Below are 55,576 nucleotides of genomic sequence, written 5' to 3'. Positions count from 1 at the left end.
CCGACGTGCTGGCGCAATACCAGCGCTGGCTGCCCTACATCCTCGTGGACGAATACCAGGACACCAACTCGGCCCAGTATCTGTGGCTGCGGCTTCTGGCGCAGGCCCACAAGAACATCTGCTGCGTGGGGGACGACGACCAGTCGATCTATGGCTGGCGCGGGGCCGAGGTGGGCAACATCCTGCGATTCGAGAAGGACTTTCCCGGTGCCAAGGTCATCCGGCTGGAGCAGAACTACCGCTCCACCGAGCACATCCTTGCGGCCGCCTCGGGCGTGATCGCGACCAATGCCGGGCGTCTGGGCAAGACACTGTGGACGGCCGCCAAGGGCGGCGAGAAGGTGCGCCTGATCGGCCACTGGGATGGCGAGGAGGAAGCCCGCTGGATCGGCGAGGAGATCGAGGCGATGCAGCGCGGCACGCGGCGCATGGACCCGGTCGGCCTTGATTCGATGGCGATCCTTGTGCGCGCCTCCCACCAGATGCGCGCTTTCGAGGACCGGTTCCTGACCATCGGTCTGCCCTACCGCGTGATCGGCGGCCCGCGTTTCTATGAACGGTTGGAGATTCGCGACGCCATGGCCTATTTCCGGCTGGCGGTGTCGCCGGACGACGATCTGGCCTTTGAACGCGTGGTCAACACCCCGAAGCGGGGTCTGGGCGACAAGGCGCAGCAATCCATCCAGCGCGCGGCGCGCGAGGCCGACATGCCCCTTCTGGAAGGCGCACGCGCGCTTCTGGCGCAGGGCGGGATCGGCGGCAAGGGCGCGGGCCAGCTACGCCAGTTCGTCGAAGGCATCGACCGCTGGCATGCGGCCACCCTGCGCGAGCACAACCATATCGAGCTGGCCGAGACGATCCTCGACGAATCCGGCTACACGGCCATGTGGCAGAACGACAAGACGCCCGAGGCGCCGGGCCGGCTGGAAAACCTCAAGGAACTCGTGAAGGCGCTGGAGCAGTTCGAGAACCTTCAGGGCTTCCTTGAGCACGTGGCCCTGATCATGGACAACGAGCAGGGGGAGGTGGGCGAGAAGGTGTCCATCATGACCCTGCACGCGGCCAAGGGGCTGGAATTTCCCGCCGTCTTCCTGCCGGGGTGGGAGGATGGGCTGTTCCCGTCGCAGCGCGCCATGGACGAATCCGGTCTGAAGGGCCTGGAGGAGGAACGGCGGCTGGCCTATGTCGGCATCACGCGGGCGGAGCGGATCTGCACCGTGTCCTTTGCCGCCAACCGCCGCGTCTACGGGCAATGGCAATCGGCGCTTCCCTCGCGCTTCATCGACGAACTGCCCGCCGCGCATGTGGAAGTGCTGACGCCGCCCGGCCTTTACGGGGGCGGTTTCGGGGCGGCGGCGACGCCCATGGACCAGCGGGTGGCCAGCGCGGACGTCTACAACTCCCCCGGCTGGAAGCGGATGCAGGATCGCGCGACATCGCGGCCCATGTCGCAGCCGCGCGAATCGAAGAACGTGGTGATCGACCTTCAGGCCGTGGCCAAGTTCACCACGGGCGATCGCGTGTTCAGCACGAAGTTCGGCTACGGCACCGTGCAGGGCGTGGAAGGTGACAAGCTGGACGTGGCGTTTGACAAGGCGGGGTCGAAGAAGATCGTGGCCAGCTTCGTCGTGGCCGCCGATCGGGCGGACGACGTTCCCTTCTGACACCACCGGATACCGGACAAAAGAAAACGGCGGCACCCAGGGAGGAGGAGGGGCACCGCCGTTTCTGTCACGTCCGGCCCAGGGAGGAGGAGGGGCCGTCGATCTGAAAGAACATCGCCCAGGGAGGAGGAGGGGCGCCGTTCCAGCCTTGCAGCCACCGGGGAGGAGGTGGTGACCGAAGAGGGTGGCAGCGCCCAGGGAGGAGGAGGGGCGCCGCCGTATCGTCAGTGGCCAGGGAGGAGGAGGGCCACCGAGGAATTTTTTGCGGCGACCCCAGGGAGGAGGAGGGGGCCGCCGCGTAACGGACGGCCCAGGGAGGAGGAGGGGCCGAACGCATCTGATGTGAAGCACGAGGCTTCGAAAAGGTGCGGCAACATCGGGGAGGAGGGAGATGCTACCGCTGTTCGTCCGGCCCGGGGAGGAGGGAGGGTCGGACGAGGAAACTCACTTGCCGTATGCAGCCTCGCGGGCGGCATTGCGGATGGACCAACGTGCCAGTCCCAGATCGTCCAGTTCGCGGGCCGACAGAACGTTCAGTTCCGCTAGGGTCCGGCGATACAGGGCGCGGCGCTGGAGGCCCGACTTGATCACGTCGAGCAGGCCACCAAAGCGGGCGCCATTCGAAGCGATCTGAGCGGAGGCTGCCTGAGCCATGGTCTTTCACCTTGTGTCTGTGTTTGCGCTATCGAAGGCAGTTGCCATGTCCTGCGCTGTTGAAGCCAATGTGCGGGTTTTGCTGCATCTGCACAATCCCGCTTCGCGTCAACGCTGCCATGCAGCATCCGCATGGCTAGACCGGCATGGCGCGCATCTCTTGCGCCGCGCCGCCCGAAAAGCGGGCGGTTCGCGAACAGCGCCTTGCGCTTGACGCCGTTCTGCCCGAGTTGTCGCTGAACCGTCACAGGAGCCGACCATGACCCCGAACCGCGATGCCATCCTTGCCGCACTGGACCGGATCGAGGTTCCGGGCGGAACGCTCGTGTCCCGCGACATGGTGCGCGCGCTGGTCGTGGAGGGGGACACCGTCCGCTTCGTGATTGAGGCGGCCTCGGCCGAGCAGGCGCGCTTGATGGAGCCTGTGCGGGCGCGCGCGCAGGCGGCGCTTGAGACGGTGCCGGGCGTGCGCTCCGCCTCGGTCGTGCTGACGGCCGAGGCACCGGCCCCGAAGCTGAAGCTGGGCCGCCATCCCACGCCCGATCAGGGGCCGCAGGCCGTGCCGGGCGTCCGGCGGATCATCGCCATCGGTTCGGGAAAGGGCGGGGTGGGCAAGTCCACCGTATCGTCGAACCTTGCGGTGGCGCTGGCGCGGCAGGGGCGGCGGGTCGGGCTGCTGGACGCCGACATCTACGGCCCGTCCCAGCCGCGCATGATGGGCGTGTCGAAGCGCCCCGCATCACCCGACGGCAAGACGATCATCCCGCTGAAGGCGCATGGCGTCACGATGATGTCCATGGGCCTGATGGTGAAGGAGGAAGAGGCCATCGTCTGGCGCGGCCCCATGCTGATGGGCGCGCTGCAGCAGATGCTGGGCCAGGTGGCGTGGGGAGAACTGGACGTCCTTCTGGTCGACCTTCCGCCGGGCACGGGGGACGTGGCGATGACCCTGTGCCAGCGCACCGTGCTGGCAGGCGCCATCGTGGTGTCCACGCCGCAGGACGTGGCGCTTCTGGACGCGCGCAAGGCGCTGGACATGTTCCGCCGCCTTGACACCCCCGTTCTGGGCCTGATCGAGAACATGAGCCTGTTCGTCTGCCCGAACTGCGGCCACGAATCCCACATCTTCGGTCATGGCGGCGTGGCCGCCGAAGCGGCCCGGCTGGCGGTGCCCTTCCTGGGGGAACTGCCGCTGGATCTGTCGGTGCGACTGGCAGGCGACGCCGGCACGCCAGTTGCGGCCGGTGAAGGACCTGTGGCGGAGGCCTATGTCCGGCTGGCACAGCGGCTGATTGCGGATGACGTCGCCTGACCGGGATGTGATCCGGGACAAGCTGGGACGAACGGGATTTTCCGGGACGCTGGCTTTGAAATGAGAATCACGAACGCGCGAGACCGCAGGGCAGCCCGGGAAACCTGTGGCGGCCTTGCTTCACCGCCTAGGCATAAGCGAGTTTCGGCACATCGGTTGGGATGGGCTGGGCAAAGCCAAGACGCACAACATGTGGACCTAAAGTAAGCACGAATAGCTAAATGTTGAAGCATCTCGCGCCTAAGCCGGGATTCTCAGCCGGCATGGACCCTTGCAGTCACAAAATGTTCCGAAATCCCGCCCACTTTTTTCCTTTACGTCCCACCTCATCCCATGTCATCCCTGTTCTCACGACGACGAGGGCGGCAGTTGAACAGGGGCGGACAAAGACCCCGAAACGGCAAGAACCTTTCAGGTTTCATACAGGCAACCGCTTTCGTCACCAAAAACAGATCCGGCGCGCGGCCGAGCAGTCATCCCCCGAGGTGGGCGCGCGCAGCTGGACACCCAGCGATGGGACAGACCGGCGGATCGGGCAGTGGCAGCCGCTCGATCCGCCGTTTTCCGTTCAGGGATCCCCCCTGAACATGAAGGCAGGATGCGGGTGTGTCGGAAGCGTTCAGAGGCGAGTTCAACCAGAAGGTTGACGCAAAGGCGCGGGTCCTGATCCCCGTCGCCTTTCGCCGCGTGCTTCAGGACGGTGACCCGCTGGCCAAGGAAACCAACCGCCCGCGCATCGTGATGGTTTATGGCGACGCGCGCCGTCGGTTCGTCGAATGCTACACCATGGCCGAGATGGCGCTGCTGGAGCAGAAGATCCTCGTACTGCCCGCAGGCTCGCCCCAGCGCCGCATCCTGGAGCGCAACTACATCACCCTGTCCGCCACGATCGAGGTGGACGAGGATGGCCGCATCGTCCTGCCGCCCAAGGTCCGCGACAAGCTGGGCCTGTCCGCCGACGCCATCAAGGCTACGGTGGAGGCGGTGTTCGCTGGCACGCTCAACACCTTCCAGATCTGGACCCGCGACGCCTTCGACGAAGAGCTGGCCGCCCGCGAGGAAGAGGAGCTGGCCCTTCTGGAGGGCGGTGTCGACATGCTGACCCTGTTGCAAGGCTGATTATGGACGCCCCCCACGTTCCCGTTCTTCTGACCCCGCTGCTGGCGGCGGTGGCCCCGGTGTCCGGCCTGTGGCTGGACGGCACCTTTGGCGCTGGCGGCTACACCCGCGGCCTGATCGGGGCGGGGGCCGATCATGTCATCGGCATCGACCGCGACCCGCTGGCGCTGGAGATGGCGGCGCAGGCCGACTGGGGCGGCAAGGTCACGCTGGTCGCGGGCACCTTCTCGGAACTGGACGCGCATGGCCCGCTGGACGGGGTGGTGCTGGATCTGGGCGTGTCCTCCATGCAGCTGGATCTGGCCGAGCGGGGCTTTTCCTTCATGAAGGACGGCCCCCTGGACATGCGGATGAGCCAGGACGGCGAATCCGCGGCCGATCTGGTGAACACCGCCACCGACACGGTTCTGGCCGACATCCTGTATCATTTCGGCGAGGAGCGGGCCTCGCGCCGCATTGCGGGCGCCATCGTCCGCGCCCGGGCGGAGCGGCCGATCACCACGACCCTGCAACTGGCCGAGATCGTGGCGAAGTGCCTGCCGCGCCCGAAACCGGGGCAGAGCCATCCCGCCACCCGGAGCTTCCAGGCGCTACGGATCGCGGTGAACACCGAATTCGACCAGCTGGTGCTGGGGCTGGAGGCGGCGGAACGTGCGTTGAAGCCCGGCGGCAAGCTGGCCGTCGTGACCTTCCATTCGCTGGAAGACCGCATTGTCAAACGCTTCTTCCAGCACCGGTCGGGGCAGGAATCGCAGGCCAACCGCTACGCCCCCGCCGTGCAGACCGAAGCGCCGCGCTTCGTGCCGCTGACCAAGCGCGCCATCGGCCCGGACGAGGATGAGCTGGCGGTGAACCCGCGCTCCCGTTCCGCCAAGCTGCGGGTGGGGCAGCGGACGGACGCGCCCGCCGGGCGCACCGACCCGTCCGTGCTGGGCGTTCCAACGCTGCCGAAGAAGGGGGGGCGCTGATGCGTCCGCTTCTTTACATCACCAGCTTTCTGGGCGTGATGTTTCTGGCGTTCTGGGCGTATCGCGAAAACTACACCACGCAGAACATGCTCAAGGACGTGACGTCGCTGAACCGCCAGATCGCGGATCTGCGCGGGCGGCTGGCGATGCAGAATGCCGAATGGGCCTTCCTGAACCGCCCCGACCGGTTGCAGGATCTGGTCAACGCCAATTTCGACCGCCTTCAGCTTCTGCCGATGACTGCCGCCCAGTTCGGCGGGCCCGAGCAGGTGACCTATCCGCCCGAACCCCTGTTCGGACTGACCATCGACCCCAACGCCGCGCAGGATGAGCTGATCCCATGATCCGAGTGCCGCTTCGCCCGCTTGCCCGCATCCTTTCCGCCCGTCAGGTGGGGGGCGATCCCGACTCGATCGAGCGGGAGAACCTGCGCCTGCGCCACGAAAGCATGCGCGACCGCGCCCGCACGCGGGCCGAAGGGCGGCTCCTGTTCATGGGCCTTGCCTTCTTTATGATCTTCATGGTGATCGGCGTGCGGATGGGCCTTCTGGCGTCTGACGAACCCACCGAACCGCGCCTGGCCCTTCCGGGGCACGAGATTTCGGCCAACCGCGCCGACATCGTGGACCGCCGCGGCCGGATCCTCGCCACCAACATGCAGACCTACGCGCTGTACGCCCACCCGCAGGACATGGTCGATCCGCATCACGTGGCCGTGGAACTGGGTAAGGTGTTCCCCGAAATGGACGCCGCCGCGCTGGAGCGCCGCTTCACCGACGGGCGGAAGTTCATGTGGATACGCAAGAAGCTGTCGCCCGAACAGATGCAGGCTGTGCACGACATCGGCGATCCGGGCCTGCTATTCGGCCCGCGCCAGATGCGCCTTTATCCCAACGGAACGCTCGCCTCGCACGTGCTGGGCGGGGCGACGTTCGGGGCCGAAGGCGTCGCCTCGGCCGAGGTGATCGGCATGGCGGGGATCGAGCGGTTCGAGGACGCGCGCCTGCGCGATCCGGCCCATCCCGAACCCATGGCCCTGTCGCTGGACATGACGCTGCAGCAGGCGGTCACCGACGTGCTGGACGCCGGCATGAAGATGATGAACGCCAAGGGCGCCGCCGCCGTCCTGATGGATGTGAAGACGGGCGAGGTGCTGAGTCTGGTGTCCTTGCCGGACTTCGACCCGAACGACCGGCCCGCCCCGCTTCTGACCGGCGATCCCGGCGACAGCCCGCTGTTCAACCGCGCGGTGCAGGGGGTGTACGAGCTGGGGTCCACCTTCAAGATCTTCACGGCCGCGAATGCGATCCAGCTGGGGCTGGTCACACCCGACACCATCATCGACGGCAACGCGCCGCTGATCTGGGGCAAATACCGCATCAACGAATTCGAAGGCCACAACTACGGCATGCAGACGGTGGCGGAGGTGATCCAGCATTCCTCGAACGTCGGCACCGCCCGCATCGCGCTGGAGATCGGGGCCGAGCGGCAGAAGATCTTCATGCGTTCGCTCGGCTTGTTCGATCCTTCGCCGATCGAGTTGGTGGAGGCGCCGGGCGCCAAGCCCATCGTGCCCCCCCGCTGGCCCGAGATCGTGACCATCACCACCTCCTACGGCCACGGCATTGCGGCCAGCCCGATGAACCTGGCCGCCGCCTACGCCACCATCGCCAATGGCGGGGCCAAGGTGACGCCGACCCTTTTGAAGCGCGAAGGGGAGGTGCATGGCGAACAGGTCCTGTCGCCCGAAGTGGCGGCGCAATCCGTGCACATGCTGCGGCTGGTGGTGACAAAGGGCACGGCCAGCTTCGCGCGCATCCCCGGCTATCCCGTGGGCGGCAAGACCGGCACGGCCGACAAGCCCAACCCAAATGGCGGGTATTACCACGACCGGGTGGTGAACACCTTCGCCTCGGTCTTTCCCACCAACGATCCCAAATACGTTCTGGTGGTGACTTTGGACGAACCGTCCGACAACACCCTGGCCAAGCCGCGCCGGTCGGCGGGCTGGACGGCCGTTCCGGTCGCGGCCGAGGTGATCCGCCGCGTCGTCCCCCTTCTGGGCCTGCGCCCGACCGAGGAGACGGACGAGCCTGCGCCGGAACTGACCGCCAACGTGGAATGACGGAGGCCGCATGGCACGACCGACCAAATCCCTGGCCGATCTTGGCCTGACCGCCCGTGGCGGCCGTGAGGCGCGGATCGCGGGCCTTGCCGTCGACAGCCGGCAGGTGCGCGACGGCTTTCTGTTCGCGGCCCTTCCCGGCAGCCACGCGCATGGCGCCGATCACGTGCCCATGGCGCTGGAACAGGGCGCGGCCGCCATCCTGACCGACGCCGCCGGGGCCGCCGGCATCGGTGCGGCCGACATCGCCGTGATCGTGGCCGAGGATCCGCGCCAGTCGCTGGCGGGGGCGGCGGCCCTGTGGTTCGGCGCGCAGCCCGCGACGATGGTCGCGGTGACGGGCACCAACGGAAAGACCTCGGTCGCCAGCTTTGCGCGCCAGATCTGGACGCGGCTGGGCCGCGCCGCCATCAACATCGGCACCACCGGGGTGGAAGGAGCCTGGACTGCCCCGTCGCCCCACACCACGCCCGAACCCATCACCCTGCACCGCCTGCTGGCCGAGGCCGCCCATGCCGGCGTGACGCATGCCGCGATGGAGGCATCCTCGCACGGGCTGGACCAGCGACGGCTGGACGGGGTCCATCTGAAGGCCGCGGGGTTCACGAACTTCACGCAGGACCATCTGGATTATCACCACACGTTCGACGCGTATTTCGACGCCAAGGCCGGTCTCTTCACCCGCCTGCTGCCGCCCGACGGGGTGGCCGTGGTTAATCTGGACGATCCGCGCGGGATGGATGTGGCGCGGCTGGCGGCCGAACGTGGCATCGCCACCATGGGCGTGGGCACGTCCGACAAGGCCGACCTGCGCATCCTGGCCCAGCGCTTCGACGCCACGGGACAGGATCTGCGGCTGCACTGGAAGGGCGTGGCCCACCAGGTGCGCCTGAACCTGATCGGCGGCTTCCAGGCCCAGAACGTGACGCTGGCCGCCGGCCTTGTCATCGGGGCCGGGGCACCCGCGCGCGACGTGTTCGACGTGCTGCCCGACCTAACGGGGGTGCGCGGCCGGATGCAGCTGGCCGCCACGCGCCGCAACGGTGCGGCCGTCTACGTGGATTACGCCCACACCCCCGACGCCATCGCCACCGCGCTGAAGGCCCTGCGCCCCCACGTGATGGGCCGCATCGTCGTCGTGTTCGGCGCGGGCGGCGATCGCGACCGCACGAAGCGCCCGCTGATGGGCGCGGCGGCGGCCGAACATGCCGACATCTGCATCGTCACCGATGACAACCCCCGGTCCGAGGATCCGGCTGCCATCCGCGCCGCCATTCTGGACGCCTGTCCCGAAGCGACCGAGGTGGGCGACCGGGCCGAGGCGATCCTGCGCGGCGTGGACGCGCTGGGCCCGGGCGACGCGCTTCTGATCGCGGGCAAGGGGCACGAAACCGGACAGATCATCCGGGGCGACGTCTTCCCCTTCGACGATGTCGAACAGGCCTCCGTCGCCGTGGCGGCGCTGGATGGGGTCATATGACCCCGCACGTGACCTCAACCCAAGGAAAGGCGCGGAACCCCCTGGTTCCGATGCAAGGCTGATGACCGATACACCGCTCTGGACCTCCTCCGAGGCTGCGACCGCCACGGGCGGACGCACTGGCGCATGGGACGCGACCGGCGTGTCCATCGACACGCGCACGCTGGCGCCGGGCGATCTGTTCGTGGCCCTGACCGATGTGCGGGACGGCCACGACTTCGTGGCGGCGGCGCTGGCCAAGGGTGCTGCGGCGGCCTTGGTATCGCGCGTGCCGGAAGGGGTGTCCGAAGGCTCGCTTCTTCTGGTGCCGGACGTGCTGCAGGCGCTGCGCGATCTGGGCGCCGCGGCGCGTGCTCGGACGAAAGCGAAGGTGATCGGGGTCACCGGCTCGGTCGGCAAGACCTCCACCAAGGAGATGTTGCGGGCGGCCTTGTCGGGGCAAGGCCGTGTCCATGCGGCCGAGGCCAGCTACAACAATCACTGGGGCGTGCCGCTGACGCTGGCGCGCATGCCCGTCGACACCGATTTTGCCGTGATCGAGATCGGGATGAACCATCCCGGAGAAATCGCCCCGCTGGCGCGGCTGGCCGATCTGGACGTCGCGATGATTACCACCGTCGCGCCCGCGCATCTGGCGGCCTTTGCCGACGTGAAGGAGATCGCCCGCGAAAAGGCCGCGATCTTCGACGGGTTGCGCCCGGAGGGCGTTGCGGTGCTGCCGGCGGACCTGGACGTGACGCCGGTGCTGTTGGCGGCGGCGCAGGGGCATGACGTGCGCACCTTCGGCACCGAGGGCGATTACCGTGCCTGCGACATCCAGGCGGCGGAACACGCCACCGTGGTGCGCTTCGCCCATCGGGGGGAGGAGCGTCTCTTCAAGGTCGCCACCCCGGGTCGGCATTTCGCCATGAACGGGCTGGGCGTGCTGGCGGTGGCGGACGCGCTGGGGCTGGACCCCGCGCTGACCGCGGCCGATCTGGGCCGCTGGCGCCCGCCGGCCGGGCGCGGCACGCGCGAACGGATCGTGCTGGACGCGGTGGACGACCTGTTCTTCGATCTGGTGGACGACGCCTTCAACGCCAACCCCGCCTCGGTCGCGGCCAGCCTGGATCTGGTGGCCGTGATGCGCCCGCAGGACGGGATGGGCCGCGTGGGCAAGGGCCGCCGCGTCGCCGTTCTTGGCGACATGCTGGAGTTGGGAGAGACGGAGGCCGCCCTTCACGCCGCCATCGCCGCCCATCCGGCCATCGCCGCCTTCGATTGCATCCACTGCGTCGGCCCCCGGATGCAGGTTCTGCACGAGGCGCTTCCCCGCCGACAGCGGGGGGAGTGGGTCGCCGATGCGCAGGATCTTGCTGCGCAGGCCCGCACGCTGGTCGATGCCGGCGACATCGTGCTCGTCAAGGGATCGAAGGGCATCAAGGTCAGCCTCGTGGTTGACGCGCTGCGCAAACTGGGGCAGGGCACGCACTCTTTGGAACAAGGGTTGGACTGATGCTCTCTCTGCTCACGCAACTGTCGGACGGCGGGGACGTCTTCAACCTGTTCCGCTACATCACCTTCCGAGCGGGGGGCGCGTTCTTCACCGCCCTGATCTTCGGCTTCCTGTTCGGGCGTCCGCTGATCAACTTCCTGCGGATCAAGCAGAAGAAGGGCCAGCCGATCCGTTCGGACGGGCCGACGACGCACTTTTCCAAGGCGGGAACGCCGACGATGGGAGGGTTGCTGATCCTGACCTCGCTGGTGGTGTCGACGCTTTTGTGGGCGCAGCTGTCCAACCCTTACGTCTGGATCGTGCTGCTGGTCACGCTGGCCTTCGGGCTGATCGGCTTTGCCGACGATTACGCCAAGGTCACGAAGCAGACGACCGCGGGCGTGTCAGGCCGGGTGCGCATGGCGCTGGGCCTGCTGACGGCGCTTCTGGCAACGCTGGCGGCCGCGTATTTCCACCCCGAAGGCCTGACGGGCGAACTGGCGCTGCCCTTTGTCAGCACGATGATCGACCTTGGCGTCTTCTTCATCCCGTTCGGGATGCTGGTGATCGTGGGATCGGCCAACGCCGTGAACCTGACCGACGGTCTGGACGGACTGGCGATCATGCCGGTTATGATCGCGTCCGGCACGCTGGGGGCGATCGCCTACGCCGTGGGCCGGGTCGACTTCACCACCTATCTTGGCATCCACTACGTGCCGGGCACGGGGGAACTCCTGATCTTCGTGGCGGCCCTCATCGGCGGCGGCCTCGGGTTCCTGTGGTACAACGCGCCGCCCGCCGCCGTCTTCATGGGTGACACCGGGTCGCTGGCCCTGGGCGGGGCGCTGGGCGCCATCGCCGTCTGTGTCAAGCACGAGATCGTGTGGGCCATCGTCGGCGGCCTCTTCGTGGTGGAGGCGCTGTCCGTCATCATCCAGGTCCTCTACTTCAAGAAGACCGGCAAGCGCGTGTTCCTGATGGCCCCGATCCACCATCACTTCGAAAAGAAGGGCTGGGCCGAGCCGCAGATCGTCATCCGCTTCTGGATCATCTCGCTCATCCTCGCGCTGATCGGGCTGGCCACGCTGAAGGTGCGTTGATCTCCCCCCTCCCGCGCCGCATGGTGCGGGCAAACGGCGAAGGGGTGATCAGATGATTCCGGTTCAGGGTTACGCAGGGCGGAAGGTCGCGGTTCTGGGGCTGGGCCGGTCCGGCCTTGCCACGGCGCATGCGCTGGTCGCGGGCGGGGCGGAACCGCTGGTCTGGGACGACAGCCCCGAAGCCCGCGCCCGCGCGGAAGGGGAGGGGTTCATCCCCTTCGACCTGACCCACAATTCCGCCTTTGACGATGTGGCGGTGCTGATCGTCAGCCCCGGCATCCCGCACCTGTATCCCGTGCCGAACAAGGTCATCGCCCGCGCGCTGGAACGGGGCGTGCCAGTGGACAACGACATCGGCCTGTTCTTCCAGTCCTTTGCGACGAGGGACTGGGACGCGTTCGACCAGATGCCGAAGGTGATCTGCGTCACGGGATCCAACGGCAAATCCACCACCACCGCCCTGATCCACCACATCGTGGAGGAGGCCGGCCGCCCCGTGCAGATGGCCGGCAACATCGGCCGCGGCGTGCTGGATCTGGACCCCGCGCAGGATGGCGAGGTGATCGTGCTGGAACTCTCCAGCTATCAGACCGAACTCGCGCGGGCGCTGACGCCTGACGTGGCGGTGTTCACCAACCTGTCGCCGGACCATCTGGACCGCCATGGCGGGATGGGGGGCTATTTCGCGGCCAAGCGGCGGCTGTTCACCCAAGGGGGCCCTGACCGCTGCGTGATCGGCGTGGACGAGGTGGAGGGCCGGTTCCTTGCCAACCAGCTGTCCGTCGCGCCCGAGGATGACCGCGTGATCCGCATCTCGGTCGAAGGGAAGCTGGAAGGCTTCGGCTGGTCCGTCTTCGCCCGCAAGGGGTTCCTGAGCGAGTGGCGCAAGGGGAGGCAGGTCGCCTCGCTGGACCTGCGGGCCATGACGGGACTGCCGGGGGCGCACAACCACCAGAACGCCTGCGCCGCCTATGCCGCCGCCCGGACCCTTGGCCTGAACCCGCGCCAGATCGAAGCGGCGCTGGCCTCGTTCGCAGGTCTGCCGCATCGCAGCCAGCTGGTGGGGGAACGGGGCGGCGTGCGCTTCGTCAACGATTCGAAAGCGACCAACGTGGACAGCGCGGCCAAGGCCCTTCAGGCCTTCGGGCGCATCCGCTGGATCGCCGGCGGCATGGGCAAGGACGGCGGCATCGCCGCCCTTCAGCCGCATCTGGGATCGGTGGTGAAGGCCTATCTGATCGGCCATTCCGCGCGCGATTTCGCCCTGCAACTGGGCGACGCCCCGCACGAGATCTGCGAGACGATGGAGCGGGCCGTAGAACGCGCCGCGGTCGAGGCGGAACCGGGCGACGTGGTCCTTCTGGCCCCCGCCGCCGCCAGCTTCGACCAGTACCCCAATTTCGAGAAGCGGGGTGAGCATTTCACCGCCCTCGTGGCCGGTCTGGGCTGAGGTTTCCGCTGGTCAGACGCGCGGGCTTGCGCTACGCTTTGTCACAGACCCGGAAAACCGGGCATGGCAGTGACAGGCAGTTTCCATGACAGAAATGGTTCATGGCGCGATTCCCGCCCGGGCGTCGGAGCCGGTTCTTCCCCGTTGGTGGCGGACCATCGACAAGTGGTCCCTGACCTCCATCTTCGTGCTGTTCGGCCTGGGGCTGCTTCTGGCACTGGCGGCGTCGGTTCCGCTGGCGACGCGCAACGGGCTGCCGCAGTTCTATTACGTCGAACGCCAGATGTTCTTTGGGGGAATGGCAATGGTCGCGATGGTGACCATTTCCATGATGTCGCCCGACATGGTGCGCCGCCTGGGCGTCCTCGGGTTCGCCCTGTCCTTCGTCGCGCTGGTCTTCCTGCCCTTCGCAGGCACGGATTTCGGCAAAGGGGCGATCCGGTGGTACAGCCTCGGCTTCGCCTCGTTCCAGCCGTCGGAATTCCTGAAGCCCGGCTTCATCATCGTCGCCGCCTGGCTGATGGCCGCGGGGCAGGAGATCAACGGCCCGCCCGGCAAGCGCATCAGCTTCGTTCTGCTGATCGTGATCGCGGGCTTCCTGTCGATGCAGCCCGACTTCGGCCAGACCGCCCTGATCCTGTTCGGGTGGAGCGTGATCTACTTCGTCGCGGGCGCGCCGATGGTGCTGATCCTCAGCTTCATGGGGGCGATCGCCTTTGCGGGCACGCTGTTCTACGAAAGCTCCGAACACTTCGCGCGGCGGATCGACGGCTTCCTGAACCCCGAGCTCGACCCCCGCACCCAGCTGGGCTATGCCGCCAACGCCATCATCGAGGGCGGGTTCTTCGGCGTCGGCGTGGGCGAGGGGCAGGTGAAATGGTCGTTGCCCGACGCGCATACCGACTTCATCATCGCCGTCGCGGCCGAGGAATACGGCCTGATCCTCGTCCTCTGCATCATCGCGCTCTATGCCACCGTCGTCGTGCGCAGCCTGTTCCGCCTGATGCGCGAACGTGATCCCTTCATCCGCCTGGCGGGCACGGGGCTGGCCTGCATCTTCGGCGTGCAGGCGATCATCAACATGGGGGTGGCGGTGCGCCTGCTGCCCGCCAAGGGGATGACGCTGCCCTTCGTCAGCTATGGCGGATCGTCCGTCATCGCGGCCGGGATCACCGTGGGCATGCTGCTGGCCCTGACCCGCACCCGCCCCCAAGGCGAAATCGGCGACATCCTGTTCAAGCGGAGCCGTTGATGGACGCGACACCGGAAAGCCCCCTCCTGCTGATCGCGGCAGGGGGGACCGGCGGGCATATGTTCCCTGCACAGGCGCTGGCCGAGGCGATGATCGCCAGGGGCTGGCGCGTCAAACTTTCCACCGACGAACGTGGCGCCCGCTATGCCGGCGGGTTCCCCGCGGCGGTGCCGGTGGAACGGGTGGCCTCGGCCACCTTTGCCCGTGGTGGGGCGTTGGCGAAGGCGGGCGTGCCGTTCCGCATCGCGCAGGGGGTCTGGGCGGCGTATCGCAAGATGCGCCGCGACCGTCCCGCGATCGTGGTGGGGTTCGGCGGCTATCCTTCGATCCCCGCGCTGACGGCGGCGGGAATGTTGCGGCTGCCGCGCGTGATCCACGAACAGAACGGCGTGCCGGGGCGGGTGAACCGCATCTTCGCGCCGAAGGTGAACAAGGTCGCCTGCGGCATCTGGCCGACGGACCTGCCCAAGGGCGTGAAGGCCATCCACACCGGCAATCCCGTGCGCCAAAGCGTGCTGGATCTGGCCGCCGCCCCTTACGCAGCGCCCGAAGGGCTGCTGCAGGTCCTCGTGATCGGCGGAAGCCAGGGCGCGCGCGTTCTGTCGAAGATCGTCCCCGACGCCTTCGGCCGCCTGCCGCGCGCGCTGCGCGAACGCCTGCGCATCAGCCATCAGGCCCGGGCCGAGGACGCCGACGCTGTCATCCGCTCCTACCGCGACAGCGCGATTATGGCCGAGGTGCGTCCTTTCTTCGACGACGTGCCCCAGCGGATCGCCGCGGCGCAACTGATCATCTCGCGCGCGGGGGCCAGTTCCATCGCCGACATCACGGTGATCGGCCGTCCGTCGATCCTGATCCCCTTCGCCGCCGCGGCGGGCGACCACCAGACGGCGAACGCGCGTCCGCTGGTGCAGGGGCAGGCGGCGTCGATCCTGCCCGAGGCGCAGCTTGACGCCATCACGCTTTCCGAACACATCACCGCCATCCTGAACCAGCCCGAGGCCGCGCGCCGCATGGCCGCCAAGGCGCTCGCCCTTGGCCGGCCCGATGCCACCGAGCGGCTGGTCGAGGTGGTGGAAGCCCTGAGGACCAAATGAACGCTGCAACCAAGCTGCCGGGAGAACTCGGCCCCATCCATTTCGTCGGCATCGGCGGCATCGGCATGTCCGGCATTGCCGAGGTTCTGATGACCCTTGGTTATTCGGTGCAGGGCAGCGATTCCAAGGCGTCGAAGATCACGGACCGGCTGGTGGAACTGGGCGCGACCTTCTTCGAGGGCCAGCGGGCCGAGAACATCGGCGAGGCGGGGGTGGTCGTCATCTCCTCCGCCATCAAGAAGGGCAACCCCGAGCTGGAGGAGGCGCGCCGTCGCCAGCTTCCCGTGGTCCGTCGGGCCGAGATGCTGGCCGAGCTGATGCGCCTGCGGTCGAACATCGCCGTCGCCGGAACGCATGGCAAGACGACGACCACGACGATGGTGGCCACGCTGCTGGACAAGGGCGGCTTCGATCCGACCGTGATCAACGGCGGCGTGATCCACGCCTATGGCTCCAACGCGCGGGCCGGGGCGGGGGAGTGGATGGTGGTGGAGGCGGACGAGAGCGACGGCTCGTTCAACCGTCTGCCCGCGACCATCGCCATCGTGACCAACATCGACCCCGAGCATATGGAGCATTGGGGCAGCTTCGACGCGCTGAGGAAGGGCTTCCACGACTTCGTGTCGAACATCCCGTTCTATGGTCTGGCCGTCTGCTGCACCGATCACGCCGAGGTTCAGGCGCTGGTCGGCCGCGTGACGGACCGCCGCATCGTGACCTTCGGCTTCAACGCGCAGGCCGATGTGCGCGCGATCAACCTGCGCTATGAAAATGGCATCGCCCATTTCGACGTGGCCCTTCAACAGGAGGGCGCGGTGATCGAGGGCTGCACCCTGCCGATGCCGGGCGACCACAACGTGTCGAACGCGCTGGCGGCCGTGGCCGTCGCCCGACACCTTGGCATGAAACGGGCCGAGATCCGGGAGGCGCTGGCTGCCTTCGGCGGCGTCAACCGCCGCTTCACCAAGGTGGGGGAGCCGGGCGGCGTCACCATCATCGACGATTACGGCCACCACCCGGTGGAGATCGCGGCCGTGCTGCGCGCCGCGCGTCAGGCCACGAAGGGCCGTGTCATTGCCGTCCACCAGCCGCACCGCTATTCCCGCCTGCATTCGCTGTTCGACGATTTCTGCACCTGCTTCAACGAGGCCGACGTGGTCGCCATCGCCGACATCTATGCGGCGGGGGAGGATCCGATCGAGGGGGCCGGGCGCGACGATCTCGTCGCCGGTCTGATCGCCCACGGCCACCGCCACGCCCGCGCCATCCTGTCCGAGGACGACTTGGAGCGGCTGGTCCGCGAACAGGCCCGTCCCGGCGACATGGTGGTCTGCCTTGGCGCGGGCACAATCTCCACTTGGGCGAACGCGCTTCCGGCGAGGCTGGGATGATCGCGGCCCTTCCCGCGGCGCTGTGGTTCCTGTGCGCCTTCGCCCTGCATCGGCGTTCCAATCCGACCGTCGGCTGGGCCCTGACCTTGTCGGGCATCCCGATGCTGGGGCTGGTGACATGGCAGGCCGGGCCGCTTTGGGGGCTTCTGGCCTTGGCGGTTGCGTTGATCCTGCTGCGGACGCCGTTCCGCACGCTGCGCACCCGGGCGCGGAGGGCGTTCGGATGATGCCGCAGGTGCGTGGAACGCTGACGCAGGATCGCCGCATGGCCGATCTGACCTGGCTGCGTGTGGGCGGTCCGGCGGACTGGTTCTTCCAGCCGGCGGATGAGGCGGATCTGGCGGACTTCCTTGCGGCGCTGGATCCGGCCGTGGCCGTGTTTCCCATGGGGGTCGGGTCGAACCTGATCGTCCGCGACGGCGGGTTGCGCGCCGTGGTGGTCCGGCTGGGCCGCGGCTTCAACGGGATCCGCGTGGAGGATGGGCGCGTGATCGCCGGGGCGGCCGCGCTGGACGCCCATGTGGCGCGCAAGGCCGCGGAGGCGGGGCTGGACCTGACCTTCCTGCGCACCATTCCGGGCAGCGTCGGTGGGGCGGTGCGGATGAACGCGGGCTGTTATGGCAGCTATGTGGCGGATCATCTGGTGGAGGTGCGCGCCGTCTCTCGCGACGGGCGCGCCGTGACGATCCCGGCGGCGGACCTGCATCTGCGCTATCGCCATTCAGACCTGCCCGAAGGCTGGGTGCTGGTGGAGGCGACGTTCCGGGCCGAGAAGGGCGATCCCGCCGCGCTGGCCGCCAGGATGGACGAACAGATCGCCAGACGCGACGCTTCCCAGCCGTCGAAGGAAAGGAGCGCGGGGTCGACCTTCCGCAATCCCGCCGGTCGATCCTCCACCGGGCTGCCGGACGACACGCACGAGATGAAGGCCTGGAAGGTCATCGACGACGCCGGAATGCGGGGCGCAACCTTGGGTGGAGCGCAGATGAGCCAGAAGCATTCCAACTTCCTGATCAACACCGGAGGGGCGACGGCCGCCGATCTGGAGAATCTGGGCGAAATGGTCAGAAAGAGGGTTTCCGAAACCTCTGGTCTTGCATTAGAGTGGGAAATCATGCGGGTCGGAGAATCCGCTGAAAAATAACGAAGAATTAACAGCCGGTTAACGGTTGGGACCAGAGGCAGTGAAATGGCGGAGTTGTCTGGAAAGACAGTCCGCAAGGTTGCCGTTTTGATGGGTGGCCCCTCGGCCGAACGCGAGGTGTCTCTTGTCTCCGGGCGCGCATGCGCGGCAGCCCTGCGGGAAGCAGGATACGAGGTGGCCGAGCTTGAGGCCGGCCCGGATCTGTCCGCACGTCTGGTCGAGATCGCCCCCGACGTCGCGTTTAACGCCCTGCATGGCCGCTGGGGCGAGGATGGCTGCGTTCAGGGCATCCTTGAATGGCTGCGCATCCCCTATACCCATTCGGGCGTGCTGGCCTCGGCGCTGGCGATGGACAAGAGCCGGGCAAAGGACGTCTACCGCGCCGCCGGGTTGCCCGTGGTCGAAAGCGTCTTGGCCGAGCGTGCGCGGGTGGAGGCGGAGCATGTGCTGCCGCCGCCCTATGTGGTGAAGCCGAACAACGAGGGCTCCTCCGTCGGCGTCTACATCGTGCACGAGGCGGCCAACGCGCCGCCGAAGCTGTCGGACGCGATGCCGGCCACCGTGATGGTCGAAACCTATGCCCCGGGGCGGGAGATGACGGTCAGCGTTCTGGGCGACCGCGCCCTGTGCGTGACCGACATCGTGACGACCGGCTGGTACGACTACGACGCCAAGTACACGACGGGCGGATCGCGGCACGTGGTGCCCGCGCAGGTTCCGGACGCGATCCGTAACGCCTGCCTGTCCTTTGCCCTGCGCGCGCATGAGGCGCTGGGCTGCCGCGGCCTCAGCCGCACCGATTTCCGCTGGAACGAAGCGCGGGGTCTGGATGGGCTGGTGCTTCTGGAAACCAACACCCAGCCGGGCATGACCCCCACCTCTCTTTCGCCCGAACAGGCGGCGCATTGCGGCATGTCCTTTGCCTCCCTCTGCGACTGGCTGGTGAGGGACGCGTCGTGCAATCGATGAGCCGTCCTCCGCACCGCGATCCGGCGCCCAGCCGTCTGGCCTATCGCGTGCAGCGGATGATGCTGACGCCCATCTACCGCAGGATGCTGCGCTTCGGGCTGCCGCTTCTGGCGCTGGCGCTGGTTCTGCTGATCGCGCTGGGCAGCGCGGACCGCCGCGCGGCCATCGCCGCCTCCTTTGCAGGCTTGGTCGAATCCGTCCAGCAACGCCCCGAATTCATGGTGAACCTGTTCCGCGTGGACGGGGCATCCCCCATGCTGGCCGAAGCCATCCGCCGCATGATGGACCTGAAGCTGCCCCAAAGCTCGTTCGATCTGGATCTGACCGGTCTGCGGGACCGCGTGATGCAGCTGGACGCCGTGCAGGACGTCGACCTGCGGGTGGAACCGGGCGGCGTGCTGGCCGCGCATGTGACCGAACGCGTGCCGGTGGCCGTCTGGCGGTCCGGCCCGAACGTGGAGCTTCTGGACGCCACGGGCCACCGCGTGATGCTGGTGGGGGAACGGAACGACCGGTCTGACCTGCCGCTGATCGCGGGGCGCGGCGCCAACAAGGCGATGCCCGAAGCGGCGGCCCTGATGGTGGCCGCCGCGCCGATCATGCCGCGCGTGCGCGGCTTCGTTCGTATGGGGGAACGCCGCTGGGACATCGTGCTGGACCGTGGCCAGCGCATCCTTCTGCCGGTGGAGCAGCCGGTGGCCGCGCTGGAGCGTATCCTGGCGCTGGACAAGGCGCAGGACCTGCTGGCGCGCGACGTGACCGCGATAGATTTTCGACTGAAAGAGCGCCCCGTGCTCCGACTCTCGCCCCATGCGGTGGCCGAGCGTCAGGCCGCGCGCGGCCAGGATTGAGACGAGGGCGCCGATGACCGATCTTTACCAATCCCAGCGTGCCATGCGGAACATGCGCCGCGCCGCCATCCAGAGGGGCGTGATCGCCATTCTGGACGTCGGATCGACCAAGATCGCCTGCCTGATCCTGCGCTTCGACGGCCCCGACCGTCTGCGCGATCACGACGGGGTGGGGTCCATGGCGGGTCAAAGCCAGTTCCGGGTGATCGGCGCGGCCACGACGCGGTCCCGCGGCGTCCGCTTTGGCGAGATCAGCGTGATGAACGAGACGGAGCGCGCGATCCGCACCGCCGTGCAGGGCGCCCAGAAGATGGCCAACGTGCGGGTGGATCACGTGATCGCCACCTTCTCGGGCGGGGAGCCGCGCAGCTATGGCTTGGCGGGGGAGTGGGAGTTGCAGGATTCGGTCGTGACCGAACAGGACGTGGCCCGCGTCCTGTCGGCCTGCGACGTGCCCGACATCGGCCCGGGGCGCGAGGTGATGCACGCCCAGCCCGTGAACTTCGCGCTGGACCATCGCACCGGCCTTGGCGATCCGCGCGGGCAGATCGGCAATCGCCTTGCCTGCGACATGCACATGCTGTCTGTGGATGCGGGAACGATCCAGAACCTCCTCTACTGCATCAAGCGCTGCGATCTGGAACTCGCCGGGATCGCGTCCTCAGCCTATGTCGCGGGCGTGTCGAGCCTGGTGGAGGACGAGCAGGAACTGGGCGCGGCCTGCATCGACATGGGCGGCGGATCGACCGGCCTGTCCATCTTCATCAAGAAGCACATGATCTATTCGGACTCGGTCCGGATGGGCGGCGATCACGTCACGCTCGACATCTCCAAGGGCCTGCAGATCCCGCTGGCGCAGGCCGAGAAGATCAAGGCGACCCATGGCGGCGTGTACGCCACGGGGATCGATGACCGCGAGATGATCTCCATCGGCGCCGACACGGGCGACTGGGACAAGGACAGCCGCACCGTCAGCCGGACCGAGCTGATCGGCATCATGCGCCCGCGGGTCGAGGAAATCCTGGAGGAGGTGCGCGCCCGTCTGGACGCCGCCGGCTTCGACCACCTGCCCAGCCAACAGATCGTGCTGACGGGCGGTGCCAGCCAGGTGCCGGGGCTGGACGGGCTGGCCGCCCGCATCCTGGGCCAGCGTGTCCGTCTGGGCCGCCCGCTGCGCGTGCAGGGCTTGCCGCAAGCGATCACGGGGCCGGCCTTTGCCTCGGCCGTGGGGCTGTGCCTGTTTGCCGCCCACCCGCAGGACGAGTGGTGGGACTTCGAGATCCCGAGCGAACGCTACCCCGCGCGGTCCTTCAAGAAGGCGATCCGCTGGTTCCGCGAGAACTGGTGACAAAGGCGGGGCAGGGCGGCGAGATGCCGCCGACACCCTGCAAATCAAGGTCCGGTCCGGGGGAATGCCGCTTTTTCGGGTGACGTTCGGCGCGTCAAAGTCTAGGATCGGCCACAAAGCATCGGATAGGCACCCTCGAATGGTGCCGCGGACACTGAACACAGGCGGAAAGTCATGCGTCTCACCTTGATGAACGACCAACAGGAAGAACTGAAGCCGCGCATTACCGTGTTCGGCGTAGGTGGCGCGGGCGGCAACGCCGTCAACAACATGATCGAGAAAATGCTGGAAGGCGTGGAGTTCGTGGTCGCGAACACCGACGCCCAGGCGCTGCAGCAAAGCAACGCCACGGCGAAGATCCAGATGGGCATGAAGGTCACCGAAGGTCTGGGCGCGGGCGCGCGCCCCTCGGTCGGCGCCGCCGCCGCCGAAGAGACGATCGAGGAGATCATCGACCATCTGGCCGGCGCGCACATGTGCTTCATCACCGCCGGCATGGGCGGCGGCACGGGCACGGGCGCGGCCCCGATCATCGCGCAGGCCGCGCGGGAACTGGGCGTGCTGACGGTGGGCGTCGTGACCAAGCCCTTCCAGTTCGAGGGCAACAAGCGGATGCGCCAGGCCAATGAAGGGATCGAAGCCCTTCAGAAGGTCGTGGACACGCTGATCATCATTCCGAACCAGAACCTGTTCCGTCTGGCCAACGACCGCACGACCTTCACCGAGGCCTTCGCGATGGCCGACGACGTCCTGTATCAGGGCGTGAAGGGCGTGACCGACCTGATGGTGCGTCCGGGCCTCATCAACCTCGACTTCGCGGATGTGCGCGCCGTGATGGACGAGATGGGCAAGGCCATGATGGGCACGGGCGAGGCCGAGGGCGACGACCGCGCGAAGCTGGCCGCCGAAAAGGCGATCGCCAACCCGCTGCTGGACGAAGTCAGCCTGAAAGGCGCCAAGGGCGTCCTGATCAACATCACCGGCGGCTACGACCTGACGCTGTTCGAACTGGACGAGGCCGCCGAGGCGATCCGCACGCAGGTCGATCCGGACGCGAACATCATCGTCGGCTCCACCCTGGACACGACGATGGAAGGGCGCCTGCGCGTGTCGGTCGTCGCCACCGGCATCGAGGCGAAGCCGCAGGAAGAGCCGGCTCCGGCCCGCCGCCCGCTGTCCCAGCCGCTGACCCAGTCCACCCCTAAGGTGGAGGAGCGTCCGGCCCCCGTCGCCGCGCGTCCCGCGCCGGCCCCGCAGCCCGCGCCCCAGCCGGTGCAGCGCGCCGTGTTCGAGCAGCCGCAGGACGACATGATGCCCGAGGCGGACGACATGCCGCCGCCGGCCTACCGCCCGCAACCGGCGGCGCAGGCCCCGGCACCGCAGCCGCGCGTGCAGCGTGCCGCGCCGCAGGTGCAGAACGATGCGTCCAGCTTCGTCGCCCCGCGCGCGCGTCCCGCCACCGGCCAGCCGGGCACCCCGTCGCCGGAAACGCTGGCCCGCTTGGCCGCGGCCGTGCAGAAGGCCCCGCCGCGCGGAACGCCCGGCCCGCAGCAGCGCGCGGCCCAGCCGGCCCCGCAGCAGCCGGCGCAGCGCCCCGCCGCGCCGGCGGAAAAGCCGCGTTTCGGCATCGGTTCGCTGATCAACCGCATGGCTGGCCACGGCGAGCAGCCCGAACCCCGTCCGCAGCCCCGCGCCCAGCAGCAGGTTGCCTATGACGAGGAGCCGGAGGCGAGTCCTGATCAGGAGCGGATCGAGATCCCTGCGTTCCTTCGACGTCAGGCGAACTGAACATTTCACCCAGCGCAAGAAAACCCGGCCACTGGCCGGGTTTTCCGTTCTTGATCAGTAACTTGTCCATGTGATACTTCATGTCACACAGCGTCACAAAGAGTGAATTGAGAAGCGGCGGATCATTTCTTAATTAAACGTTTGTGCCGCAACGCGTTGTGGCAAGAACGAAGAAAGGTCCCGTCATGCAACGCACGCTGAAATCTGCCGTCAGCTTCACCGGTCTGGGTCTCCACACCGGACGCGCCGTTCGCATGATCGTTCGTCCGGCTTCGGCCGACTATGGGATCTGGTTCCGCCGCACCGACCTCACCTCGGGCGATACGCTGATCCCGGCCCGCTGGGACGCCGTGATCCCGTCGAAGCTGTGCACGCTTCTGGAAAACCCGGAAGGGGCCAGCGTTTCCACGGTGGAGCACATCATGGCCGCCTTGGCCGGCTGCGGCATCCACAACGCGCTGGTGGAGATTGACGGGCCGGAAGTTCCGATCCTGGACGGGTCGGCCGCCATCTTCGTGGACCGTTTCCTGGCCGCCGGTCTGCGCGAACAGATGGTGCCCGTGCGCGCCATCCGCATCCTGCAAACGGTTGAAGTGCAGGATGGCGCCGCCGTCGCCCGGCTGGAGCCGTCGGAGATGCTGGAGATCAATTTCACCATCGACTTCGCCGAACAGGCCATCGGGCATCAGGAAAAGCACCTGAACATGTCCAACGGCGCCTTCGTGCGCGAGCTTTCGGACAGCCGCACCTTCTGCCGCAAGGCCGATGTGGACGCGATGCGCGCCAATGGTCTGGCCCTTGGCGGCACGATGGACAACGCCGTGGTGTTCGACGGGGACCGCGTCCTCAGCCCCGGTGGCCTGCGTCACGCCGACGAACCTGTGCGCCACAAGATGCTGGACGCGCTGGGCGATCTGGCGCTGGCGGGGGGGCCGATCCTTGGCCGTTATACCGGGACCCGCGCGGGCCATGCGATGACGAATCGCCTGCTGCGCGCCCTGTTCGCCCGCCGCGACGCCTGGAAGATGGTGGAGTGCGGCCCCATGACCGGATTGAAGCTTCCGGGCATGGGTGTAGTGCGCGCCGATCTGCCCGCCGTCGCCTGAAAGGCGTTTTGCCACCCGGATTTTTCTATGCTAGGACCAGCGAAACACGTGTCCTTTCAAGGCGCGACGCGGTGACAGCACGAGGACAGGCAGAAGATGACAGGCTGGAAGTCGGGCAGACAGATCCTCGGTGCAGTGGTGGTGGTGGGTCTTCTGGCGGGATGCAACCGCGGGGATCGCGCCGACCGTGACCTGGAAGGGATGACCGCGCCGCAGATCTTCGCCCGCGGCGAGGCGCAGCTGGCCGACGACAAGCCCGAACAGGCCATCACCTCCTTCTCGGAGGTGGAGCGGCGGTTCCCCTACACCCAATACGCCAAACGCTCGCTGATCCTGCAGGCCTATGCCTATCATCAGGCGAAGGAGTATGAGGACGCGCGCGCCGCGGCGCAGCGGTTCCTCGACTTCTATCCCGCCGATCAGGATGCGGCCTATGCCCAGTATCTGCTGGCGCTGTCCTATTACGACCAGATCGACGAGGTGGGCCGCGACCAGGGCCTGACCTTCCAGGCGCTTCAGGAATTGCGCAAGGTGATCGAGAACTATCCCGACAGCCCCTATGCGCGTCAAGCCGTCCTGCAGTTCGACGTGGCCTTCGACCAGCTGGCGGCGAAGGAGATGGAGATTGGCCGCTTCTACCTGAAAAGCCGCAACTACACCGCCGCCGTGAACCGCTTCCGCGCGGTGGTGGAGCAGTATCAGACCACCAGCCACACGCCCGAGGCGCTGGAGCGTCTGGTGGAGGCCTATCTGGGTCTGGGCCTGACCGCCGAGGCGCAGACGGCCGGGGCGATCCTTGGCTACAACTACCGCTCCTCGCCCTTCTATGACGATGCCTATCGTCTTCTGACGGGCCGCGGTCTTGATCCCAAGGTCACGGGCGATAACTGGCTGGCATCGATCTACCGGCAGACCATTCGGGGTGAGTGGCTGTAACCTCCACGCAGGGGCCCCATGCTTCGCTCGCTCGACATTCGTGACATGCTCATCATCGAGAGGCTCTCGCTGGCGTTCCAGCCGGGGCTGAACGTGCTGACCGGGGAGACCGGGGCGGGGAAGTCGATCCTCCTCGACTCACTGGGTTTCGTGCTGGGCTGGCGGGGGCGGGCGGAACTGGTCCGCGCTGGGGCCGATACGGGAGAGGTGACGGCCGTCTTCGACCTGCCGCCGTCGCACGCCGCCCGCGCCGTGCTGGACGAGGCCGGGATCCGGGCCGAGGACGAGCTGATCCTGCGCCGCGTGAACCACACCGACGGGCGCAAGACCGCCTGGGTCAACGACCGCCGCGTGTCGGGCGAGGTGCTGCGTGCGCTGTCGGATGCGCTGGTGGAACTGCACGGCCAGCACGACGACCGGGGCCTTCTGAACCCGCGCGGTCACCGCCTGATGCTGGACGCCTTCGGGGCGCTGGACACCGGCCGCGCCCGCCGCGCCTGGGCCGATCTGGGCGCCGCCCGCCGTCGGCTGATGGAGGCGGAGGCGGCGCTGGACAGCATCCGCGCCGAGGAGGACTTCCTGCGTCATGCGGTGGGGGAACTGGACAAGCTGGACCCCCAGCCGGGCGAGGAGGCGAGCCTTGATACCCGCCGCCGCGCCATGCAGGGGGCGGAACGCATCCGCGACGACATCGCCCGCGCCCACGGCGCCCTGTCGGATCAGGGGGTGGAGGGTCTTCTGACTGATGCGACCCGCTGGCTGGAAGGTGCGTCCGACCGCGCGGAAGGCCGCCTGGAAGGTGCGCTGGCCGCCTTGGGCCGCGTCATGGTGGAATTGGGGGAGGCGCAGCAGGGCGTCGAGGACTGCCTGAACGCCCTCGACTTCGACCCGAACGAGTTGGAATCGCTGGAGGAACGCCTGTTCGCGATCCGCGCGATGGCCCGAAAGCATGGGGTCCTTGCGGACGAGTTGGGCGATTTCGCCGAAGGCCTGCGCCGCCGTCTGGCCGCGCTGGACGGCGGGGAGCGGGACATCGCCGGCCTGCGCAGCGCCGTCACCGAGGCCGAGTTGACCTATCGCCGCGAGGCGGAGGCGCTGACCGGTGCCCGGCGCAAGGCCGCCGTGAAGCTGGACAAGGCGATGGCCGCCGAGCTTGCCCCGCTGAAGATGGAACGCGCGGTGTTCGAAACGCTGGTGACCCCCGCCGATGCCGGGCCGGAAGGCGCCGATGCCGTGGCCTTCACGGTGGCAACCAATCCCGGCGCGCCCCCCGGACCGCTGAACAAGATCGCCTCGGGCGGGGAACTGTCGCGCTTCCTGCTGGCGCTGAAGGTCTGCCTGACCGGCGATTCGCGCGACATCACCATGATCTTCGACGAGATCGACCGCGGCGTGGGCGGCGCGACGGCGAACGCCGTGGGGCGGCGTCTGCGGTCCTTGGCCGAAGGCGGGCAGGTTCTGGTCGTGACACATTCGGCCCAGGTGGCGGCCTTGGGCGCGCATCACTGGCGGGTGGAAAAGCGCGTGCGGGACGGGATGACCACCTCCACCGTGGTGGGGCTGACCCATGACCAGCGGGTGGAGGAGGTGGGCCGCATGCTGGCCGGGGACACCATCACCGAGGCCGCGCGCGAAGCGGCGCGCGACCTGCTGGCCGGCTGACCCCACGGGCATCAACTGTTCCTGCATTGGCGGGAGGCACGAAATAGGCGGTAGCTGATGACTCAGTGGCCTTTCCCGGCGCGGTGGGAGGCGGGCGATCCGTGAAGGCCCGCCCGCACCTCGTCAGGCGACCTCGGCGAAGACCTTGGTCAGGGCGGCGTCCAGCTTGCCGAACATCTCTTCCAGATGCGCCTCGGTGCAGATGAACGGCGGGCACAGCACGATGCTTTGCCCCAGGGGACGGCAGATCAGGCCGTGGTCGGTGCAGGTGTTGGCGATCCGTTCGCTGACCGACAGGGTGCCGGGGAAGGGGGTCTTCGTGGCCTTGTCCTGCACGGCCTCCAGCGCGCCCATCAGGCCCTTGCCGCGCCATTCGCCGATGTTCGGGTTCTCGGCCAGCTTGGCCATGCCCGCCTCGAACATCGGGGTCAGGGTGCGCACATTCTCGGCCAGCCCGCCATTCGTCACGAGATCGATGGCCGCGAGCGCGATCGCGCAGCCGACCGGATGGCCGGACGCGGTGAAGCCGTGCGGAAACTCCTCAATCGCGTTGGACGCGTCTTGCAGGCGGTCCGCAAGGTCCGGTCCCAGCAGGATCGCGCCCATCGGGAAATAGCCGGCCGTCATCGCCTTCGACGCGATGATGGCGTCGGGCACGAAATCGTAGGTCTGGCAGCCCCACAGGTTGCCCGTGCGTCCGAAGCCGGTGATCACCTCGTCCGCGATCAGGGGGATGCCGTATTTTTTCAGCACCGCTTGGATCGCCTGGAAATAACCGTCCGAGGGCGGGATGACCCCGCCCGCGCCGATCACCGGCTCGGCAAAGAAGCCGGCGATGGTGTCGGGGCCTTCCTTGATGATGGTGGCTTCCAGCTCGCGGGCCAGACGCTGGGTGAACTGTTGTTCGGTCTCGCCCTCTTGCCCGAAGCGCCAGTAATGCGGCGACCCGACATGGAGGAAGCCCGGCAGCGGCAGCCCGAAGACCGAGTTGTAGGGCTTGCCCGTCATTGACGCCGCGACCGCCGTCACCCCATGATAGCTGTTCCAGCGGGTGATGATCTTGCGGCGCTGCGGCTGGCCTTCGGACGCGCCGAGGAACCAGAGCATCTTGACCATGGTGTCGTTCGCCTCGGACCCCGAATTGGTGTAGAACACCTTTCCGCGGGGGTAGGGCGACACCTCGATCAGGGTTTCCGACAGCATCACCGTCTGGTCCGACATGCGCCCGAACAGCGAATGGTAGCCGGGGAAGCGGTCGTATTGCGCCTTCGCCGCCTCGGCCAGTTTCGGGTGATTGAAGCCCGCCACCATGTTCCACAGGCCGGAGTTCGAGTCGAAGTAGCGCTTGCCGTTCGTGTCGTGAACATAGGGACCTTCGCCATGCGTCAGCACGACCGTGCCCCGTTCTGCGATGGTGGGCAGGTCGGTGAAACCGTAGAACGACGCGCTTTCGGCGCGGGCGTCCCAGCTGTTCGGGGCAGTGTCACGCATGGGGGAGGGCTCCTTCAGGTTGGGCCCAGCCTAGCCGTGGCGCCGAAGGCTGTCCATCTCAGACGCCAAGGCGATCCCGCATCGCGTACCACGTCATCGCGAGCGCGAGGAGCGGGCTGCGCAGGGCCGGGCCGCCCGGAAAGCGGGGTTGCGGCAGGGCGGCCATCAGGTCGAAGCGTTCGGCCTGCCCGGCCACCGCCTCGGCCAGGATGCGGCCCGCCAAGGTCGCCAGCGCCACCCCGTGTCCGGAATAGCCCGACACCGACAGCACGTTTGGCGCCACGCGGCGGAAGCAGGGCATGCGGTTCATCGTGATGGACAGGGTGCCGCCCCAGGCGTGATCGATCCGCACGTCCTTCAGCTGGGGATACACCTCCAGCATCGGTTTGCGGACGGTGCCGTCAATGTCGCGGGGGAAGCGGTAGCCGTAGCTTTCGCCGCCGCCGAACAGCAGGCGGTTGTCCTCGCTCATCCGCCAGTAGTTCACGACGAACTTCGTGTCATGGGCGGCGATGGGCGCCATCAGCCCGTCCAGCGGTTCGGTCGCCACGATGAAGTTGTTGATCGGCATGACCCGCGACGCCACCTGCGGTTCCAGCCTGCCCAGATAGCCGCCACAGGCAAGGATCACGTGATCGGCCCGCACATGCCCGCCATCGGTGTGCACGGTGGTGCCGTCCAGACGGGTGACGGTGCTGCGTTCGAAGATCCGCGCCTTGGCCGCCCCCGCCAGCCCAAGGGCAAAGTTCAACGGGTGGATGCTGCCCGCACCACGGTCGATGTCGCCGCCCAGAAACCGGTCCGTGCCCAGCAGGGCCGCCAGTTCGGCGGCGTCCAGCGGTTGCACCTGATCGTAGTCATAGTCACGCGCCAGCTTTTCCGCATAGGCGTGGGAATGGGCGACCTCGGCCTTGGTGCGGGCGGCGTGGGCGATGCCGGGGCGGAAGGTGACGGGCAAGGCGTGTCGGTCGATCAGCCCGCGCACCAGCGCCTTCGCCTCTTGCCCCAGATCCCACAGGCGGCGGGCGTCGGACTTGCCGACCATGGCTTCCAGATCGTCCTGTTCCAGCCGCTGGCCTGATCCGACCTGCCCGCCGTTGCGCCCCGAGGCGCCGAAGCCCACGCGATGCGCTTCCAGCACCACCACGTCAAAGCCGCGTTCCGCCAGATGAAGCGCCGCCGACAGCCCGCTGTAGCCGCCGCCGACGATGCAGACATCGGCCCGCACCTCCCCCTTCAGGGTGGGGAACGGGTCCAGCGGCGTGGCGGTGGCCGCATAATAGCTGGCGGGGTATTCGCCGGGCCGGTCGTTGGCGGTCAGCAGGTTCATACGTTCAGCAGCAGATGTTCGCGTTCCCAAGGGGAGATGACCTGCAGGAATTCCTTGTATTCGTTGCGCTTCACCGCGTCGTAATACTTGCAGAACTCCTCGCCCATCACCTCGCGCAGGGCCGTGTTCTCCTCCAGCAGGTCCAGGGCGTCGCCCAGGTTGTAGGGCAGGTCCGTCTCGCCCATATAGGCGCTGCCGATGCATTCGGGGCGGGGCATCTTCTTTTCCATCAGCCCCAGATAACCGCAGGCCAGCGAGGCGGCGATCCCGACATACGGGTTGCAGTCCATCCCCGCCAGCCGGTTTTCCAGACGCCGCGCCTCGGCCGAGGAGATGGGGATGCGCAGACCGGTGGTGCGGTTGTCGCGGCCCCATTCCAGGTTGATCGGTGCGGCGAAGTCCGGAACGTAGCGGCGATAGCTGTTCACATAGGGCGCCAGAAGCGCCACGGCGGCGGGCAGGTGGTTCTGCATCCCGGCGATGAAGTGCAGGAACTGGTCCGTCTCGCTGCCCTTGGCGTCGGAGAAGATGTTCTTCCCGCTCGCGATGTCGGTGACCGAATGGTGGATGTGCATGGCGCTGCCCGGCTCCCCCTCGATCGGCTTGGCCATAAAGGTGGCAAAGCAGTCGTGGCGCAAGGCGGCCTCGCGGATCAGGCGCTTGAAGAAGAAGATCTCGTCCGCGAGCTTCACCGGGTCGCCATGGGCCAGGTTGATCTCCACCTGACCCGCGCCGCCTTCCTGAAGGATGCCGTCGATCTCGAACCCCTGCAATTCGGCGAAGTCGTAGATGTCGTCGATCACCTTGCCGTATTCGTCGACCGCGCTCATGGAATAGGCCTGACGACCGGCGGCCCGGCGGCCCGAACGGCCCATGGGCGGCATCACCGGCATGTTGGGGTCGATGTTGCGCGCGGTCAGGAAGAACTCCATCTCGGGCGCGACGATCGGCTTCCAACCCTGATCGGCGTAAAGCTGCACGACCCGTTTCAGCACGTTGCGCGGCGCGGTGCCCACGGGTTCGCCCGACTGGTTCACGGCGTCATGGATCACCTGAAGCGTCACGTCCGCCGTCCAGGGCGCCGCCGTGGCGGTGGAGTAGTCGGGATACAGGATCATGTCCGGTTCGGTGAAGGACCCCACAGGATTGTCCGCCCATTCGCCCGTGATCGTCTGGAGGAAGATGGAGTTCGGGAGGAAGAAGCTGCTCTGCCTGGCGAATTTCGAGGCCGGCATCGCCTTGCCCCGCGCCACGCCCGCCACGTCCGAGACAATGCACTCCACCTCGTCCAGACGACGGTTGGCGATGTAGTCACGCGCCGCTTGCGGGATCTGATCGGTCCAGTCGGACATGGGGCTACCTCGGCTGCAGGAAGAATTCGGCGATCCGGTCCGCGATGCGGTCGGAGTCGTTGGGCTGGCCCAGACGCGCGCGCGCCTGTTGCAAAAGCGGGTCGGGCACCACGCCTTCGCCGCGGGTGCGGATCAGGCCGTCGATGAAACGGTCCGGAAACTCCGGATGGGCCTGGATGGTCAGCGCACGGTCGTCATAGATCAGCGCGGCGTTGGTGCAGAAGTCGGAGGTGGCCAGACGCTCGGCCCCGGCCGGCGCCTCCACCACCTGGTCCTGATGCCAGGCGTTCAGGGTCAACGTCTCATCGTCGAAGCGGTAGGGGGTGGCGCCCACGGACCAGCCGCCCGCGAACTTTTCCACCCGCCCGCCCAGCGCTTTGGCGATGATCTGGTGGCCAAAGCAGATGCCCACCATCGGCACATGCGCGGCGTAGGCGTCGCGGATCAGCGCCTCCAGCGGCGGAAGGAAGGCGTGATCCTCGTAGACGCCATGGCGCGACCCGGTGATCAGCCAGCCGTCGGCCTGCTCCTCGTCCATCGGGAACTGGAGGTCCACGACTCGCCACGTCCGGAATTCGAAGCCGTAGCCGTCCAGAAGCCGCGCGAACATCTCGGGGTAGTCCCCGTGCTCTGCCAGAAGATCCTTGGGCGCGTCGCCCGTCTGCAAGATGCCGATCCGCATGATTGTCCGTCCTTTTCTGTGGCCACCCTAGCCACACGGCCGGAACCTGTCGAGACGGGGCTAGCGGATGATCTGCGGCAGAAAGCGCGGCTTACGGCGGGCGCGTTCGTTGGAGGGCAGGTGCCGGTTCAGCCGCCGCCCGATCCGCCCGAACACCCATGTCAGCAACAGGGTCAGGCAGATGAAGTAGAAGGCCACGATCGGATACGGCACGAAGGGGTTGAACGTTCGCCCGGCGAAGTAGCTGGCGTAATAAAGCGCGTCGCCCCGCTGCTGGAAGGCCGGAAAGCCCGAGAAGAACACCAGTGTCGTGGCGTGGAACAGAAAGATCGCCTCATTCGTGTAGGCGGGCCAGGCCAGCCGCATCATCGTAGGAAAGCGGATGCGGCGGAAGCGCGACCAGCCGTTGATGCCGTAGGCGTCCGCCGCCTCCAGGTCCCCCTTGGGGATGGAACGAAGGGCGCCGAGGAAGATCTCGGCCGTGTAGGCGGCGGTGTTGAAGAACAGCACCAGCGCCGCGCCGGCCCAGGCGCGCGTCATCCAGTCGGTGCCGATGTGCAGGTCGAACAGCCCCAGCGGCACGGTGATCCCGTCGCGCGGCAGCAGCACCAGAAGCTGGTAGGCCACAAAGAACTGGATGAACAGCGGCGAGCCTCGGAACACGAAGACGAACCAGTCGCAGGGCGTGCGGATCCAGACGTGGCGCGAATCCTTTCCCATGGCCAGGCCGATGGCCAGAAAGAAGCCGAGCGCCAGCGTCACCACTGCGAAATACACGTTCCAGATCAGGCCGGAGCCGATCAGCGTGAACTGCTGGCACAGGTCATACCCCTCGCGCGGCAAGAGCCGTTCGCCAAAGCCGAGGGAGCGGAAGGCATAGGCCTGGATCGTTTCGGTGCAGGTCATGCGGTCTGTCCCCCTTCGCGGCGCTGCGCCTCGCCCGAGGCGGTGGCCTGCCCGCGGCTGAGCCGGCGTTCCAGCCGCGCCAGCAGGCGTTCCGACAGCGCCGTCATCAGCAGATAGAAGACCAGCAGGCCTAGGAAGTACCACAGCCGCCAGTCGGGGTGCGGATAGGCATAGGTGGAGGTCTTGGAGCCCCCGAGTTCGCGCGCCCAGTAGACGATGTCCTGCACGCCCAGAAGGAACAGGAGCGGCGTGGCCTTGATCAGCACCAGCCACAGGTTGGACAGGCCGGGCAGGGCGTAGATCCACATCTGCGGCACAAGGATGCGGCGAAACACCTGCCGCGGCGTCATGCCGTAGCTTTCCGCAGTCTCGATCTGTGCGCGGGGGACGGCCTTCATCGCGCCTGACAGGACGTTGGCGGCAAAGGCGCCGAAGACCAGCGCGAAGGTGACGACCGCCAGTGCGAAGCCATAGATCTGGTGCACGATCTGCGGGGCTGAATTCGGCGGCATCTTGGCCTGCGGGCAGACACGGAATTCCAGCCCGTTGCGGATCGGGTCCGTCCAGCCGGGGCAGCGGGCCTGATGGATCAACCACTCGATCCCTTGGTCCAGCGCGATCACGAAGAACAGGAAGAACACGATGTCCGGCACGCCGCGCACCATCGCCATGTAGCCCTTGCCCAGCCAGCGCAAGGGTGCGGCGCCCGAACGGGCCGCCATCGCGCCGCCAAAGCCGAAGCCGAGCGCGATGGGCGCGGTCACGGCCAGCAGCACCAGCACCGTCAGAAACGAGGCATAGAACGACAGATGCGTGCCCGTCGTGAGGTAGCACGACAGCCAGGACAGGCCTTCCAGCGATTTGGGATCAGCGCAATATGCGAACATCGGGGTCGGGGCGCGGGGATGCCGCGCCCCCTCCTCTTAGAATTGGGGTGCGGTCTCGCCGAACCATTCCTTGGCCATCGTGTTCAGCGTGCCGTCCTCCTTCAGGGCGGTCAGCGCCTCGTCCAGCTTGGCCTTCAGCTCCGTGTCGGACTTGCGCAGGCCGATGCCGAGACCGCCGCCCAAGGCCACGTCCTCGCCCAGCCAGGAAAACTCGCCGTTCGATTCTTCCACGATCGGAACCAGGAAGTCCTTGTCGGCGAAGACGGCGTCGGCCTCGCCGTTGCGAACGGCGGCAACGGCTTCGTCAGGCGTGGCGAATTCCAGCAGCGTCGCGCCGGATTCCGCGACGTGGCTCGCCTGGATCGTGCCGACCTGCGCCGCGACGACCGCGCTGTCAAGATCGGTGTCCGGCTCCATCGTCGCATAGGCCGAAGCCAGCGGCGGCAGGTAGTTCTGCGTGAAGTCGATCACCTCGCGCCGTTCATCGGTGATGCTCATCCCCGCGATGATGGTGTCGAAGTTGCCCGATTGCAGGTTCGGGATGATGCTGTCCCAGTCGGTCGTGACCCATTCGCAGGTCAGCCCGGCCTTTTCGCAGACCGCATCGCCGACGTCGCGGTCGTAGCCGTCAACCTCGCCCGCGTCGTTGATGAAGTTGTAGGGAGGGTAGGCGCCCTCGGTCCCCATGCGGACCACGTCTTGCGCCAGCGCGCCGCCGGCGGTCAGGGCCAGAAGGGCCGAAGATAGGATAAGCTGTTTCATCGTGGTCTCTCCCTTTGGATGTCAGGTGCCGGCGGACAGGAACGCGCGCAGGCGGGCGGATTGCGGGTTGCCGAACAGCGTGGCGGGATCGCCCTGCTCCTCGATGCGGCCCTGGTGCAGGAAGATGACGTGGTCGGAACAGTCCGCCGCCATCTTCATGTCATGGGTGACGATGATCATCGTGCGCCCTTCGTCGGCCAGCGCCTTGATGACGCGGACGACCTCCTGCTCCAGCTCCGGATCCAGGGCGCTGGTGGGTTCGTCGAACAGAAGGGCGCGCGGTTCCATGCACAGGGCGCGGGCGATGGCGGCGCGCTGCTGCTGGCCGCCCGAGAGTTGCGAGGGCCAGGCGTCGGCCTTGTCGGCGATGCCCACCTTCGCCAAATAGCCGCGGGCCTTTTCCTCCACCTCGGCGCGCGGGCGGCCAAGGACGGTCAGCGGCGCCTCCATCACGTTCTGCAGGATCGTCATGTGGGACCAGAGGTTGAACTGCTGGAACACCATCGACAGGTTCGTGCGGATGCGCAGCACCTGCTGGCGGTCCGCAGGCTCCCGGTGGCGCCCCTCGCCGCGCCATGTGACGGGCTCCCCCTCGAACAGGATGTCGCCGGCTTGGCTGTTTTCCAGAAGGTTGCAGCAACGCAGCAGGGTGGACTTCCCCGACCCCGAGGATCCGATGAGGGAGATCACGTGCCCGCGCGGCGCCGTCAGGTCCACGCCCTTCAGCACCTCAAGCTGGTCATAGGATTTGTGAAGGTTCCGGATTTGAAGAACCGGAGCGGTGGGTGCGGTCACGTTGCCTCGCCTGTTTTGCGTTCTATTACGGGCGCGGGGTGGCGGTATGCAACGCGGAATCTCAGCCTTCCTGCACCTTCTGCCGCGCCAGCGCCGATTCCTGATCCGTCACGCCCAAAAGTTTGGCAACCAGACGGATCAGTTGATCCTCCACCGCGTCGCGGCCGCCATCGGCCAAGGCCACGGCCCACAGCGCCTGCATCAGGCCGTCGCGGTCCTCATGCGGCACGGCGTCCTTCAGGGCACGGGTGAAGCGCACGGTGTCGGGGGCCTCGGCCTCCAGCGCTTCGGCCTGGTGGCGCAGGGCGATGGCGTCCTGCGCGGACAGGCCGTGGCGGCGGGCCAGAACGCGGTCGATGCGCCCGATCTCGACCTCGGTATATTGCCCGTCGGCGCGGGCGATGCGGACCAGAAGCGCCGCCAGTGCCAGACGGCTGTCCGGCTCGGGCAGGCGGGTGTCGGACCCTTCGGTGATGCGGCGAAGAAGTTGTTCAAACATGCGCATGATCATGGTGCGCGTGGCGGCCAAGTCTAGGCGAAAAGTGCCGAAATGCGTTTCGCCTCATCCTCGGTGCCCCAAGGGGCGTTGATGACGAACATGCCCGAGCCGATCATCTTGTGGCCGGCCTTGGCCGCGGGGAAGCGCACTTCGTGCCGCAGTGCGTCGGGGAAGCGTTCGGACAGTTCGGCCAGCATGCCGATGTGGGCGGCGCTGGTCAGCAGCGGATACCACAGGGCGATGATGCCGACGTTCCACTTCTTCGCGATGTTGGCGATGTGGCCGGGGATCGCGTCGTAATCCGACTTCACCTCATAGGGCGGGTCGATCAGCATCAGGCCCCGGCGCGGGGTGGGGGGCGTCAGGGCCAGCGCCATCGCGAACCCGTCCTTCTTCTGGACATGCGCGTCCCACAGGTGGATCACCTCGGACAGGATGCGGTGTTCCTGCGGGTGCAGTTCGGCCAGATGGATCTTGTCCATGTCGCGCAGGGTCATCGCGGCCAGCAGGGGCGATCCGGGATAGGCGGCGTCGCCCCAGCGGGCGCGCGTCTCCTCCAGCCGCTGGCGATAAGGATGGTCGGGGGCGAAGAACTCGCGCACCGCGCCGATGCCCTTTTCCGCCTCGCCGGTCTTCACGGCCTCCTCGGCGTCCAGCATGTACAGGCCGCGCCCGGCATGCGTCTCGATATAGGTGAGGGGTTTGTCCTTCTGCACCAGATAATCGAGCATGAAGCACAGCAGCGCGTGCTTCTGGACATCGGCCAGATTCCCGGCGTGATACAGGTGTTGATAGGACAGCATGGCGCCTTCGCTAGCCTCCCGCGCCACAATCCACAAGGAAACTTTCATTAAGGTAACAAAACCCTGATTTTTCGGGTTCCCAGAGTTTTAAAATTACGTTATCGCGGCGAATTGCAACTAAACCGGAAACACGTCATGACCGATATTTCCCCCGACGCTGCGACCGGCACCGCGCAACCGCTGAACAAGCCGTCGCGTGTGCTGGCGGCCAGCCTCATCGGCACCACCATCGAATTCTACGACTTCTACATCTATGCCACGGCGGCCGTGCTGGTCTTCCCCGTGCTGTTCTTCCCCGGCACGGATGAGACGACGGCCCTTCTGGCGTCCTTCGCCACTTTCTCGGTCGCGTTCTTCGCCCGGCCCTTCGGCGCCATCGTCTTCGGCCATTTCGGCGACAAGATCGGCCGCAAGGCGACGCTGGTCGCGGCGCTGCTGACCATGGGGATCTCCACCATCGTCATCGGCCTTCTGCCGACCTACGCCTCCATCGGGGTGATGGCGCCGCTGTTCCTCGCGCTCTGCCGGTTCGGACAGGGCTTCGGCCTTGGTGGCGAATGGGGCGGGGCGGTGCTGATCGCGACGGAAAACGCTCCTCCGGGCAAGAAGAGCTGGTACGGCATGTTCCCGCAGCTGGGCGCGCCGGTCGGCCTCTTCATCGCGTCGGGCGTGTTCTACATCCTTCTGCACTTCGTGCCCGAAGGGCAGACGGCCAGCGCATGGCTTGCGGAAAGCGGCATCTGGCGCGCACCGTTCCTCGCCTCGGCCATCCTGATCATCATCGGCATGTGGGTGCGGCTGTCCATCACGGAAACGCCCGACTTCCAGAAGGCGATCGACAAGCATGAACGCGTGGCCGTTCCTGCGGCCGAGATCTTCACCAGCTACAAGCGCAGCCTGTTCCTTGGCACCTTCGTGGCGCTGGCGACCTTCGTGCTGTTCTACATCGGCACCGCGTATCTGCTGTCCTACAACACCAAGGTCATCAAGATGCCGCTGCTGGAGGCGATCGAGATCCAGCTTCTGGGCGCCATCGCCTTCGGCCTGTTCATCCCGATCGTGGGCAAGCTGGGCGACCGCTTCGGCCGCCGCCAGGTGCTGACCTGGGTGACGGTGGGCATCGCGCTGTTCTCCTTTGCGCTGGCGCCGCTCTGGTCCATGGGAACGTCAGGCATCATCATCTTCGTGCTGATCGGCATGGCGTTGATGGGCATGACCTATGGCCTGATTGGCACGGCGCTGGCCGCACCCTTCCCGACGCGCGTCCGCTACACCGGGTCGTCGCTGACCTTCAACTTCGCGGGCATCTTCGGCGCCTCGCTGGCGCCCTATGCGGCGACCTACCTGCAGTCGAACTACGGCCTGCACGCGGTGGGCTACTACCTTGGCGGCGCGGCGGTCATCACGCTGCTGTGCATCTGGGGTTCGCGCAAAGGCGAAGTCTGAGCGCATCGTCCGACTTGCCGACAAAGGCTGTCCCTGGGGGCGGCCTTTTTCATTCGGGGTTCAGCTTCGCGACGGACATGCAAAAAGGCGCCCCGCAGGGCGCCTTTCGTTTCGCATAGATGGGAAGCGTCAGACCAGACGGCTAGCGTCGATGGCCGCGCGAACGAAGTCGGCGAACAGCGGGTGCGGCGCGAAGGGCTTCGATTTCAGCTCCGGGTGGAACTGCACGCCGATGAACCACGGATGGCCCTTCATCTCCACGATCTCGGGCAGGCGGCCGTCGGGCGACATGCCCGAGAAGGTCATCCCGCAAGCTTCCAACTGGTCGCGATAGGTGATGTCCACTTCGTAGCGGTGACGGTGGCGCTCCTCGATCTCGGTCGTGCCATAGACGCGGGCCACCAGCGAATCCTCGGCCAGCGCGGCGGTGTAGGCGCCCAGGCGCATGGTGCCGCCCTTGTCGTCGCCGATCTTGCGTTCCACGACATGGTTGCCCTGCACCCATTCCTTCAGGTGATAGACGACCGGGGTGAAGCGCTTGTGGCCCGTTTCGTGGTCGAACTCCTCCGACCCCGCGTTCTTGACCTTGGCGAGGTTCCGCGCCGCCTCGATCACGGCCATCTGCATGCCAAGGCAGATGCCCAGATAGGGCAGGTTCTTTTCGCGGGCGTATTGCGCGGCGCGGATCTTGCCCTCGGTGCCGCGTTCGCCAAAGCCCCCGGGCACCAGGATCGCGTGATAGCCTTCCAGATAGGGGGCGGGGTCCTGATGCTCGAACTGCTCGGCGTCGATCCATTCGGCCTTCACGCGGGTGCGGTTGGCCATGCCTCCATGGGTCAGCGCCTCGGCGATGGATTTATAGGCGTCTTCCAGCTGCGTGTACTTGCCGACAATGGCCACGCGCACCTCGCCCTCGGCATGAACCAGGCGGTCCATCACATCGGTCCAGCGCGACAGGTTGGGCTTGGGCGCGGGCGAGATGCCGAACGCGTCCAGAACCGCCTGGTCAAAGCCCTCGCGGTGATAAGCCAGCGGCGCCTCGTAGATCGTCTTCAGGTCTGGGGCCGCGATCACCGCGTCCTTGCGGACGTTGCAGAAGAGGGCGATCTTCTCGCGCTCCTTTTCCGGAATCTCATGCTCGGACCGCAGAAGCAGCACGTCGGGCGCGATGCCGATCGACCGCAGTTCCTTGACCGAATGCTGGGTGGGCTTCGTCTTCAGCTCACCCGAGGCCGTCACATAGGGCAACAGCGTCAGGTGGACGAAGATGCACTGGCCGCGCGGCTTGTCCTGCGCGAACTGACGGATCGCTTCGAAGAAGGGCAGGCCTTCGATATCGCCGACCGTGCCGCCGATCTCGCACAGCATGAAGTCGACCTCGTCCTCGCCTACGGACAGGAAGTCCTTGATCTCATTCGTGACGTGGGGGATCACCTGAATCGTCTTGCCGAGGTAGTCGCCACGGCGTTCCTTTTCCAGCACGGTGGAATAGATGCGGCCCGACGACACGCTGTCGGTGTTGCGCGCGGCTACGCCCGTGAAGCGTTCGTAATGACCAAGATCAAGGTCGGTCTCCGCGCCGTCATCGGTGACGAAGACCTCGCCATGTTCGAACGGGCTCATCGTGCCGGGGTCGACGTTCAGGTAGGGGTCGAGCTTGCGGAGGCGGACTGAATAGCCGCGCGCCTGCAAAAGCGCACCCAGTGCCGCCGAGGCCAGGCCCTTGCCCAGCGAGGACACCACGCCGCCGGTGATGAAAACATATCGCGCCATGCGTGGAGATCTCCCGTGAATACGATTTGAGGACGGCGATTCGGCAGTGCGGAATCGCATCATCACGGGACTCGGGATATAACGCAGGGCCTCACCCTGCGCAACCGGCCCCGTGATGAAGGCCGGGCCCTGCGGCCCGACATGCGTGATGGATCAGTTGGCCGGAGCCGGAGCCGGCGGGGGCGTCGCATCGTCCGCGCGCGGCGGCGTGAGCGAGCCCGAGCCGGAGGTCGTGCCGGTCGTGGGGGGCAGCAGGCCCGCGCCGGGGGCCGCATCGTCGCCCTGAGCGTCCTGCGAGGTGGAGCTGCCGATCTGGTCAAGGACCGACCCGCCGGAGGAGTTCGAGGCCGCGACGATGGTCAGCGCCACCGAGGTGCAGATGAAGGCGATCGCGATCAGCCAGGTGGCCCGCGTCAGCGCGGTGGCCGCCTGACGGCGCGTCATGGCACCGCCGCCGCTGCCGCCCATGCCAAGGCCGCCGCCCTCGGACCGTTGCAACAGCACGACCCCCACAAGCAGCAGGGCGAGGATCAGGTGAACGGTGAGGATGACGTTTTCCATGCAGGAACGGCCTTCGGATGCTGACGCGCCTATCTAGAAGGATGTGACCCGTCCCGCAACCCCAAAGGGTCAAAGGCGGCGAAGCGTCTCGGCCAGAAGGCGGGCCAGCCGCGCCTCGGGTCCAGCGGCAGTGTCGGCGCGGCGTTCCAGGTCTTCCGCCACACGGGCCGGATCCAGCCCCGGACCGGCCAGAACAAGATCGTGCAGGATGTCCACGGCCGCCCGACGGGTCGCGACCACTTCGCGCTCCAGCTCGATCATACGCTCGGTGTCCATGGGTGCGGTCCTCGGGGCTTTCAACCCAAGATAGTGCCCTGTGGGCGGCGTGGCTACTTGGCTGTTGGTCAGTTCGTTCGCATTTTCATCATGTTCTATCGGTTTTTTGCCGTCAGGACCTCGGCTTCGCGCAAATGGAAGGCAACAAGACACCGTTCAACCGGAAGAAGAGTCTTCAAGATGGGCAGACATTCGCGAAAACGCGCCGCATGATTCGATTGCCCTCGCGCAGATCGTCTTCCGACAGGCCGCGGAAGATTTCGGACCGCAGAGTCGCGACATAGGACAGAAGGTCGCTTGCCTGTTCACGCGCAGCGGGCGTCAGGTGCACCGTCCGCTGCCGCCGGTCGCCGCCATTGGCCCGCCGTTCCACAAGGCCCGCCTTTTCCAGCGCGTCCACCAGCCCCACGATGGAGGGTTGTTCCACGTCCAGATGCTGGGCCAACTGGGTTTGCGTCGGCCCATCCTCCCGGGCCAGTTGCACCAGAAGGCGCGCGCGCGACAGGGTCAGCCCCATCTCTTTCGCGCGGGCGTCGAAGCGGGTCCGCATCTTGCGGTTCACCTTGATCAGAACGTCCAGAAACTCTTCCGACTGCGTGGGCATGGGGACCTTTGGACCTTCAGGGCTGGCCCCTGTGTAAAGAAGGGCGGGCGCAGGTCAACCGTCAAGGCCGTGCCACCCGTGCGTTCAGCGCCGTCAGCACCACGGCCGCCGCGTCGTCGGACCGCAAGGCGGCGCTGGCGGCCCGGACCATGACCCCACGCCGCAGCGGGTCCATCCCGTCCAGCGTGGCGGCCAGCGTGTCGGCCTGTGTCGACAGCGCCGCGCCGTCCCGGTACAGCGAGGCGAAGATTGCGGCGAAGTTCGCCACATGCGGCCCGTGGATCAGGGCGGAGTCGTAGGCCGCCGGCTCGAACGGCGTGTGCCCGCCCTTGGGCAAGAAGCTGCCGCCGATCACGGTGGCGCAGGCCGCCCGATACCACAGCGGCATCTCGCCCAGCGTGTCGGCCACATAAACTTCCCCGCCCGGTGCGTCGCCCGCCGACCGCTGCGCCACCGCGAAGCCCTTTCCGCGGGCCAGCGCCGCCACCTCGTCCCCCCGCACGGGATGGCGAGGGGCGAGGATCAGCCAGCGGAACCGGCTTTGCGCACGGAAAGCGTCCAGGATCACCTCATCCTCCCCCGGGTGGGTGGAGGCGGCCAGAAGCGTCGTGTCGCGCGGATGGGGCAGGGGCGGCAGGGGGGAATCGTCCAGCCGGATGGCGGATTTCAGCGTCAGGCGCGGGCCGATCCGGTCGGCGGGAAGGCCCAGGTCGCGCAGCCGCGTCTCGCTCCCCTCATCCTGCGCGCTGACCCAGGACAGGCGTTGCAGCATCCGCCGCATCAGCCCGATCCGTGCCCATCGGCGGGCGGACCGTTCGGACATCCGCGCCCCGATCACCAGCACGGGCATGGGGGCGGACAGGATGCGCTCGGGCCACAATTCATTCTCCACCACGATCAGGGCGCGGGGGCGAGAGCGCAGAAAACGGCGCATCACGGGCCAGACGTCGAAAGGGGCCAGGCGCGCCGTGACGCCGGGCAGGTTCCAGCCCGACACCATCGCCTTGGCGGTGGGGTTGTTGCAGGTGACCAGAACCGTGTCACCCTGCGCCGCCAGCCCCTCGATCACCGAACGGGCCGACGTCAGCTCTCCGTTGCTCGCACCATGCACCCAGATCGCGCCTTCCGGCAGGGGCACCCGTGCCATACGTTCGGCCAGCGTGTCGCGACGCGCCGCCATCAGCGCCAGCACCGGCAGGGCGGCCAGCATCAGAAGGCGGTAAAGGATCATTCGACCCGGACCTCCTGCCGCAGCGATCCGTCGTCATTGAAGATCAGGATGCGGTTGTCCTCGGTCACGACGGCGGTCCAGCCGCGGCCCAGCGTCACGGCCGTGGGCACGGCGCCGTCCAGCCGGATGGCCGGGGGCAGGGTGGGCGCGCGGTCCAGCGCCTGCGGCACCCGCGTGACAAGCAGCCAGATCACGGTTATCAGGCCCCCGATCAGCACCACCGTCAGGATGGTGACCAGCGCCTTCAGAAAGCCCAATCCGGGCGGCAAGCCTTGCGGAGCCTCGTCCATGGCGAACCTTTCCGGCCCCGATGCGGGCCAAATCCAAGTGGTGATCGGGCCGAACCCGCCTGACCGCCTTGATAAGGCCCTCGCGCTCGAGGTGCCAGAGGAGGCGGCCCTTTCCCGGTCGCGCCTGACGCGGATGATCGCGGCGGGCGAGGTTCTGCGCGACGGCCGGCCCGTTGCGGCCAAGGACCGGGTGACGGAAGGCGACGTCCTGACCCTGATCCTGTCCGCGCCCGAGGAGGTGGACGCCCGGCCCGAGGCGATCCCGCTGGTGGTCGTCCACGAGGATGACGACCTGATCGTGATCGACAAGCCGGTGGGCATGGTCGTGCATCCCGCCCCGGGATCGCCCACGGGCACGCTGGTGAACGCGCTGCTGGCCCATTGCGCGGGCAGCCTGTCGGGCATCGGCGGCGAAAAGCGCCCGGGCATCGTGCACCGCATCGACAAGGACACGTCGGGCCTTCTGGTGGCCGCCAAGTCCGACCGCGCGCATCACGGTCTTGCCGCGCAGTTCGAGGCGCACACGGTCATGCGCCGCTACCTTGCGCTGGTTCACGGAACGCCCAGCGCCACCGATCCGCGCCTGCGCGGGCTGCAGGGCGTCAGCTTCGAACAGGGTGGCATCCTGAAGATTGCGACCCATCTGGACCGGCACCGGTCGGACCGGCAGCGCCAAGCGGTCACGTTCCATGGTGGCCGCCACGCCATCACCCGCGCCCGGGTGCTGGAGGATTACGGCGTCGCCTCCCTTCTGGAATGCTGGCTGGAAACGGGCCGCACCCACCAGATCCGGGTGCACATGGCCTATGCCGGCCACGGCCTTCTGGGCGACCAGACCTATGGCGGCAAACGCAAGGTCGCCGCCAAGGTGCTGGGCGCCGCCGCGGCCGAGGCGGCGGCGCAGTTCCCGCGCCAGGCCCTGCACGCCGCGACCCTGGGCTTCGTGCATCCCGTGACGGAGGAGCGTCTGGCCTTCGAGGCGCCGCTTCCCCCTGACATGGCGGCACTGCTGAAGGCGCTGCGGCAGGGAGAAGCGGCGTCGTAGCCGGCCTGCGATCACGAAAACGTAAGGGCTGAGCCGAGACGGAAGAAAGGGCGGACGCCGTTGTAACGGGTGGACAGACAACGGAGTATGCTTCCATGACACGTATCCTTTCAACCTCGCTGCTGGCGCTGACCCTTGCGCTGGTGGGCACAGCCTCCATGGCCCAGCACACGATGCCCCCATGCCAAGGCGATCGCTGCGAGAAGCCGGTGCCTTCCCGGAACGACGCCCCGCGCACGGAGCATCGCAATCTGGACCGGAAGGATGCAGCTCGGGAACCGCGTCATGATGCACGGTCCGTCCACCCTCAGGCCGATCGCAAGAAGGAAAAGGGTGTCGAGCATTGCAAGCCCGGTGAGCGCAACTGCCTGCCGCCGCGGACCCACTAGACCGGAAGGGAAAAGACGTCCTGCCTAGAGGGGGCTTTCCCAAGGGCATTCCCGGCCCTGAAGGGAGGTAATCGCGCCGAAAAATGGAATTTCTGTCGCGATTGCTAGGTAGGGAGGTGTCAAAAATGAAATAACCTCCCTATATACGCCACATTCGCGTGAACATGTGCAACAATTGCGGTTCTGCGTCGGTTTCCCCTGCAACAAACGGTATGCAGATGTACTCCCCGCACCGGGCTGTCGCTTCGGCACCGCTGAAGGCATGAATGGAGGTTTCACATGGCCAGCTATACCAACCTTCCCGCCCCGTCCCCCGAACAGGGCCTGAATCGCTACATGCAGGAGATCCGCAAATTCCCCCTGCTGGAGCCGGAGGAGGAATACATGCTGGCCAAGAGCTGGGTGGACCATCAGGATTCCAGCGCGGCGCACCGGCTCGTCACTTCCCACCTGCGGCTGGCGGCGAAGATCGCCATGGGCTACCGCGGTTACGGCCTGCCGCAGGCCGAGGTCATCTCGGAGGCGAATGTCGGCTTGATGCAGGCGGTGAAGCGGTTCGATCCCGAAAAGGGCTTCCGGCTGGCCACCTATGCGATGTGGTGGATCCGCGCCTCGATCCAGGAATACATCCTGCGGTCGTGGAGCCTTGTGAAGCTGGGCACCACCTCGGCCCAGAAGAAGCTGTTCTTCAACCTGCGCAAGGCGAAGGCAAAGGTCGGTGCACTGGAAGAAGGCGACCTGCGCCCCGAGAACGTGGCCCGCATCGCCACCGACCTGAACGTGTCGGAGGAGGAAGTCATTTCCATGAACCGCCGTCTGGCCGGGTCCGACGCCTCGCTGAACGCGACGGTGGGCTCCGAGGATGGTGGCGCCCAGTGGCAGGACTGGCTTGAGGACGAGGACAGCGATCAGGCCGCCGACTATGCCGAGCGGGACGAGCTGGAAACCCGGCGCGAGCTGCTGATGCAGGCGATGGACGTGCTGAACGACCGGGAAAAGGACATCCTCGCCCAGCGTCGCCTGTCCGACGAGCCCGTGACGCTGGAGGATCTGTCGGAAACCTACGGCGTCAGCCGCGAGCGCATCCGCCAGATTGAGGTGCGGGCGTTCGAGAAGCTGCAGAACAAGATGCGCGATCTGGCGCGGGGCAAGGGCATGGCCATTCCCGCGTGACGACACGCAGATGGCGAAAGGCGCTGTCGATCATGGTCGGCCGCGCCTTTTCCTGATCGGAACCATGCTTCTTTGCAGGTGCGGGTCAAAGCCCATTCGCCGGGGGCGATCTCCATGCGCTGCATTTGCCTAGGATTCGCCGGGAGATGGCGGCCCGCGCTATGAACAGATCGATGCCAAAGTCATAGGAGCGACAACCCTTCCAACCTCTAGGTCGAACCAGACGGCCCGGGACTCGTCTTGCGCGATGTACCTGAACAACCCATCAAAGGCCCCCACGCCATTCAAGTGCAGCCGCATGAACTTCGTAGGGCCATAAATTTAGGCACCTCTGACATGTCGAAACTCAAGGTGTCCCGTTCGGCGAGTTCCGCACCGCTTGCCCGCATATCGACGGACTGATGGACACGAGCCAGATCGGCCGCTTCCGTCCGAAGCAGAGTGACCTTATTCACATAGGCCTGGTGAAGGATGACGCCGATGTCCGCCTCTGTTCCGGCCCACATGGTCAACCATTCGATAAGGCAAATTGCCTCGGTCAGCCCCTTGGCCATCCGGTATAAAGACGCTGCCTCGATCCGCTAGATGACGCCGAAGCGTGTGACCCAACAGTGGCACGTTCCCGAAGGTGCGCCGCCATTGGGTCAGGAAGACGCTTTGCGCGATCAGTCTTCCATCGCCTCCAGCTCGTCGATGAAGCCCGCGATCATGGCCAGCCCCTTGTCCCAGAAGGCGGGGTCGGAGGCGTCGAGGCCGAAGGGGGCCAGCAGTTCCTTGTGGTGCTTGGAGCCGCCGGCCTTCAGCATCTCGAAATACTTGTCCTGGAAGTCGGCCCCACCCTCGGCATAAACGGCATAAAGCGCGTTCACCAGGCCGTCGCCGAAGGCGTAGGCATAGACGTAGAAGGGCGAATGCACGAAGTGCGGGACATAGGACCAGAAGGTCTCGTACCCGTCCATGAACTCGAACGCGTCGCCCAAGGACTGCGCCTGCACGGACATCCAGAGGGCGTTGATGTCATCGGGGGTCAGTTCGCCCTCGGCGCGGGCCGCGTGCAGCTTGCATTCGAAGTCGTAGAAGGCGATCTGGCGGACGACCGTGTTGATCATGTCCTCCACCTTGCCGGCCAGCAGGGTCTTGCGTTCGGCCTGCGTCTTCGCGCCATCCAGCAGCTTGCGGAAGGTCAGCATCTCGCCGAACACGCTCGCGGTTTCGGCCAGCGTCAGGGGGGTGGAGGACAGCAGTTCCCCCTGTTCCGCCGCCAGCACCTGATGGACGCCATGGCCCAGCTCATGCGCCAGCGTCATCACATCGCGCGGTTTGCCGAGGTAGTTCAGCATCACATAGGGGTGCACGGTCGTCACGGTCGGGTGGGCGAAGGCGCCCGGGGCCTTGCCCGGTTTGACTCCTGCGTCGATCCAACCCTTGGTGAAGAACGGCTCTACCAGATCGGCCATGCGCGGGTCGAAGGCGGCATAGGCCTCGGTCACGGTCGCCCGCGCCTCGTCCCAGCCGATCACGCGCGGGGTTTCGGTCGGCAGCGGCGCATTGCGGTCCCAGACCTGCAGCACATCCAGCCCCAGCCACTTCGCCTTCAGCCGGTAATAACGGTGCGACAGCTTCGGATAGGCAGCGACTACGGCGTTGCGCAGCGCCTCCACCACCTCCGGCTCCACGTGGTTCGACAGGTGGCGGCCGGTCTGGGGGGTCGGCATCTTGCGCCAGCGGTCCTCGATCTCCTTCTCCTTGGCCAGCGTGTTGTGGATGCGGGCGAAGAGCTTCACGTTCTTGTCGAAGACGATGGCCAGCGCGCGGGCGGCGGCCTCGCGCTTGGCACGGTCCGCGTCGGTCAGCAGGTTCAGCGTGGCCTCTAAGTTCAGCTCCTCGCCGTCCACGGTGAACATCATCCCGGCGGTGGTCTCGTCGAACAGGCGGTTCCACGCGGCGGCGCCGACGGTGGACTGGTCGTGCAGGAACGTCTCCAGCTCATCGCTCAACTGGTGGGGGCGCATGGCGCGCATCCGTTCGAACACCGGCTTGTAGCGGGCGAGGTCGGCGTTTTCAGCCATCCGCGCATCCAGATGGGCGTCGTCCAGCCGGTTGAATTCTAGCGTGAAGAAGACGAGCGGGGTGGTCGCTTCCGTGATCTCGTCCTGCGCGTCGGACATGAACTTGGCGCGTTCGCTGGCCATCGTGTTCTGGTAATAGCGCAGGCCCGCATAGGACATCAGGCGGCCGGCGGTGACATCGATCTGTTCGTAGGTCCGCACGCAGTCCAGCAGGGCCGCGGCGTCCAGTGTGGCCAGCTTTCCTTGATATGTCGCGGCGAAGCGGGCGCAGGTGTCGCGCACCCAATCCATATCGCGTTCGACCTCGGGCGCGTCGGGGGAGGGGTAAAGGTCCGTCAGGTCCCATTCCGGCAGCTTGCCGAACGCACCCCCGCCGCTGGTGGTGGCGTCGAAGACGGGGCGGGGCAGGGTCATGGAGTGTCCTTTCAGTTTCACCCCATGTAGGCCCGGCCCCCGCCCAAGTTCAAGTGAGCGAGCCCCAGAGGTCGTATTCGCTGGCCTCGTCCACGCGGACCGTCACCATGTCGCCGGGCTTCAGATGCTCGAATCCTTCGTCGATGAAGAGGTTGCCGTCGATCTCCGGCGCGTCGGCCTTGGTGCGGCAGGTGGCGCCGTCGGCGTCCACCTCGTCCACGATGACCTGCTGCAGGGTGCCGACCTTGCGGGCCAGCTTCGCCTCGGAGATGGCTTGGGCCTTTTCCATGAAGCGGTCCCAGCGGTCCTGCTTGATTTCAGCGGGAACGTGATCCGGCAGATCGGCGGACCGGGCACCGGCGACGTTCTCGTACTGGAAGCAGCCGACGCGATCCAGCTGCGCCTCGTCCAGCCAGTCCAGCAGGGTCTGGAACTCGGCCTCCGTCTCACCGGGATAGCCGACGATGAAGGTCGATCGCAGGGTGATGTCGGGGCAGGCGGCGCGCCATGCCGCGATCTCGTCCAGCGTGCGGGCGGCGGCGGCGGGGCGGGCCATGCGCTTCAGCGTGTCGGGATGCGCGTGCTGGAACGGGATGTCGAGGTAGGGCAGCACCAGCCCCTCCGCCATCAGCGGGATCAGGTCGCGCACATGGGGGTAGGGATAGACGTAATGCAGCCGGACCCAAGCGCCCAATTTGCCCAGTTCGCGGGACAGGTCGGTGATGTGCGCGCGCACGTCGCCACCCTTCCACGGGGCGAAGTCGTGCTTGCGGTCAAGACCATAGGCCGAGGTATCCTGACTGATCACCAGCAGTTCCTTGACGCCCGCCTCAACCAGCTTTTCCGCCTCGCGCAGCACGGCATGGGCCGGACGGCTGACCAGGCGGCCACGCATGTCCGGGATGATGCAGAACTTGCACTTGTGGTTGCAGCCTTCCGAGATCTTCAGATAGCTGAAATGCCGCGGCGTCAGGCTGATGCTTTGCGCGGGCAGCAGGTCGAAATAGGGGTCGGGCTTCGGCGGGACGGCGCGGTGGACGGCGTCCAGAACCGCCTCGTATTGATGCGGGCCGGTGACGGCCATGACCTTGGGATGCGCGCCAGTGATGTATTCGGGGTCCGCGCCAAGGCATCCGGTGACCAGCACCTTGCCGTTCTCGCGCAGCGCCTCGCCGATGGCATCGAGGCTTTCAGCCTTGGCCGAATCGAGAAACCCGCAAGTGTTCACGATGACCGCGTCCGCGCCCTTGTAGTCGGGGCTGATCGCGTAGCCCTCGGCCCGCAGGCGGGTCAGGATCCGCTCGCTGTCGACCAGCGCCTTGGGGCAGCCAAGGCTGACCATGCCGATGGTCGGCTGGCCGGCGCGCGGCGGCGCGTCGATCACGATCCTGGGGGCCAGGTCGGGGCGGAGATTCGGCGGGTTCTGGGTCATCGCGCCCATATAGCGATGGGCGGCCCGTCACGGAAGAGGGTTCAGAGCAAGGCCGCCTTGCGCAGGGCGGCAAGATCGCGTGATCCGGTGCAGAAGCAGGCCACCCGCAATTGCCCTTCCAGGATGGCGAAGACCTCGGCCACCGCCTCCGGCCCCTCAATAGCCGCGGCCAGCAGGGGGGCGGCGAACCCGGCCAGATCCGCGCCCAGCCGGAGGGCGCGCGCCGCGTCCAGCCCGTTCAGCAGCCCGCCCGAGGCGATGAGGGTGCTGTCGGGGCAAGCCTCGCGGATCTGGCGGATTGCGGTGGCCGTGGGTATGCCCCAGTCGGCAAAGGCCGCGGCGATGGCGGCGTCGCGCGGACGGGTGGTGCGCGCCCCCTCCACCGCGGCCCAGCTGGTGCCGCCGGCGCCGGCCGTGTCAAAATGGCGGATGCCTTCGGCGGCCAGCCGCGCGGCCATGCGACCGGACAGGCCTGCCCCCACCTCCTTCACCACGACAGGAACGGGCAGGTCCCGCGCCAGCGTGCCGATCTTCGTCAGCAGCCCGCGCCAGTCGCGGTCGCCTTCCGGCTGCAACGCCTCCTGCAGGGGGTTGAGGTGGATGATCAGCGCGTCCGCTTCGATCGCCTCCACCGCGCGGCGGGCGTGATCAGTGCCGTAGCCGAGGTTGAACTGCGCCGCCCCCAGATTGGCAAGGATCGGGATGCCCGGCGCCGCCCTCCGCAGCGACCCGTCAAGGCCCCCCGCATCCCCCGTTTCCAACGCCACGCGCTGCGATCCCACGGCCAGCGCCACCCCCGCCGCCTGACAGGCCGCCGCGAGGTTCGCGTTGATCGCCGCCGCGCGCGCGGGCCCCCCGGTCATGGAGCTGACGAGGAACGGCAGCGCCACCCGGCGCCCCAGAAACTCCGTCGAAAGGTCGATCGCATCCAGATGCAGGTCAGGGAGGGCCACATGCTCGAACCGCACGGCGTCCAGACCGGTCTTCCCGTTCCCCGCGGCCCGCCCTTCCAGCACGATATCCAGATGCTGGGACTTGCGTTCGCTGGTCATGGGCGGTGGCTTCCGAAAGCTAGTGTTTGACATAAGGGCGTGGTCGTCCAGATAGTGCATGATGACATCTGCGGCAAACGTAAGCGACCCCGACATGAACATGACGCCCGATCTTGCTTCGACGGGAAGCCACGCGGAACGCTTCGCGGCCTTCCGCACCGCGCTGGAGCAGCGGATGCTGCGGCACGTCGGCGCCCCCGCGGGCGCCCCGTCGCGCCTGATGGCGGCGTCCACGGATGCGATCCTCGCCTCGGGCAAGCGGATGCGGCCGTTCCTCGTGCATCTGGCGGGGGACGGGGCCGATGACGCCGCCCTTCTGGACGCCGGCTGCGCGCTGGAGATGGTGCATTCGGCGTCGCTGATCCTGGACGATCTGCCCTGCATGGACGATTCGGGGCTGCGCCGCGGCCGCCCGGCCACCCATGTGGCCTGGGGGCAGGCGACGGCGATCCTGGGAGCGGTGGGGCTCTTGAACCAGTCCTTCGCGATCCTGGGCACCCTGTCGGCGACGGACGCGCAGCGCGTGGCGCTGGTGACGGCGCTGTCGGGGGCCGTGGGCTGGGGCGGGCTGGTCGCAGGTCAGGAATATGACGTGAACGGATTCGGCGCGGGGGATGGTCCTTCGTCGATCCTTCAGCGCATCGACCAGGTGAACCGCATGAAGACCGGCGTCCTTCTGGTGGCGGCGGTGGAGATGGGGGCGATCCTGGCCGGTCAGGACGACACGCGCCGCGGGCACCTGCGGCAGTTCGCCACGGATCTGGGGCAGGCCTTCCAGATCGCCGACGATCTGGGCGACAGCATGAAAACGGCCGAGGAGTTCGGCAAGGACGTGGGCAAGGACGCTAACAAGACCACGTTCGTGGCCGAACTGGGCCCGGAACGCGCGTTGCGCCGCTGCCTTGACCTGCTGCTGCGGGCCCAGCACGCGCTGGATGCGGCGGGAGTGGATCCCGCCCCCTATCAGTGGATGATCGGCGAGGTGTTCGACCGCGACCTGCTGGTGGCCCGCATGGCCACGCGCCGCGAGGAAAGGGTATCGTCGTGATGGGTTGGATCGTTCCGGTCGTTGTCGTCATCGCCACCGTCGCCTTCATGGAATGGGTGGCGTGGGCGTCGCACAAGTACATCATGCACGGATGGGGCTGGGGCTGGCACAAGTCCCACCACGAGGAAACGCACGGCCCGTTCGAGATGAACGACCTTTACGCCGTGGTTTTCGCCGTCTTTGCCATCGGCCTGTTTCTGGCCGGCGAGTGGTGGTGGCGTCCGGCCACCTGGCTGGGCATCGGCGTGACGCTGTACGGCATCCTGTACTTCGTCGCGCATGACGGTCTGGTGCACAAGCGCTGGCCCTTCAACTACATCCCGCGCAAGGGCTATGCCAAGCGGCTGTATCAGGCCCACCGCCTGCACCACGCGGTGGAGGGAAAGGAAGGCTGCGTGTCCTTCGGCTTCATCTGGGCCAAGCCCGTGAAGACCCTTGTGAAGGAGTTGGACCAGAACAAGCGCACCGACCGGGATCTGGTGCGCGACGTTCAGGACGGCCGCTGATAAAGCCCTACGCGCGGCTTCGGTTTTGAAAACCGGCTGCGCGCCACATCCACCGAGGCGGCCGCGAACAGCGCCGCCTTTTCCGCTTTGGTGGTGCTGACCCGTCCGTCCCACGCCGCCGGGCCACCCTTGCGCAGCTTCACCCCGATGGCGCGATACACCCGCCGCGCCGCCGCGATGGCCAGCGCCGATCGCGGGGGAAGGGCGGCCATGCCGGTCAGGGCGCTGTCGTAATACGCTTCGGCCAGATCCAGCAGGTGCAGGGCCACGCGGTACAGGTCGTCGCGGCTGCGGTCGCCCAGAAGGTCCTGCGGCAGATAGGACCGTCCGGCGGCCGCATCCTCCATCACGTCGCGGGCGATGTTGGTCAGCTGGAACCCGATGCCGAGGTCGGAGGCGCGGTCCAGAACCTCCGGATCGCGGGCGCCCATGATCTGCGCCATCATCACGCCCACCACGCCCGCCACGTGATAGCAGTAGTCCAGGAGATCATCGGTCGTGCGATACTCCCGCTCGGCCACGTCCATGGCGAATCCGTCCAGAAGCTGGTTCGGATGAAGGGCGGGGATCGCGTTGCGCCCGGCCACGCGGCGCAGGGATTCGAAAACCGGGTCCGTCTGCGGCTCTCCGGCCAGCGCGGCGGCCGTCTGCGCGCGCAGGGTGGCCAGGCGCTGCATCTGCCCCTGCCGGAAATCGGCGCTTTGCGTCATCCCGTGGTCCTGCCCGTCAATCACGTCGTCGCAATGGCGACACCAGGCGTACAGCATCACGCAATCGTCGCGCGTCTGCCGGTCGAAGATGCGCGCGGCGGCGGCGAAGCTCTTTGATCCCTTGGCGATGCTGTCTTCGGCATGGGCAACGGTGGTGTCGGTCATATCATCAGCCCCGCCGTCGCCTCGGCGCTGCCGACGACGCCGGGGATACCCGCGCCCGGATGCGTGCCCGCGCCCACGATGTAGAAGTTCGACAAGGCCTCGTCGCGGTTGTGCGGGCGGAACCACGCGCTCTGCGTCAGGATCGGCTCGATGGAAAAGGCGCTGCCCATATGGGCGTTCAGCTCGTCCCGGAAATCGAAGGGCGTGAAATGGCGCACGGTCATCAGGTCGCGCCGCAGGCCGGGCATGTAATGTTCTTCCAGATAATCCAGGATGCGGTCGCGGTATTGCGGGCCGACCACGTCCCAGTCGATCTCCGCCTGTCCCAGATGGGGAACGGGGGACAGCACGTAATAGGCGCTGCACCCTTCAGGGGCGAGGCTGTCATCCGTGACCGACGGCGCATGGAGGTAAAGCGAGAAGTCGTCCTGCAGCTCGCTCCCATGGAAGATCTCCTGGATCAGCGCGCGGTAGCGCTTGCCGAACAGGACCATGTGATGCCGCAGGTCGGGCCGTTCGCCCTTCAGGCCGAAATAGATCACGAACAGCGACATCGAATGCCGCTTCTTCGCCAGCGTCTCGCCCTTCGGCGCGCCTAGCAGCTTGCGATAGGTGTGGACCACGTCAGCGTTGCTGGCGATCATGTCGAAGGCGTGGCGGGTGCCGTTCACGCGCAAGGCGGTGGCGCGGTTGCCTTCGGTTTCCACCTCCTCCACCTCGGCATTGCAATGGATCACGCCGCCAAGATCCTGGAACAGGTTCACCATCCCCTGCACCAGCGCCCCGGTGCCGCCCTTGGCGAACCACACGCCGCCCTGCCGTTCCAGCGCGTGGATCAGGGCATAGATCGACGACGTCTCGAACGGGTTGCCGCCGACCAGCAGCGTGTGGAACGAGAACGCCTGCCGCAGCTGGTCGTCCTTGATGAACTGCGCGACCATCGAATACACGGACCGCCACGCCTGCAGTTTCGCAAGCTGCGGGCCCGCCTTGATCATCGACCGGAACTGCAGGAACGGAACCGTTCCCAGCTTTTCATACCCTTCACGGTAGACGTCCTGGGAATAACGCAGGAAGCGGCGATAGCCGGCCACGTCCTGCGGCGATTTCAGCGCGATCTGGCGATCGATGGCGTCCTGATCGTCGGCGTAGTCGAACTTGAACCCGTCTTCCCAGCACAGCTGGTAGAACGGCGCGACGGGGAGGAGGGTGACGTAATCCTCCATCCGCCGGCCCGACAGGCGCCACAGCTTCTTCAGGCATTCGGGATCGGTGATGACCGTGGGGCCCGCGTCGAAGGTGAAGCCCGCGTCCTTGTAGACATAGGCCCGCCCGCCCGGCAGGTCGCGCTTTTCGAACAGGGTGGTGCGGATGCCCGCGGATTGCAGGCGGATGGCCAGCGCAAGGCCGCCAAGGCCTGCGCCGATGACGGCGGCGGTTCTGTCAGACATGGGGGATCCTTTCGGGCAGGGCGCGCAAGGCACGTCCCAAGGGCACGGGGGGCTTGCCGATCAGGATGCGCGCCATGTCGGCTTTCGTGGTGCGCCCGGCATAGAAGCGTTCGATCAGTGGTTCGGGCAGGCGGTAGAAGCGCTGCATGACATGGCGGCGCTGGGCCGGATCGGCGGCCCGGAACAGCATCCGGTTCAGCAGGCGATAAAAGCCGCTGGTGCGCGTCAGCGCGTCGCGGCGGATGGCTTGGGCCAGCGCGGCGGACCCTTCGGCCCAGTGCCGCTCCACCACGGCCGAGGTGCGGACGGCGTCCGGCAGGGAATACCCCGTGACCGGATGGAATTGCGCGGCCCGCATCCCGATGCGCGGCAGGTCGGCGTCGGCCCAGAAGCGGCCGGCGTCGAAGCCCAGCATCAGGGGCAGGGCGCCCGATTCCTCGGCGACCACATTGGTTATTTGCCAACCCTGCGTGGCGGCATAGGTCGCGATGTCAGCGCGCACCGCGTCGGCCGACAGGGCGGCGGTGTCGGAATAGCGCGTATCCTCGATCAGCAGACGCGTGGGGCCGTAGGGCAGGACATAGACGAAACGGTAGCCGTCGATCTGCTCCACCGTCGCGTCCATGATGACCGGACGGGTCAGACCGTGGGGGGCGGCGATCTCCACCTCCTGCCCCAGGAACTTCTGGAACGCGAGGTCCAGCGCCGGATGCGCCTGGATGCCCCGCGCGTCGATGACGCAGCGCGCCTCCACCCGCTGGCCGTCCTGCAGCACCAGATGGTCGGCCGCCAGCGCCTGCACCCGGTCGGGCCGGATCGTCAGCAAGGGGTGCTGAAGGGCCGCCTTCAGACGTGCGGGCGTGATGGTGGCGTATCCGGCCCGCAGCTGCCGGCGATAGGCCGGAAAACGCACGTCCTGCCCCGGCCATTCATGCGCGATGGCGGGGGACAGCCAGCGGCGATCCTCCTCCGACAGGTCGTGCTGGTGGAAGGACCATGTCCGCCCCTCCAGCGGGGCGGGATCGAAGATGAGGATGCGCGGCGGGTCGGGACGTGCCAGAAGCCGCAACGCCGTCAGGGCGGCGGCCAGGCCCCCACCGGCCATCGCGATCTGTGTCTGCATCCGTCCCTCTTGCGTTGGGGGAATGGTAGCGGACGGCACCGGAAAGGCGAGGGGTTTTTCAGCCGCGATCCGCATTCGATCCCGAAGGATCGACGCGTGAATTCGGCATCATGTCGTGGAAGCACCCTGGCAGCCCGTAGGGGAGTCGAACCCCTCTTTTCAGGTTGAAAACCTGACGTCCTAACCGATAGACGAACGGGCCACTTGGGTAGCGGGCTTCTACGCAGAACCGCCGCGGCGCGCAAGAGGAAAAAACGCGGGTGGTGACGGATTCTGCAAGGACCGTGAAAACGCGGAAAACACCGCGAAAGGGCGGTGCAACACGATCAACTTGCTGGGAAAAGTGGCAGCCCGTAGGGGAGTCGAACCCCTCTTTTCAGGTTGAAAACCTGACGTCCTAACCGATAGACGAACGGGCCAC

52 protein-coding genes and 2 tRNA genes (1 of these 54 cut by a window edge) are annotated in these 55,576 nt (G+C 67.0%); 28 read left to right on the top strand and 26 right to left on the bottom strand.

The genetic code is table 11. From position 1 onward, the window contains the following. A protein-coding gene (locus PIJ50_RS00270) for an ATP-dependent helicase (protein WP_271971685.1) crosses the window boundary here: on the top strand, nucleotides 1-1,664 show its 3' portion. It extends 679 nt beyond the left edge of the window; only the last 1,664 of its 2,343 coding nucleotides appear in the window; its start codon lies off the left edge, out of view; the stop codon is at nucleotides 1,662-1,664. Nucleotides 1,665-2,108: 444 nt separating this feature from the next. Here the strand turns inward: PIJ50_RS00270 and PIJ50_RS00265 are convergent, their stop codons facing one another. Continuing rightward, complete coding sequence (locus PIJ50_RS00265) at nucleotides 2,109-2,318, bottom strand: DUF1127 domain-containing protein (protein ID WP_271971684.1); 210 nt, start codon at nucleotides 2,316-2,318, stop codon at nucleotides 2,109-2,111. Between the two features lie 259 nt (nucleotides 2,319-2,577). Between PIJ50_RS00265 and PIJ50_RS00260 the strand changes: the two genes are divergently transcribed. The 21 genes from PIJ50_RS00260 to recN all read left to right on the top strand — a co-directional run bounded on the left by PIJ50_RS00260 (nucleotide 2,578) and on the right by recN (nucleotide 26,890). Next, a complete protein-coding gene (locus PIJ50_RS00260; protein ID WP_271971682.1) occupies nucleotides 2,578-3,630 on the top strand; it encodes an Mrp/NBP35 family ATP-binding protein in 1,053 nt (350 codons plus the stop codon). A gap of 606 nt (nucleotides 3,631-4,236) precedes the next feature. Then, nucleotides 4,237-4,749 carry a division/cell wall cluster transcriptional repressor MraZ gene (gene mraZ, locus PIJ50_RS00255; RefSeq protein WP_271971681.1) on the top strand — a complete coding sequence of 171 codons (513 nt, stop codon included), beginning with the start codon at nucleotides 4,237-4,239 and terminating at the stop codon, nucleotides 4,747-4,749. A gap of 2 nt (nucleotides 4,750-4,751) precedes the next feature. After that, the gene (gene rsmH / locus PIJ50_RS00250) at nucleotides 4,752-5,717 is read left to right on the top strand and encodes a 16S rRNA (cytosine(1402)-N(4))-methyltransferase RsmH (protein ID WP_271971679.1); all 966 of its coding nucleotides are present in this window, start codon (nucleotides 4,752-4,754) and stop codon (nucleotides 5,715-5,717) included. After that, a complete protein-coding gene (gene ftsL, locus PIJ50_RS00245) occupies nucleotides 5,717-6,061 on the top strand; it encodes a cell division protein FtsL (RefSeq protein ID WP_271971677.1) in 345 nt (114 codons plus the stop codon). The genes rsmH and ftsL overlap by 1 nt, the downstream gene beginning before the upstream one ends. Next, nucleotides 6,058-7,842, top strand: coding sequence for a peptidoglycan D,D-transpeptidase FtsI family protein (locus tag PIJ50_RS00240; protein WP_271971675.1), 1,785 nt, complete (start codon nucleotides 6,058-6,060; stop codon nucleotides 7,840-7,842). The genes ftsL and PIJ50_RS00240 overlap by 4 nt, the downstream gene beginning before the upstream one ends. Nucleotides 7,843-7,852: 10 nt before the next feature. Continuing rightward, on the top strand, nucleotides 7,853-9,322 hold the full coding sequence (locus tag PIJ50_RS00235; protein WP_271971673.1) for a UDP-N-acetylmuramoyl-L-alanyl-D-glutamate--2,6-diaminopimelate ligase: 1,470 nt from the start codon (nucleotides 7,853-7,855) through the stop codon (nucleotides 9,320-9,322). Nucleotides 9,323-9,383: 61 nt separating this feature from the next. Then, nucleotides 9,384-10,817, top strand: a complete 1,434-nt coding sequence (locus tag PIJ50_RS00230; RefSeq protein WP_271971671.1) for a UDP-N-acetylmuramoyl-tripeptide--D-alanyl-D-alanine ligase — start codon at nucleotides 9,384-9,386, stop codon at nucleotides 10,815-10,817. Beyond that, a complete protein-coding gene (gene mraY / locus PIJ50_RS00225; protein ID WP_271971669.1) occupies nucleotides 10,817-11,896 on the top strand; it encodes a phospho-N-acetylmuramoyl-pentapeptide-transferase in 1,080 nt (359 codons plus the stop codon). Before PIJ50_RS00230 ends, mraY begins: the two co-directional genes overlap by 1 nt. 52 nt (nucleotides 11,897-11,948) lie before the next feature. Then, a complete protein-coding gene (gene murD / locus PIJ50_RS00220; RefSeq protein WP_271971668.1) occupies nucleotides 11,949-13,346 on the top strand; it encodes a UDP-N-acetylmuramoyl-L-alanine--D-glutamate ligase in 1,398 nt (465 codons plus the stop codon). A gap of 85 nt (nucleotides 13,347-13,431) precedes the next feature. Further along, a complete protein-coding gene (locus PIJ50_RS00215) occupies nucleotides 13,432-14,598 on the top strand; it encodes a peptidoglycan glycosyltransferase FtsW (RefSeq protein WP_271971667.1) in 1,167 nt (388 codons plus the stop codon). Next, a complete protein-coding gene (gene murG / locus PIJ50_RS00210; protein ID WP_271971666.1) occupies nucleotides 14,598-15,695 on the top strand; it encodes an undecaprenyldiphospho-muramoylpentapeptide beta-N-acetylglucosaminyltransferase in 1,098 nt (365 codons plus the stop codon). The genes PIJ50_RS00215 and murG overlap by 1 nt, the downstream gene beginning before the upstream one ends. Beyond that, nucleotides 15,692-17,086, top strand: coding sequence for a UDP-N-acetylmuramate--L-alanine ligase (murC, locus tag PIJ50_RS00205; RefSeq protein ID WP_271971664.1), 1,395 nt, complete (start codon nucleotides 15,692-15,694; stop codon nucleotides 17,084-17,086). Before murG ends, murC begins: the two co-directional genes overlap by 4 nt. Further along, the gene (locus PIJ50_RS00200; protein ID WP_271971662.1) at nucleotides 17,083-17,313 is read left to right on the top strand and encodes a DUF2484 family protein; all 231 of its coding nucleotides are present in this window, start codon (nucleotides 17,083-17,085) and stop codon (nucleotides 17,311-17,313) included. The genes murC and PIJ50_RS00200 overlap by 4 nt, the downstream gene beginning before the upstream one ends. Next, nucleotides 17,310-18,230 (top strand): UDP-N-acetylmuramate dehydrogenase, encoded by a 921-nt coding sequence (murB, locus tag PIJ50_RS00195; RefSeq protein ID WP_271971660.1) that lies wholly within the window; start codon nucleotides 17,310-17,312, stop codon nucleotides 18,228-18,230. The genes PIJ50_RS00200 and murB overlap by 4 nt, the downstream gene beginning before the upstream one ends. Nucleotides 18,231-18,275: 45 nt before the next feature. After that, on the top strand, nucleotides 18,276-19,199 hold the full coding sequence (locus PIJ50_RS00190; RefSeq protein WP_271971659.1) for a D-alanine--D-alanine ligase: 924 nt from the start codon (nucleotides 18,276-18,278) through the stop codon (nucleotides 19,197-19,199). After that, nucleotides 19,196-20,050, top strand: a complete 855-nt coding sequence (locus tag PIJ50_RS00185; RefSeq protein WP_271971658.1) for a cell division protein FtsQ/DivIB — start codon at nucleotides 19,196-19,198, stop codon at nucleotides 20,048-20,050. Before PIJ50_RS00190 ends, PIJ50_RS00185 begins: the two co-directional genes overlap by 4 nt. A 13-nt stretch (nucleotides 20,051-20,063) precedes the next feature. Next, nucleotides 20,064-21,398, top strand: a complete 1,335-nt coding sequence (gene ftsA / locus PIJ50_RS00180; protein ID WP_271971656.1) for a cell division protein FtsA — start codon at nucleotides 20,064-20,066, stop codon at nucleotides 21,396-21,398. A 174-nt stretch (nucleotides 21,399-21,572) separates the two neighbouring features. Beyond that, complete coding sequence (ftsZ, locus tag PIJ50_RS00175) at nucleotides 21,573-23,186, top strand: cell division protein FtsZ (RefSeq protein WP_271971654.1); 1,614 nt, start codon at nucleotides 21,573-21,575, stop codon at nucleotides 23,184-23,186. A 185-nt stretch (nucleotides 23,187-23,371) separates the two neighbouring features. After that, nucleotides 23,372-24,292 carry a UDP-3-O-acyl-N-acetylglucosamine deacetylase gene (lpxC, locus tag PIJ50_RS00170; protein WP_271971652.1) on the top strand — a complete coding sequence of 307 codons (921 nt, stop codon included), beginning with the start codon at nucleotides 23,372-23,374 and terminating at the stop codon, nucleotides 24,290-24,292. A gap of 96 nt (nucleotides 24,293-24,388) precedes the next feature. Then, the gene (locus PIJ50_RS00165; protein WP_271971651.1) at nucleotides 24,389-25,228 is read left to right on the top strand and encodes an outer membrane protein assembly factor BamD; all 840 of its coding nucleotides are present in this window, start codon (nucleotides 24,389-24,391) and stop codon (nucleotides 25,226-25,228) included. Nucleotides 25,229-25,246: 18 nt separating this feature from the next. Next, a complete protein-coding gene (recN, locus tag PIJ50_RS00160) occupies nucleotides 25,247-26,890 on the top strand; it encodes a DNA repair protein RecN (protein ID WP_271971649.1) in 1,644 nt (547 codons plus the stop codon). A gap of 123 nt (nucleotides 26,891-27,013) precedes the next feature. On the opposite strand, the gene PIJ50_RS00155 is transcribed toward recN, so the two are convergent. The 10 genes from PIJ50_RS00155 to rlmJ all read right to left on the bottom strand — a co-directional run bounded on the left by PIJ50_RS00155 (nucleotide 27,014) and on the right by rlmJ (nucleotide 36,397). Continuing rightward, nucleotides 27,014-28,381 (bottom strand): aminotransferase, encoded by a 1,368-nt coding sequence (locus PIJ50_RS00155; RefSeq protein ID WP_271971647.1) that lies wholly within the window; start codon nucleotides 28,379-28,381, stop codon nucleotides 27,014-27,016. 58 nt (nucleotides 28,382-28,439) lie between these two features. Next, entirely contained in the window at nucleotides 28,440-29,711 is a 1,272-nt protein-coding gene (locus tag PIJ50_RS00150) for an NAD(P)/FAD-dependent oxidoreductase (protein WP_271971645.1), read from the bottom strand. Continuing rightward, nucleotides 29,708-31,063, bottom strand: a complete 1,356-nt coding sequence (locus tag PIJ50_RS00145) for a glutamine synthetase family protein (RefSeq protein WP_271971643.1) — start codon at nucleotides 31,061-31,063, stop codon at nucleotides 29,708-29,710. Before PIJ50_RS00145 ends, PIJ50_RS00150 begins: the two co-directional genes overlap by 4 nt. 4 nt (nucleotides 31,064-31,067) lie before the next feature. Further along, nucleotides 31,068-31,745, bottom strand: a complete 678-nt coding sequence (locus PIJ50_RS00140; protein ID WP_271971641.1) for a type 1 glutamine amidotransferase — start codon at nucleotides 31,743-31,745, stop codon at nucleotides 31,068-31,070. 60 nt (nucleotides 31,746-31,805) lie between these two features. Further along, the gene (locus tag PIJ50_RS00135) at nucleotides 31,806-32,651 is read right to left on the bottom strand and encodes an ABC transporter permease (RefSeq protein ID WP_271971639.1); all 846 of its coding nucleotides are present in this window, start codon (nucleotides 32,649-32,651) and stop codon (nucleotides 31,806-31,808) included. After that, nucleotides 32,648-33,538: an ABC transporter permease gene (locus PIJ50_RS00130; RefSeq protein ID WP_271971638.1), complete on the bottom strand. Its 891-nt coding sequence runs from the start codon at nucleotides 33,536-33,538 to the stop codon at nucleotides 32,648-32,650. Before PIJ50_RS00130 ends, PIJ50_RS00135 begins: the two co-directional genes overlap by 4 nt. 36 nt (nucleotides 33,539-33,574) lie before the next feature. Beyond that, nucleotides 33,575-34,300 (bottom strand): transporter substrate-binding domain-containing protein, encoded by a 726-nt coding sequence (locus tag PIJ50_RS00125; RefSeq protein ID WP_271971636.1) that lies wholly within the window; start codon nucleotides 34,298-34,300, stop codon nucleotides 33,575-33,577. A gap of 21 nt (nucleotides 34,301-34,321) precedes the next feature. Further along, nucleotides 34,322-35,095: an ABC transporter ATP-binding protein gene (locus tag PIJ50_RS00120; RefSeq protein ID WP_271971634.1), complete on the bottom strand. Its 774-nt coding sequence runs from the start codon at nucleotides 35,093-35,095 to the stop codon at nucleotides 34,322-34,324. Nucleotides 35,096-35,156: 61 nt separating this feature from the next. Beyond that, nucleotides 35,157-35,594 carry a tellurite resistance TerB family protein gene (locus PIJ50_RS00115; protein ID WP_271971632.1) on the bottom strand — a complete coding sequence of 146 codons (438 nt, stop codon included), beginning with the start codon at nucleotides 35,592-35,594 and terminating at the stop codon, nucleotides 35,157-35,159. Between the two features lie 32 nt (nucleotides 35,595-35,626). Continuing rightward, on the bottom strand, nucleotides 35,627-36,397 hold the full coding sequence (rlmJ, locus tag PIJ50_RS00110) for a 23S rRNA (adenine(2030)-N(6))-methyltransferase RlmJ (protein ID WP_271971630.1): 771 nt from the start codon (nucleotides 36,395-36,397) through the stop codon (nucleotides 35,627-35,629). Nucleotides 36,398-36,532: 135 nt separating this feature from the next. On the opposite strand from rlmJ, the gene PIJ50_RS00105 reads away from it, so the two are divergent. Beyond that, the gene (locus PIJ50_RS00105; RefSeq protein WP_271971628.1) at nucleotides 36,533-37,843 is read left to right on the top strand and encodes an MFS transporter; all 1,311 of its coding nucleotides are present in this window, start codon (nucleotides 36,533-36,535) and stop codon (nucleotides 37,841-37,843) included. Nucleotides 37,844-37,972: 129 nt separating this feature from the next. On the opposite strand, the gene pyrG is transcribed toward PIJ50_RS00105, so the two are convergent. The 6 genes from pyrG to PIJ50_RS00075 all read right to left on the bottom strand — a co-directional run bounded on the left by pyrG (nucleotide 37,973) and on the right by PIJ50_RS00075 (nucleotide 42,578). Further along, nucleotides 37,973-39,616, bottom strand: coding sequence for a CTP synthase (gene pyrG, locus PIJ50_RS00100; protein ID WP_271971627.1), 1,644 nt, complete (start codon nucleotides 39,614-39,616; stop codon nucleotides 37,973-37,975). A 153-nt stretch (nucleotides 39,617-39,769) separates the two neighbouring features. After that, nucleotides 39,770-40,177, bottom strand: coding sequence for a preprotein translocase subunit SecG (secG, locus tag PIJ50_RS16405; RefSeq protein WP_442900684.1), 408 nt, complete (start codon nucleotides 40,175-40,177; stop codon nucleotides 39,770-39,772). Between the two features lie 69 nt (nucleotides 40,178-40,246). Beyond that, the gene (locus tag PIJ50_RS00090) at nucleotides 40,247-40,453 is read right to left on the bottom strand and encodes a hypothetical protein (RefSeq protein ID WP_271971625.1); all 207 of its coding nucleotides are present in this window, start codon (nucleotides 40,451-40,453) and stop codon (nucleotides 40,247-40,249) included. A gap of 175 nt (nucleotides 40,454-40,628) precedes the next feature. After that, a complete protein-coding gene (locus tag PIJ50_RS00085) occupies nucleotides 40,629-41,057 on the bottom strand; it encodes a MarR family winged helix-turn-helix transcriptional regulator (protein ID WP_271971624.1) in 429 nt (142 codons plus the stop codon). Nucleotides 41,058-41,118: 61 nt separating this feature from the next. After that, on the bottom strand, nucleotides 41,119-42,288 hold the full coding sequence (locus PIJ50_RS00080; protein ID WP_271971622.1) for a 3-deoxy-D-manno-octulosonic acid transferase: 1,170 nt from the start codon (nucleotides 42,286-42,288) through the stop codon (nucleotides 41,119-41,121). Next, nucleotides 42,285-42,578 (bottom strand): DUF6476 family protein, encoded by a 294-nt coding sequence (locus tag PIJ50_RS00075; protein ID WP_271971621.1) that lies wholly within the window; start codon nucleotides 42,576-42,578, stop codon nucleotides 42,285-42,287. Before PIJ50_RS00075 ends, PIJ50_RS00080 begins: the two co-directional genes overlap by 4 nt. Between PIJ50_RS00075 and PIJ50_RS00070 the strand changes: the two genes are divergently transcribed. The 3 genes from PIJ50_RS00070 to rpoH all read left to right on the top strand — a co-directional run bounded on the left by PIJ50_RS00070 (nucleotide 42,577) and on the right by rpoH (nucleotide 45,185). After that, a complete protein-coding gene (locus PIJ50_RS00070; protein WP_271971620.1) occupies nucleotides 42,577-43,623 on the top strand; it encodes an RluA family pseudouridine synthase in 1,047 nt (348 codons plus the stop codon). The two genes, PIJ50_RS00075 and PIJ50_RS00070, sit on opposite strands and share 2 nt — an antisense overlap. Before the next feature lie 95 nt (nucleotides 43,624-43,718). Next, nucleotides 43,719-44,012: a hypothetical protein gene (locus PIJ50_RS00065; RefSeq protein WP_271971619.1), complete on the top strand. Its 294-nt coding sequence runs from the start codon at nucleotides 43,719-43,721 to the stop codon at nucleotides 44,010-44,012. A 279-nt stretch (nucleotides 44,013-44,291) separates the two neighbouring features. After that, entirely contained in the window at nucleotides 44,292-45,185 is an 894-nt protein-coding gene (gene rpoH, locus PIJ50_RS00060) for an RNA polymerase sigma factor RpoH (RefSeq protein ID WP_271971618.1), read from the top strand. Between the two features lie 284 nt (nucleotides 45,186-45,469). On the opposite strand, the gene PIJ50_RS00055 is transcribed toward rpoH, so the two are convergent. From PIJ50_RS00055 to fni, 4 genes are all read right to left on the bottom strand, one after another. Next, entirely contained in the window at nucleotides 45,470-45,739 is a 270-nt protein-coding gene (locus PIJ50_RS00055) for a hypothetical protein (protein WP_271971616.1), read from the bottom strand. A gap of 111 nt (nucleotides 45,740-45,850) precedes the next feature. After that, nucleotides 45,851-47,668 carry a M3 family oligoendopeptidase gene (locus PIJ50_RS00050; RefSeq protein WP_271971614.1) on the bottom strand — a complete coding sequence of 606 codons (1,818 nt, stop codon included), beginning with the start codon at nucleotides 47,666-47,668 and terminating at the stop codon, nucleotides 45,851-45,853. A gap of 49 nt (nucleotides 47,669-47,717) precedes the next feature. Next, nucleotides 47,718-49,109 (bottom strand): 30S ribosomal protein S12 methylthiotransferase RimO, encoded by a 1,392-nt coding sequence (gene rimO, locus PIJ50_RS00045; RefSeq protein WP_271971612.1) that lies wholly within the window; start codon nucleotides 49,107-49,109, stop codon nucleotides 47,718-47,720. A gap of 32 nt (nucleotides 49,110-49,141) precedes the next feature. Continuing rightward, entirely contained in the window at nucleotides 49,142-50,152 is a 1,011-nt protein-coding gene (gene fni, locus PIJ50_RS00040) for a type 2 isopentenyl-diphosphate Delta-isomerase (protein ID WP_271971611.1), read from the bottom strand. Between the two features lie 94 nt (nucleotides 50,153-50,246). On the opposite strand from fni, the gene PIJ50_RS00035 reads away from it, so the two are divergent. Further along, nucleotides 50,247-51,200: a polyprenyl synthetase family protein gene (locus tag PIJ50_RS00035; RefSeq protein WP_271971609.1), complete on the top strand. Its 954-nt coding sequence runs from the start codon at nucleotides 50,247-50,249 to the stop codon at nucleotides 51,198-51,200. Next, nucleotides 51,200-51,706: a sterol desaturase family protein gene (locus PIJ50_RS00030; protein ID WP_271971607.1), complete on the top strand. Its 507-nt coding sequence runs from the start codon at nucleotides 51,200-51,202 to the stop codon at nucleotides 51,704-51,706. The genes PIJ50_RS00035 and PIJ50_RS00030 overlap by 1 nt, the downstream gene beginning before the upstream one ends. Here the strand turns inward: PIJ50_RS00030 and PIJ50_RS00025 are convergent. From PIJ50_RS00025 to PIJ50_RS00005, 5 genes are all read right to left on the bottom strand, one after another. Continuing rightward, nucleotides 51,691-52,581 (bottom strand): phytoene/squalene synthase family protein, encoded by an 891-nt coding sequence (locus PIJ50_RS00025; protein ID WP_271971605.1) that lies wholly within the window; start codon nucleotides 52,579-52,581, stop codon nucleotides 51,691-51,693. The two genes, PIJ50_RS00030 and PIJ50_RS00025, sit on opposite strands and share 16 nt — an antisense overlap. After that, nucleotides 52,578-54,032, bottom strand: coding sequence for a phytoene desaturase (locus PIJ50_RS00020; protein WP_271971603.1), 1,455 nt, complete (start codon nucleotides 54,030-54,032; stop codon nucleotides 52,578-52,580). The genes PIJ50_RS00025 and PIJ50_RS00020 overlap by 4 nt, the downstream gene beginning before the upstream one ends. After that, entirely contained in the window at nucleotides 54,025-55,155 is a 1,131-nt protein-coding gene (crtY, locus tag PIJ50_RS00015; RefSeq protein ID WP_271971601.1) for a lycopene beta-cyclase CrtY, read from the bottom strand. The genes PIJ50_RS00020 and crtY overlap by 8 nt, the downstream gene beginning before the upstream one ends. Nucleotides 55,156-55,282: 127 nt before the next feature. After that, nucleotides 55,283-55,357 (bottom strand) — tRNA-Glu (locus tag PIJ50_RS00010). 142 nt (nucleotides 55,358-55,499) lie between these two features. Then, nucleotides 55,500-55,574 (bottom strand) — tRNA-Glu (locus tag PIJ50_RS00005). Nucleotides 55,575-55,576 lie beyond the last annotated feature (2 nt).

The organism is Falsirhodobacter sp. 20TX0035 (assembly GCF_028307215.1).
Lineage (GTDB): Bacteria > Pseudomonadota > Alphaproteobacteria > Rhodobacterales > Rhodobacteraceae > Falsirhodobacter.
This window is presented reverse-complemented; position numbering and strand designations above follow the sequence as displayed.

Excerpts from the sequence above, each read along its gene's own strand:
- PIJ50_RS00265 (WP_271971684.1), bottom strand. The coding sequence starts at position 2,318 with ATGGCTCAGGCAGCCTCCGCTCAGATCGCTTCGAATGGCGCCCGCTTT.
- PIJ50_RS00260 (WP_271971682.1), top strand. The coding sequence starts at position 2,578 with ATGACCCCGAACCGCGATGCCATCCTTGCCGCACTGGACCGGATCGAG.
- rsmH (WP_271971679.1), top strand. The coding sequence starts at position 4,752 with ATGGACGCCCCCCACGTTCCCGTTCTTCTGACCCCGCTGCTGGCGGCG.
- ftsL (WP_271971677.1), top strand. The coding sequence starts at position 5,717 with ATGCGTCCGCTTCTTTACATCACCAGCTTTCTGGGCGTGATGTTTCTG.
- PIJ50_RS00240 (WP_271971675.1), top strand. The coding sequence starts at position 6,058 with ATGATCCGAGTGCCGCTTCGCCCGCTTGCCCGCATCCTTTCCGCCCGT.
- PIJ50_RS00235 (WP_271971673.1), top strand. The coding sequence starts at position 7,853 with ATGGCACGACCGACCAAATCCCTGGCCGATCTTGGCCTGACCGCCCGT.
- PIJ50_RS00230 (WP_271971671.1), top strand. The coding sequence starts at position 9,384 with ATGACCGATACACCGCTCTGGACCTCCTCCGAGGCTGCGACCGCCACG.
- mraY (WP_271971669.1), top strand. The coding sequence starts at position 10,817 with ATGCTCTCTCTGCTCACGCAACTGTCGGACGGCGGGGACGTCTTCAAC.
- murD (WP_271971668.1), top strand. The coding sequence starts at position 11,949 with ATGATTCCGGTTCAGGGTTACGCAGGGCGGAAGGTCGCGGTTCTGGGG.
- PIJ50_RS00215 (WP_271971667.1), top strand. The coding sequence starts at position 13,432 with ATGACAGAAATGGTTCATGGCGCGATTCCCGCCCGGGCGTCGGAGCCG.
- murG (WP_271971666.1), top strand. The coding sequence starts at position 14,598 with ATGGACGCGACACCGGAAAGCCCCCTCCTGCTGATCGCGGCAGGGGGG.
- murC (WP_271971664.1), top strand. The coding sequence starts at position 15,692 with ATGAACGCTGCAACCAAGCTGCCGGGAGAACTCGGCCCCATCCATTTC.
- PIJ50_RS00200 (WP_271971662.1), top strand. The coding sequence starts at position 17,083 with ATGATCGCGGCCCTTCCCGCGGCGCTGTGGTTCCTGTGCGCCTTCGCC.
- murB (WP_271971660.1), top strand. The coding sequence starts at position 17,310 with ATGATGCCGCAGGTGCGTGGAACGCTGACGCAGGATCGCCGCATGGCC.
- PIJ50_RS00190 (WP_271971659.1), top strand. The coding sequence starts at position 18,276 with ATGGCGGAGTTGTCTGGAAAGACAGTCCGCAAGGTTGCCGTTTTGATG.
- PIJ50_RS00185 (WP_271971658.1), top strand. The coding sequence starts at position 19,196 with ATGAGCCGTCCTCCGCACCGCGATCCGGCGCCCAGCCGTCTGGCCTAT.
- ftsA (WP_271971656.1), top strand. The coding sequence starts at position 20,064 with ATGACCGATCTTTACCAATCCCAGCGTGCCATGCGGAACATGCGCCGC.
- ftsZ (WP_271971654.1), top strand. The coding sequence starts at position 21,573 with ATGCGTCTCACCTTGATGAACGACCAACAGGAAGAACTGAAGCCGCGC.
- lpxC (WP_271971652.1), top strand. The coding sequence starts at position 23,372 with ATGCAACGCACGCTGAAATCTGCCGTCAGCTTCACCGGTCTGGGTCTC.
- PIJ50_RS00165 (WP_271971651.1), top strand. The coding sequence starts at position 24,389 with ATGACAGGCTGGAAGTCGGGCAGACAGATCCTCGGTGCAGTGGTGGTG.
- recN (WP_271971649.1), top strand. The coding sequence starts at position 25,247 with ATGCTTCGCTCGCTCGACATTCGTGACATGCTCATCATCGAGAGGCTC.
- PIJ50_RS00155 (WP_271971647.1), bottom strand. The coding sequence starts at position 28,381 with ATGCGTGACACTGCCCCGAACAGCTGGGACGCCCGCGCCGAAAGCGCG.
- PIJ50_RS00150 (WP_271971645.1), bottom strand. The coding sequence starts at position 29,711 with ATGAACCTGCTGACCGCCAACGACCGGCCCGGCGAATACCCCGCCAGC.
- PIJ50_RS00145 (WP_271971643.1), bottom strand. The coding sequence starts at position 31,063 with ATGTCCGACTGGACCGATCAGATCCCGCAAGCGGCGCGTGACTACATC.
- PIJ50_RS00140 (WP_271971641.1), bottom strand. The coding sequence starts at position 31,745 with ATGCGGATCGGCATCTTGCAGACGGGCGACGCGCCCAAGGATCTTCTG.
- PIJ50_RS00135 (WP_271971639.1), bottom strand. The coding sequence starts at position 32,651 with ATGACCTGCACCGAAACGATCCAGGCCTATGCCTTCCGCTCCCTCGGC.
- PIJ50_RS00130 (WP_271971638.1), bottom strand. The coding sequence starts at position 33,538 with ATGTTCGCATATTGCGCTGATCCCAAATCGCTGGAAGGCCTGTCCTGG.
- PIJ50_RS00125 (WP_271971636.1), bottom strand. The coding sequence starts at position 34,300 with ATGAAACAGCTTATCCTATCTTCGGCCCTTCTGGCCCTGACCGCCGGC.
- PIJ50_RS00115 (WP_271971632.1), bottom strand. The coding sequence starts at position 35,594 with ATGTTTGAACAACTTCTTCGCCGCATCACCGAAGGGTCCGACACCCGC.
- rlmJ (WP_271971630.1), bottom strand. The coding sequence starts at position 36,397 with ATGCTGTCCTATCAACACCTGTATCACGCCGGGAATCTGGCCGATGTC.
- PIJ50_RS00105 (WP_271971628.1), top strand. The coding sequence starts at position 36,533 with ATGACCGATATTTCCCCCGACGCTGCGACCGGCACCGCGCAACCGCTG.
- pyrG (WP_271971627.1), bottom strand. The coding sequence starts at position 39,616 with ATGGCGCGATATGTTTTCATCACCGGCGGCGTGGTGTCCTCGCTGGGC.
- secG (WP_442900684.1), bottom strand. The coding sequence starts at position 40,177 with ATGGAAAACGTCATCCTCACCGTTCACCTGATCCTCGCCCTGCTGCTT.
- PIJ50_RS00090 (WP_271971625.1), bottom strand. The coding sequence starts at position 40,453 with ATGGACACCGAGCGTATGATCGAGCTGGAGCGCGAAGTGGTCGCGACC.
- PIJ50_RS00085 (WP_271971624.1), bottom strand. The coding sequence starts at position 41,057 with ATGCCCACGCAGTCGGAAGAGTTTCTGGACGTTCTGATCAAGGTGAAC.
- PIJ50_RS00080 (WP_271971622.1), bottom strand. The coding sequence starts at position 42,288 with ATGATCCTTTACCGCCTTCTGATGCTGGCCGCCCTGCCGGTGCTGGCG.
- PIJ50_RS00070 (WP_271971620.1), top strand. The coding sequence starts at position 42,577 with ATGGCGAACCTTTCCGGCCCCGATGCGGGCCAAATCCAAGTGGTGATC.
- PIJ50_RS00075 (WP_271971621.1), bottom strand. The coding sequence starts at position 42,578 with ATGGACGAGGCTCCGCAAGGCTTGCCGCCCGGATTGGGCTTTCTGAAG.
- PIJ50_RS00065 (WP_271971619.1), top strand. The coding sequence starts at position 43,719 with ATGACACGTATCCTTTCAACCTCGCTGCTGGCGCTGACCCTTGCGCTG.
- rpoH (WP_271971618.1), top strand. The coding sequence starts at position 44,292 with ATGGCCAGCTATACCAACCTTCCCGCCCCGTCCCCCGAACAGGGCCTG.
- PIJ50_RS00055 (WP_271971616.1), bottom strand. The coding sequence starts at position 45,739 with ATGGCCAAGGGGCTGACCGAGGCAATTTGCCTTATCGAATGGTTGACC.
- PIJ50_RS00050 (WP_271971614.1), bottom strand. The coding sequence starts at position 47,668 with ATGACCCTGCCCCGCCCCGTCTTCGACGCCACCACCAGCGGCGGGGGT.
- rimO (WP_271971612.1), bottom strand. The coding sequence starts at position 49,109 with ATGGGCGCGATGACCCAGAACCCGCCGAATCTCCGCCCCGACCTGGCC.
- fni (WP_271971611.1), bottom strand. The coding sequence starts at position 50,152 with ATGACCAGCGAACGCAAGTCCCAGCATCTGGATATCGTGCTGGAAGGG.
- PIJ50_RS00035 (WP_271971609.1), top strand. The coding sequence starts at position 50,247 with ATGAACATGACGCCCGATCTTGCTTCGACGGGAAGCCACGCGGAACGC.
- PIJ50_RS00030 (WP_271971607.1), top strand. The coding sequence starts at position 51,200 with ATGGGTTGGATCGTTCCGGTCGTTGTCGTCATCGCCACCGTCGCCTTC.
- PIJ50_RS00025 (WP_271971605.1), bottom strand. The coding sequence starts at position 52,581 with ATGACCGACACCACCGTTGCCCATGCCGAAGACAGCATCGCCAAGGGA.
- PIJ50_RS00020 (WP_271971603.1), bottom strand. The coding sequence starts at position 54,032 with ATGTCTGACAGAACCGCCGCCGTCATCGGCGCAGGCCTTGGCGGCCTT.
- crtY (WP_271971601.1), bottom strand. The coding sequence starts at position 55,155 with ATGCAGACACAGATCGCGATGGCCGGTGGGGGCCTGGCCGCCGCCCTG.